The 57,671-nt window shown below is 55.7% G+C and carries 57 protein-coding genes (1 of these 57 running past the window's edge); 28 read left to right on the forward strand and 29 right to left on the reverse strand.

Features of this window, described 5'->3' with window-relative positions; all coding sequences use genetic code 11:
* Positions 1-265 precede the first annotated feature (265 nt).
* Positions 266-1,267, forward strand: a complete 1,002-nt coding sequence (locus A4E19_20135; protein ID OQW31283.1) for a hypothetical protein — start codon at positions 266-268, stop codon at positions 1,265-1,267.
* Between the two features lie 11 nt (positions 1,268-1,278).
* Here A4E19_20135 and A4E19_20140 read toward each other — a convergent pair whose 3' ends face one another.
* The 3 genes from A4E19_20140 to A4E19_20150 all read right to left on the reverse strand — a co-directional run bounded on the left by A4E19_20140 (position 1,279) and on the right by A4E19_20150 (position 5,265).
* The gene (locus tag A4E19_20140; GenBank protein ID OQW31284.1) at positions 1,279-2,331 is read right to left on the reverse strand and encodes a hypothetical protein; all 1,053 of its coding nucleotides are present in this window, start codon (positions 2,329-2,331) and stop codon (positions 1,279-1,281) included.
* Positions 2,332-2,433: 102 nt separating this feature from the next.
* Entirely contained in the window at positions 2,434-2,931 is a 498-nt protein-coding gene (locus A4E19_20145; GenBank protein ID OQW31285.1) for a YajQ family cyclic di-GMP-binding protein, read from the reverse strand.
* A 327-nt stretch (positions 2,932-3,258) separates the two neighbouring features.
* Positions 3,259-5,265: a carbon starvation protein CstA gene (locus tag A4E19_20150; protein OQW31348.1), complete on the reverse strand. Its 2,007-nt coding sequence runs from the start codon at positions 5,263-5,265 to the stop codon at positions 3,259-3,261.
* A 219-nt stretch (positions 5,266-5,484) separates the two neighbouring features.
* Between A4E19_20150 and A4E19_20155 the strand changes: the two genes are divergently transcribed.
* On the forward strand, positions 5,485-6,768 hold the full coding sequence (locus A4E19_20155; protein OQW31286.1) for a hypothetical protein: 1,284 nt from the start codon (positions 5,485-5,487) through the stop codon (positions 6,766-6,768).
* A gap of 260 nt (positions 6,769-7,028) precedes the next feature.
* Here A4E19_20155 and A4E19_20160 read toward each other — a convergent pair whose 3' ends face one another.
* Positions 7,029-7,991 (reverse strand): hypothetical protein, encoded by a 963-nt coding sequence (locus tag A4E19_20160; protein OQW31349.1) that lies wholly within the window; start codon positions 7,989-7,991, stop codon positions 7,029-7,031.
* A gap of 701 nt (positions 7,992-8,692) precedes the next feature.
* Here A4E19_20160 and A4E19_20165 point away from each other — a divergent pair.
* Together A4E19_20165 and A4E19_20170 are read left to right on the forward strand one after the other, a co-directional pair.
* A complete protein-coding gene (locus A4E19_20165; protein ID OQW31287.1) occupies positions 8,693-8,911 on the forward strand; it encodes a hypothetical protein in 219 nt (72 codons plus the stop codon).
* A complete protein-coding gene (locus A4E19_20170) occupies positions 8,908-9,228 on the forward strand; it encodes a hypothetical protein (protein ID OQW31288.1) in 321 nt (106 codons plus the stop codon). The genes A4E19_20165 and A4E19_20170 overlap by 4 nt, the downstream gene beginning before the upstream one ends.
* Before the next feature lie 78 nt (positions 9,229-9,306).
* On the opposite strand, the gene A4E19_20175 is transcribed toward A4E19_20170, so the two are convergent.
* The gene (locus tag A4E19_20175; protein ID OQW31289.1) at positions 9,307-10,638 is read right to left on the reverse strand and encodes a hypothetical protein; all 1,332 of its coding nucleotides are present in this window, start codon (positions 10,636-10,638) and stop codon (positions 9,307-9,309) included.
* A gap of 179 nt (positions 10,639-10,817) precedes the next feature.
* On the opposite strand from A4E19_20175, the gene A4E19_20180 reads away from it, so the two are divergent.
* The 4 genes from A4E19_20180 (at position 10,818) to A4E19_20195 (ending at position 15,021) form a co-directional block, all read left to right on the forward strand.
* A complete protein-coding gene (locus A4E19_20180; GenBank protein ID OQW31290.1) occupies positions 10,818-11,174 on the forward strand; it encodes a hypothetical protein in 357 nt (118 codons plus the stop codon).
* Positions 11,175-11,280: 106 nt separating this feature from the next.
* On the forward strand, positions 11,281-13,950 hold the full coding sequence (locus A4E19_20185; protein ID OQW31291.1) for a hypothetical protein: 2,670 nt from the start codon (positions 11,281-11,283) through the stop codon (positions 13,948-13,950).
* 200 nt (positions 13,951-14,150) lie between these two features.
* Complete coding sequence (locus A4E19_20190; protein ID OQW31292.1) at positions 14,151-14,549, forward strand: hypothetical protein; 399 nt, start codon at positions 14,151-14,153, stop codon at positions 14,547-14,549.
* A 166-nt stretch (positions 14,550-14,715) separates the two neighbouring features.
* Complete coding sequence (locus tag A4E19_20195) at positions 14,716-15,021, forward strand: hypothetical protein (protein OQW31293.1); 306 nt, start codon at positions 14,716-14,718, stop codon at positions 15,019-15,021.
* Here A4E19_20195 and A4E19_20200 read toward each other — a convergent pair.
* The 6 genes from A4E19_20200 to A4E19_20225 form a co-directional block, all read right to left on the reverse strand.
* Complete coding sequence (locus A4E19_20200) at positions 14,997-16,004, reverse strand: hypothetical protein (GenBank protein ID OQW31294.1); 1,008 nt, start codon at positions 16,002-16,004, stop codon at positions 14,997-14,999. The genes A4E19_20195 and A4E19_20200 overlap by 25 nt on opposite strands.
* A 24-nt stretch (positions 16,005-16,028) precedes the next feature.
* A complete protein-coding gene (locus A4E19_20205; GenBank protein OQW31295.1) occupies positions 16,029-17,456 on the reverse strand; it encodes a hypothetical protein in 1,428 nt (475 codons plus the stop codon).
* Between the two features lie 93 nt (positions 17,457-17,549).
* Positions 17,550-18,269 (reverse strand): hypothetical protein, encoded by a 720-nt coding sequence (locus A4E19_20210; protein OQW31296.1) that lies wholly within the window; start codon positions 18,267-18,269, stop codon positions 17,550-17,552.
* Complete coding sequence (locus A4E19_20215) at positions 18,266-19,348, reverse strand: hypothetical protein (protein OQW31297.1); 1,083 nt, start codon at positions 19,346-19,348, stop codon at positions 18,266-18,268. The genes A4E19_20210 and A4E19_20215 overlap by 4 nt, the downstream gene beginning before the upstream one ends.
* Positions 19,349-19,510: 162 nt before the next feature.
* Positions 19,511-20,089, reverse strand: coding sequence for a sulfopyruvate decarboxylase subunit beta (locus A4E19_20220; GenBank protein ID OQW31298.1), 579 nt, complete (start codon positions 20,087-20,089; stop codon positions 19,511-19,513).
* Positions 20,086-20,634 carry a hypothetical protein gene (locus A4E19_20225; protein ID OQW31299.1) on the reverse strand — a complete coding sequence of 183 codons (549 nt, stop codon included), beginning with the start codon at positions 20,632-20,634 and terminating at the stop codon, positions 20,086-20,088. Before A4E19_20225 ends, A4E19_20220 begins: the two co-directional genes overlap by 4 nt.
* Positions 20,635-20,751: 117 nt before the next feature.
* On the opposite strand from A4E19_20225, the gene A4E19_20230 reads away from it, so the two are divergent.
* The 8 genes from A4E19_20230 to A4E19_20265 all read left to right on the forward strand — a co-directional run bounded on the left by A4E19_20230 (position 20,752) and on the right by A4E19_20265 (position 30,124).
* A complete protein-coding gene (locus tag A4E19_20230; protein ID OQW31300.1) occupies positions 20,752-21,243 on the forward strand; it encodes a hypothetical protein in 492 nt (163 codons plus the stop codon).
* A gap of 4 nt (positions 21,244-21,247) precedes the next feature.
* Entirely contained in the window at positions 21,248-21,775 is a 528-nt protein-coding gene (locus tag A4E19_20235) for a hypothetical protein (GenBank protein OQW31301.1), read from the forward strand.
* 79 nt (positions 21,776-21,854) lie between these two features.
* Positions 21,855-23,534, forward strand: a complete 1,680-nt coding sequence (locus A4E19_20240; GenBank protein OQW31302.1) for a phosphoenolpyruvate mutase — start codon at positions 21,855-21,857, stop codon at positions 23,532-23,534.
* Between the two features lie 106 nt (positions 23,535-23,640).
* Positions 23,641-24,048, forward strand: a complete 408-nt coding sequence (locus tag A4E19_20245) for a hypothetical protein (protein ID OQW31303.1) — start codon at positions 23,641-23,643, stop codon at positions 24,046-24,048.
* A 381-nt stretch (positions 24,049-24,429) separates the two neighbouring features.
* Positions 24,430-24,813 (forward strand): hypothetical protein, encoded by a 384-nt coding sequence (locus A4E19_20250; GenBank protein ID OQW31304.1) that lies wholly within the window; start codon positions 24,430-24,432, stop codon positions 24,811-24,813.
* 200 nt (positions 24,814-25,013) lie between these two features.
* Complete coding sequence (locus tag A4E19_20255; protein ID OQW31305.1) at positions 25,014-25,658, forward strand: hypothetical protein; 645 nt, start codon at positions 25,014-25,016, stop codon at positions 25,656-25,658.
* A gap of 15 nt (positions 25,659-25,673) precedes the next feature.
* On the forward strand, positions 25,674-26,861 hold the full coding sequence (locus A4E19_20260; protein OQW31306.1) for a hypothetical protein: 1,188 nt from the start codon (positions 25,674-25,676) through the stop codon (positions 26,859-26,861).
* A 68-nt stretch (positions 26,862-26,929) separates the two neighbouring features.
* Positions 26,930-30,124 carry an acriflavin resistance protein gene (locus A4E19_20265; GenBank protein OQW31307.1) on the forward strand — a complete coding sequence of 1,065 codons (3,195 nt, stop codon included), beginning with the start codon at positions 26,930-26,932 and terminating at the stop codon, positions 30,122-30,124.
* Here the strand turns inward: A4E19_20265 and A4E19_20270 are convergent.
* From A4E19_20270 to A4E19_20325, 12 genes are all read right to left on the reverse strand, one after another.
* Complete coding sequence (locus tag A4E19_20270; protein ID OQW31308.1) at positions 30,121-30,459, reverse strand: hypothetical protein; 339 nt, start codon at positions 30,457-30,459, stop codon at positions 30,121-30,123. The genes A4E19_20265 and A4E19_20270 overlap by 4 nt on opposite strands.
* A gap of 90 nt (positions 30,460-30,549) precedes the next feature.
* The gene (locus tag A4E19_20275) at positions 30,550-30,912 is read right to left on the reverse strand and encodes an S-adenosylmethionine decarboxylase (GenBank protein OQW31309.1); all 363 of its coding nucleotides are present in this window, start codon (positions 30,910-30,912) and stop codon (positions 30,550-30,552) included.
* A gap of 853 nt (positions 30,913-31,765) precedes the next feature.
* The gene (locus A4E19_20280) at positions 31,766-32,089 is read right to left on the reverse strand and encodes a hypothetical protein (GenBank protein OQW31310.1); all 324 of its coding nucleotides are present in this window, start codon (positions 32,087-32,089) and stop codon (positions 31,766-31,768) included.
* A 66-nt stretch (positions 32,090-32,155) separates the two neighbouring features.
* Positions 32,156-32,518, reverse strand: coding sequence for a hypothetical protein (locus A4E19_20285; protein OQW31311.1), 363 nt, complete (start codon positions 32,516-32,518; stop codon positions 32,156-32,158).
* Positions 32,515-32,922 (reverse strand): hypothetical protein, encoded by a 408-nt coding sequence (locus A4E19_20290; protein ID OQW31312.1) that lies wholly within the window; start codon positions 32,920-32,922, stop codon positions 32,515-32,517. The genes A4E19_20285 and A4E19_20290 overlap by 4 nt, the downstream gene beginning before the upstream one ends.
* Before the next feature lie 8 nt (positions 32,923-32,930).
* Entirely contained in the window at positions 32,931-34,136 is a 1,206-nt protein-coding gene (locus A4E19_20295; protein OQW31313.1) for a hypothetical protein, read from the reverse strand.
* Between the two features lie 27 nt (positions 34,137-34,163).
* Positions 34,164-35,225, reverse strand: a complete 1,062-nt coding sequence (locus A4E19_20300; protein ID OQW31314.1) for a hypothetical protein — start codon at positions 35,223-35,225, stop codon at positions 34,164-34,166.
* An 85-nt stretch (positions 35,226-35,310) separates the two neighbouring features.
* On the reverse strand, positions 35,311-35,967 hold the full coding sequence (locus A4E19_20305; GenBank protein ID OQW31315.1) for a hypothetical protein: 657 nt from the start codon (positions 35,965-35,967) through the stop codon (positions 35,311-35,313).
* An 80-nt stretch (positions 35,968-36,047) separates the two neighbouring features.
* On the reverse strand, positions 36,048-36,671 hold the full coding sequence (locus A4E19_20310; GenBank protein ID OQW31316.1) for a hypothetical protein: 624 nt from the start codon (positions 36,669-36,671) through the stop codon (positions 36,048-36,050).
* A 45-nt stretch (positions 36,672-36,716) separates the two neighbouring features.
* Positions 36,717-37,088: a hypothetical protein gene (locus A4E19_20315; GenBank protein ID OQW31317.1), complete on the reverse strand. Its 372-nt coding sequence runs from the start codon at positions 37,086-37,088 to the stop codon at positions 36,717-36,719.
* Positions 37,089-37,580: 492 nt separating this feature from the next.
* Positions 37,581-37,826 (reverse strand): hypothetical protein, encoded by a 246-nt coding sequence (locus tag A4E19_20320; GenBank protein ID OQW31318.1) that lies wholly within the window; start codon positions 37,824-37,826, stop codon positions 37,581-37,583.
* Positions 37,823-38,056, reverse strand: a complete 234-nt coding sequence (locus A4E19_20325; protein OQW31319.1) for a hypothetical protein — start codon at positions 38,054-38,056, stop codon at positions 37,823-37,825. Before A4E19_20325 ends, A4E19_20320 begins: the two co-directional genes overlap by 4 nt.
* A gap of 771 nt (positions 38,057-38,827) precedes the next feature.
* Between A4E19_20325 and A4E19_20330 the strand changes: the two genes are divergently transcribed.
* The 8 genes from A4E19_20330 (at position 38,828) to A4E19_20365 (ending at position 47,094) form a co-directional block, all read left to right on the forward strand.
* Positions 38,828-39,718, forward strand: coding sequence for a geranyl transferase (locus tag A4E19_20330; GenBank protein ID OQW31320.1), 891 nt, complete (start codon positions 38,828-38,830; stop codon positions 39,716-39,718).
* Between the two features lie 93 nt (positions 39,719-39,811).
* Positions 39,812-40,795, forward strand: a complete 984-nt coding sequence (locus A4E19_20335; protein ID OQW31321.1) for an NAD-dependent dehydratase — start codon at positions 39,812-39,814, stop codon at positions 40,793-40,795.
* A 90-nt stretch (positions 40,796-40,885) separates the two neighbouring features.
* Positions 40,886-41,683, forward strand: a complete 798-nt coding sequence (locus A4E19_20340; GenBank protein OQW31322.1) for a hypothetical protein — start codon at positions 40,886-40,888, stop codon at positions 41,681-41,683.
* A 148-nt stretch (positions 41,684-41,831) separates the two neighbouring features.
* Positions 41,832-42,179, forward strand: a complete 348-nt coding sequence (locus tag A4E19_20345; GenBank protein ID OQW31323.1) for a hypothetical protein — start codon at positions 41,832-41,834, stop codon at positions 42,177-42,179.
* Positions 42,180-42,182: 3 nt separating this feature from the next.
* On the forward strand, positions 42,183-42,641 hold the full coding sequence (locus tag A4E19_20350; protein OQW31324.1) for a hypothetical protein: 459 nt from the start codon (positions 42,183-42,185) through the stop codon (positions 42,639-42,641).
* A 944-nt stretch (positions 42,642-43,585) separates the two neighbouring features.
* Positions 43,586-45,163, forward strand: a complete 1,578-nt coding sequence (locus tag A4E19_20355; protein ID OQW31325.1) for a hypothetical protein — start codon at positions 43,586-43,588, stop codon at positions 45,161-45,163.
* 115 nt (positions 45,164-45,278) lie between these two features.
* Positions 45,279-45,770, forward strand: a complete 492-nt coding sequence (locus A4E19_20360) for a hypothetical protein (GenBank protein OQW31326.1) — start codon at positions 45,279-45,281, stop codon at positions 45,768-45,770.
* A gap of 667 nt (positions 45,771-46,437) precedes the next feature.
* Complete coding sequence (locus A4E19_20365; GenBank protein ID OQW31327.1) at positions 46,438-47,094, forward strand: hypothetical protein; 657 nt, start codon at positions 46,438-46,440, stop codon at positions 47,092-47,094.
* An 849-nt stretch (positions 47,095-47,943) separates the two neighbouring features.
* Here the strand turns inward: A4E19_20365 and A4E19_20370 are convergent.
* A complete protein-coding gene (locus A4E19_20370) occupies positions 47,944-48,843 on the reverse strand; it encodes a hypothetical protein (protein OQW31328.1) in 900 nt (299 codons plus the stop codon).
* A 279-nt stretch (positions 48,844-49,122) separates the two neighbouring features.
* Here A4E19_20370 and A4E19_20375 point away from each other — a divergent pair, with 279 nt between their 5' ends.
* Both A4E19_20375 and A4E19_20380 read left to right on the forward strand, forming a co-directional pair.
* Positions 49,123-50,970 (forward strand): hypothetical protein, encoded by a 1,848-nt coding sequence (locus tag A4E19_20375; GenBank protein ID OQW31329.1) that lies wholly within the window; start codon positions 49,123-49,125, stop codon positions 50,968-50,970.
* Positions 50,971-51,137: 167 nt separating this feature from the next.
* The gene (locus tag A4E19_20380; GenBank protein OQW31330.1) at positions 51,138-51,503 is read left to right on the forward strand and encodes a hypothetical protein; all 366 of its coding nucleotides are present in this window, start codon (positions 51,138-51,140) and stop codon (positions 51,501-51,503) included.
* Between the two features lie 95 nt (positions 51,504-51,598).
* Here A4E19_20380 and A4E19_20385 read toward each other — a convergent pair whose 3' ends face one another.
* The 5 genes from A4E19_20385 to A4E19_20405 all read right to left on the reverse strand — a co-directional run bounded on the left by A4E19_20385 (position 51,599) and on the right by A4E19_20405 (position 56,465).
* Positions 51,599-52,138, reverse strand: a complete 540-nt coding sequence (locus A4E19_20385; GenBank protein OQW31350.1) for a 3-methyladenine DNA glycosylase — start codon at positions 52,136-52,138, stop codon at positions 51,599-51,601.
* Positions 52,139-52,345: 207 nt separating this feature from the next.
* Positions 52,346-54,412: a hypothetical protein gene (locus A4E19_20390; protein OQW31331.1), complete on the reverse strand. Its 2,067-nt coding sequence runs from the start codon at positions 54,410-54,412 to the stop codon at positions 52,346-52,348.
* Positions 54,413-54,422: 10 nt separating this feature from the next.
* On the reverse strand, positions 54,423-54,839 hold the full coding sequence (locus tag A4E19_20395) for a nickel-responsive regulator (protein OQW31332.1): 417 nt from the start codon (positions 54,837-54,839) through the stop codon (positions 54,423-54,425).
* 148 nt (positions 54,840-54,987) lie between these two features.
* Positions 54,988-55,866, reverse strand: coding sequence for a hypothetical protein (locus tag A4E19_20400; protein ID OQW31333.1), 879 nt, complete (start codon positions 55,864-55,866; stop codon positions 54,988-54,990).
* The gene (locus tag A4E19_20405) at positions 55,863-56,465 is read right to left on the reverse strand and encodes a hypothetical protein (protein OQW31334.1); all 603 of its coding nucleotides are present in this window, start codon (positions 56,463-56,465) and stop codon (positions 55,863-55,865) included. The genes A4E19_20400 and A4E19_20405 overlap by 4 nt, the downstream gene beginning before the upstream one ends.
* A 242-nt stretch (positions 56,466-56,707) precedes the next feature.
* Between A4E19_20405 and A4E19_20410 the strand changes: the two genes are divergently transcribed.
* Both A4E19_20410 and A4E19_20415 read left to right on the forward strand, forming a co-directional pair.
* Entirely contained in the window at positions 56,708-56,929 is a 222-nt protein-coding gene (locus A4E19_20410) for a hypothetical protein (GenBank protein OQW31335.1), read from the forward strand.
* Positions 56,930-56,972: 43 nt separating this feature from the next.
* A protein-coding gene (locus A4E19_20415; protein ID OQW31336.1) for a hypothetical protein crosses the window boundary here: on the forward strand, positions 56,973-57,671 show its 5' portion. Its footprint extends 795 nt past the window's final position; the window shows 699 of its 1,494 coding nt (coding positions 1-699); the start codon lies at positions 56,973-56,975; its stop codon lies beyond the right edge, outside the window.

The raw sequence follows: 57,671 nt of genomic DNA on the forward strand, positions 1-57,671 counted from the left end.
TCCACCCACGCCAGACGAAGTATACTCTGGCATTTTTGGTTGTCAACAGTCTTTCAGTAACTCGACGAGGCCTACATGGATGTCCAAAGTGGATAAGAAGCGGATAAAACGAGTCCAGGAAGCAGCCCACATTCATCAACTTTTTCCTTTAATAGCAACAGACTATGCAACTTAGACCTCTGATTAGGTGCCATCTCCTTCTTTGCCCGGTCCAAACAGGTGAAGTTTGATTGACTTCAATGAGCTTCAATTAGAGAATACTTTCATGCTCTTAAACTACTCGGCTTCCTCATTCGCAAGATCATTTTCATTCCTCATCCTGCCGCTCCTCTGCCTGGAACAGGCCTATGCAAAAGACTTCAACCCGGATAACCCCCTCAACCAACCGGCGCCGGTCTATTGGTGCTCAAGCAAGGCACCGGATCAGCAGATTTCAACTCAAAAAGGCTCCGGTTGTGAGCCGCTCTACGACCAACAGGCGGCAGAATCTTTCAGAGAAAAGGCTCGCCAACAAGGATTCGATTTTCCCGACCGTAATCCAATCAAGATCGCCGAACTGCAGAATGCCGCTTCCAAATATTCAGATCGCTATAGGGCGTTCGTCTCGTGTTGTTTGACAGACCACAGCGCTCCCGGAGAAATCGTCGATTTAATTGATGAAGCCAATCACATTTTGAAGACAGTTCAACAAAAAGGCATTTTTAATTCCCGTACATTTGCCAGACAACTTCCACTTAACGAAATGGTGGGGACAATCACGCGCGCCCGCGGGGACTTATTTCGACTCTATGACCGTCTGGATAAATTGAACAAGGCACAACAGGGTCTGGATCAAGTCGACTACGAAGCCAGCGGCCGGGCTAAGGTTCAGATCCAAGAGGAGGAAGAGGCGATCAAGAAAGAGTTCAGAGCCAAAAAACCTCCGTCATCGGCACCGACCGGGATGGAGATTCAAGATACGACCCTGCGCTCACGCATTGGAGGAGACATCGAGGACACGAAGTTGAATTCTCACTTTGGGGCCGACATTAATTATTTGTCGCCATACAGCAGGATCGGCGAATCACTGCGACCGCGCCGCGGTGAAGATATTCATGACAGCAACATTCCCCATCGGCCAGGAACGGATATCCAAGATACCTCCATGCCCAGTGGCACCGGGTTCGAGGTCGACAGTACGCAGAATCGTGAAGGGATGTCCACGCTCCCACGACGCGGAGTCGGTGCCTCCATAGGAGATTCCGACCTGAACAGCCGGAAACGATAGCCTCTTACGGCTTATTTTCCCACCACCGGCATCGGCTCCCATGTCTCTCCGAAATCGTTGCTGCGATACAACCCGCTGCCGTTCGTGCCGGCATAGAAGACCTTTGAATCGGTTGCACTTTGTGCGATTGTTCGGATGTTGGTGGTTACAAGCCCGCTGTTGACCAGCTTCCATGTCGCGCCGGCATCTTCGCTTCGATGCACTCCATCCCGCCCCGTGATGTAGATCACGCCTCGACGTGTTCGATCGAGCACCATCGCGATGATCATCTGATCGGCAAGCGACTCCCCGATCCGCTTCCAGGCCTTCGCGCCGTCTGTTGATTTATACAGCCCGGCGAGCGTGGCGGCGTAGACGGTATTGGGCTCGTAGGGGTCGACTAGAATCGACGTGACGTTCAGCGCCCGCGACGTTTTCAGCATGTCGGGTGGGACCAGTCCGTTGTTCATTTTTTCCCAATGGCCGGCCTGATCGATCGATTTGTAGACACCTCCGCTGGTTCCCGCGTACAGAGTGGTGGGTTTGGTCGGATCCATGCCCAGCGTCACGACCATCAACACTTCTTTCATGCCCTCCATTCTCTTCGTCCATTGCTCGCCTCCGTTTTTGGTTTCGAACACGCCCATCGTCGTGGCAAGGAAGATGTGCTGCGCGTCGACCGGATCGAAGAGGAATTGATTCACCACGGAGGTGATCGTCGTATCATCAAGCCCTGCGCGCATCGACACCCAGCGCTGCCCACCATCATGGCTCTTGTAGACCGCATCGCCCTTCGTACCCGCATAGACGGTCGCAGGATATACAGGATCGATCGCCATGGAGATCACGCGAGAATGACTCATGCCCTGCGAAAGATTCGTCCAGGTCTGGCCGCCGTCGCGCGTCTTGTAAATGTAGTCGTTCGTCGCCACATAAATGATATCCGGATTGTTCGGATGGAGCTGGATGACGACGATCGGATCACTGCGATTACAGCCGACGAGAGAGATGGCAAGCACGAGGATCGCGAGAAGGTTGTGCATGAAGGAGGCTCGGCATTTCTTCGTGATGTTCAAACGAGTCATCCAAGGCTGCAGGAAACATCGCACGCCGAAGCACGCTCTACTCCGCACATGAAGACAGACGATCGGCCGAGGGGGCAGTGTGAGACCTGTTTCCGCATCTGTTTATCGGAAATTCGCGAACTGCAAATCGATGTCGAAGTCCTGGCCTTTCAAGAACGCGATCGCCGACTGTAATTCATCCTTGCTCTTCCCCAACACCCGCACCTGTTCGCCCTTGATCTGAGCTTGGACTTTCAATTTGGAATCCTTGATCGCCTTCGTAATCTCCTTCGCCTTGTCCGTGGCGAGTCCGCTTTGAATCTTCGCGACCTGGCGCACCGTCCCGCTCAACGCCGGCTCGATCGCACCCTGGGCGAATGCTTTCAGCGACACCCCGCGCTTTACGCATTTCGCCTTGATGATCTCCTGCACCGCCTTGAGCTTGTACTCATCATCCGACACGACGACCAACTCCTTTTCTTTCTCTTTCAACGTGATCTCCGTCTTCGAATCCTTGAAGTCGAACCGCTGCTTGATCTCTTTCGTCGCCTGATCCAGCGCGTTCTTCAATTCTTGCATATTCACTTCCGACACTACGTCGAATGAAAACTGATCAGCCACGATCTCCTCCTTCTTTTCCTTAATCTAGCAAGGGCGGCATGGTCGACCTTTCATTGCGCGCAACCCACCCTACCCCGACGCGCCTTGGCGCGTCCCTTTCCCCGGGAGCACCGCCCTTCATTTAGAATCTTGTTGACCCCGCGTGCGCATACTAGGAGCACAGGAGATCAGCCAGGTTGTTCCTTCTTCTTTCGTCATCCTACGGAGCGGTCTGGTTGATTCTCGACTGCGCGCCATTGAACGAGCACATCGTTCACAACCAGTGGTTTGTATCAACAGATGTGCGCGTTCAGCGAGCAAGAGAACGACCAGACTGCTCCTTTCTCCCTAACAACACCCCGTTCCATGCGGCAACTTAAACCCTTTCTCATCTTCACGATGAATCGCCGTCCGCATCCGCGCCGCCGCCCCCCCACCGGCCATCACGATAACTTCACTGGAGGTAAACGGCTTCTTCAAGACCACATAGCCGTACCACTGCCTGACACTGTCACTTAAGACGATCAGGCCCAACACGGCCACCGATGCCACCAATACCGCGTCCAGATACAGGGCAAAGGCTTGTCCCGCCGCCAATGTCGCCGCCTTCTTCAAGAACATCCGGAACATTTCATAGGAACCGGTCAGTGTGATCAATCCCACGAAGAGCATCGGCGGCACCGTCACCCACAGATAGGACGACTTCCGCATTTTAATCAATACCGTCGTCCCAATGCAGAGCGCCAACATGCCCAGCAGCTGATTGGCGGCGCCGAACATGGGCCAAATCGTCGAAATGCTCCCCGTCCCGATCAAATACGCCCAGGCTCCCACGACCAGACCGCTGCTCAGCATCACACCCGGCACCCAATTGATCCGACGAAAGGGCGCATACACACGCCCTGCCATCTCTTGAATGAGATACCGTGCCACGCGCGTCCCCGTATCGATCGTCGTCAGGATAAACAATGCCTCGAACACCAGCGCAAATTGATACCAATAGGCCATCAGTCCGGACATGCCGGGCAGCGCCGAAAAGATGGATGCCATCCCGACCGCCAAAGATACAGCCCCTCCGGGCCGACCCGCGACATCCACCTCGACCAATTGCGACAACTCCGCAATTCGCGCCGGCGGGAACCCCATAGCCGCCAATGCCTCCGCACCTAACGTCGTATTGATCGCCAAATAGTCTCCGGGAATCAGCACCGACGCCGCGATCAACGCCATGACACCGACAAAACTTTCCAGGAGCATCGCCGCGTAGCCCACTACGGCCTGCGACTCCTGTTCGATCATCTTCGGTGTCGTGCCGGATGACACCAATGAATGAAAGCCCGAGATGGCTCCGCAGGCAATCGTGATAAAGAGAAAGGGAAAGAGCGTGCCGGGAATAATCGGCCCGCCGCCATCGGCAAACGTCGTCACGCGCGGCATCTCGATGGTCGGCGCCATGAGGATGACGCCGAACCCAAGCAAAAAGACCACCCCGAGCTTCATGAACGTGGACAGGTACCCGCGCGGCACCAGCAACATCCATCCCGGCAACACCGATGCGAGGAAACCATACCCGGCCAAGAGCCAGACCAGCGCCGGCTTGTCGAATTCAAAGAACCACGCGTAGGACGACTGTGCCACGACACGACCGAACAGCACGGCACCAATCAACAGAACGACTCCAAGGATCGACACGTCCGCCACCGCGCCCGGACGAAACTTCTGGAGATAGAAGCCCATGAGGAGGCCGATCGGAATCGTCATGGCGATCGTGAACGTACCCCAGGCATTGTGGTAGAGCGCATTCACGACGGCAAACCCCAACCCCGCGAGCGCCACCACCACGATGAACAACACCGCTACCGCCGTCGCCGTCCCGGTGATCGAGCCGAGTTCATCATGAGCGATTTCGGGCAGCGAGCGCCCGTTGCGCCTCATTGAAGCAACGAGGATAATGAAGTCCTGTACGGCCCCGGCGAGCACCGCCCCGATCACCAGCCACAGAAAACCGGGCATGAATCCAAACTGCGCGGCCAGCACCGGTCCGAGTAACGGCCCGGCTCCCGCAATCGCCGCAAAGTGGTGACCAAACAGCACGACTTTGTTCGTGGGATGAAAATTCACGCCGTCATTCAAGCGCACGGCCGGCGTGACATGCTGGTTGTTGAGCCCGACGACCCGCCTGGCGATCCATCGGCCATAAAATCGATAGGCCAGCACATACATGCAGGCCGCCGCCACGACCAACCAGAGTCCATTCACTTTTTCTGCGGGACTGACGAGTCCCGCGACCTGAGCGAGGGCGACGGCGCCAAGAAGAGACAAGAAGATCCAGAGCAATATCCGCGCGATATTCATGCGCGGCATAGTACCACAACGGTACCCCGGCTGTGATAAACTGCTTCATCCTTCGTCACTCCAACCTAGGACATTTCTGAGGTTTCCGGACACCGATTGCACGCTATGGTCGCAAGCGTGGATCCATCATCACCGAACGACCACACAAGGTCCCCCACTGCTCTCCGCCGCACACACAACGAGCAATATGGAATCCGCGAGGGCGCCTGTACGGCCGTGATGCAGGGAGCCGGAGAGAATTTCTTCACGGCCTTCGCCCTCACATTCCACGCGACCACCGCTCAGATCGGCTTGCTGAATGCGTTACCGGCCTTTGTCGGGACGTTTGCCCAGCTGGGATCGGTGATGTGGTTGCGGTGGTTCGATCACCGGCACAGAATCGTCGTCGCCGGGGCCACGGTACAGGCCGCCCTCTGGCTGCCGCTGCTCATGCTTCCGTTTCTCTTTCCGGCATACGGCGCCGCCCTCATTATCGCCTGCGCCGTGCCGCTCGTCGTCGTCGGGCATTTCTCCATTCCAGCATGGAACAGTTTGATCACCGACCTGCTTGATCCCGACACCCGGGGTACGTATTTCGCCAAACGGGCCCGCGTCATGTCGGCCATAAGCTTTACCGCCTTGATCGGAGGAGGCATGCTGTTGAGCTGGACGACGCGACATCAAGCGGTCTGGGCCGGATTTACCATCCTGTTCCTGCTTGCCGCGGTCGCCCGTGGCTTCGCCGCCCGCTATCTTCAGCGGCTCGACCAATCCGATGCACCGGTCACTCAGCACCTGAGCCTCCGCCTGAAGGACTTTGTCGGGACTGGACGCCACGAAGCCTTCTTGCGCTTTTTGTTGTTCTCCGGCTTCATGCATGTCAGCGCCCTGCTCGCCGGCCCCTACTTCGCCGTCTACCTGCTTCGCGATCTGCAACTGTCCTATATGGAATACTCGTTGTGGGCCGCGGCCTCGGTCATCGGTGGATTCCTGGCCATTAACGGCTGGGGGCGCATCGGCGACCGGTACGGAAATCGAAAATTGCTGATGATCACCGGTTTTGGATTACCGGTCCTGCCGTTTCTTTACCTCATGACAGAGGAGGTGTGGTGGCTCATCCTGATCAACGGCTTGGCGGGCATGCTCTGGTCGGGCTTCAACCTCGGCCTGCAAAACATCGTCTATGACCTTGTGAAGAGCGAAGAACGGGCCGGCGCCGTGGCCGTGAGCAACGGGGTCATCGCGACAAGTGCTTTTCTTGGAACCATGATCGGAGGGTGGCTCAGTACCGTCCTCACACCTGAGATCATCCTCGGAGAATTCGAGGTGCTGTTTGCGTCGAACCTCCCGGTGATCTTTTTCGTCTCGGCCTTACTGCGCCTCGCCGTGGCGATCCTATTCATCAAGCCGCTCAAGGAAGTGCGGGACGTCAAACCGATTTCTCACCACGAACTCTTCCTCGAACTGCCCCTCATCAAACCAATGATGGACGTTCTCGGGCGCCGCGTCGGCCATCAGCCGTAGCTACCACAATCCTATAGCCCATTCACCTTCGTTAAGAATCACACTGAAACGAGAACGGCGAGCGGCAGAGTATTCCCGGCAGAGCTCCTGCCACCGTAACAATCCGTCGGCTGTTCCGATTGATCACTTTTTGGAAGGTTCCCGGCCATCATTTGAACGTAAGGACTCGTGTATCTCTATCACTGATCAATTAGATAGATAGCTGGCGTCTGATTTCTGGGACCCATTGAAATGTCGGCCGGCGGATAGATGCACACCCATCACCCTGACTTCCATAGTCGCTCCCACCCTAAGTCCGCAAAGCAAGGCCCTTGCGTAGCTTCGCTGAACTTAATGCCGTTTCTCGCCCCATTCCATTCCAGGAGTTGGACCTGCTCGTCCTGGTCGACCGTCACATCCCAGCCTATACAGCGTGTATAGGGTGCTTTCCGATGCAACTCGGTCACGGTGCGTACACAACTATGGAATGCAGGAATCACGTTCCCGGCAAATGTGACCTGACTCGTCGGATGCACTTTGGTCTCCAGCCACTCCGCCGTATACCCCACCTCCTTAAACGCGCCGCTTTCGACATCAATCGATACGGCAACCTGGCTCTTCGTTTGGACATGGGTTTCGTCTCCACTGCCCATTCTCAGGTAACATGCCCGCACGGACACCTTCCCGCTATCCTCGTACACGGTCGTGATTCGTACGGTTGCTACGGATTGTTGGGTGAATTCAGCGAACAATCGATGCGGCCGCACGGCGCGTTGAAACACCCCGTTCCCCAGCCGGTGGATCTGTTCAAGACTGAACGACTCACGCGTGAGAAAATAAACGCCTTCACCTCGGAGCGAATGATCGAGCTTGAAGACCACTCGCTCCTGATCCTTGAACAGTTTGTCTCTCACCGCATCGGGTGACACAAATCCGGAGGTGGTGTCAAAAAAGATTCCATTCACGTACGCGAGCAAATCAGGAAGGGCCGCGCTCTGAAGCATGACCGCGTTCAGACCTCTGAGGCTCGACACCGGTCCGTACCGCTTCTGAATCGTGGGTACGACAACTGAGAAGTAGTAGTTATCGGGAATCCAGCCCTCTCGAAACCGCCCGGAAACCGCCGTATAGACATACAACCAGGGGGCAAAGCGCTTATGTCCGAGGACCTCCACCGCATAATCGTTACACTGTTTCAAATCCTGACGGCTCGTCTTGCCTTTATAGCTTTCCACGGCCTTCAGGATCTTCATGGCCGTTTTGTTGATAGCCCAATAATCATAATAATAACTCTCCAAACGCCCCAACTTCCGCAAAATAGCCCTGGAGGTCGACTTCCAGTTCAAAGACATCCTGCACCTCTCACAAGTGACTTCGTTGTGCGCAGCGGACGGACAAGTACTCCACCGAGCCTATAGGAAGTAAGACATGGGAATCTACCCTGCGTTCGGGGAGGTCGAGTGAAGAGTTTGTATCCCTCATGTTTGCACGGCGATCTCTGCTGTTGCGGGAGTGGTCCCAGCGCTCGATAGAGTTCCGGAACTAGCCATCGGCCCAAGCGCCGATTGCAAGATCGTTCAAGGCTTGTCAGACGGCAACTCCTACGAAGAAATTCTGTGCGAAGTGGTCAGAAACATCGAGCACGGGGTTGGTCGGTACTGATGCCGGGAGAACGATTCGCCATGGCGGACTCACCTGGGCGTCAGACGACAGCTTAGCACGCGGCGTCCCGCGTAATCGTGCAGACAATCCCGCCGCTACAACCAGCCAAAACCCATTCGTTTTCGTTTCGATTGATGACGCCAACCACGTTGGTCAAGCTTGAGCGTACCTAAAAAACAAAAAATAATGCCCGGAGCGATTCCCAGCCGCATTCATGCGGCGGCATCCTAAGAATCTGCCTGGCGCTTGTAAATCAAGCGATGCCCCATTATCCTTGTGAACCATGGCTACCACGACACCCCTGATCTCCTACTCTCCCGATGTGCTGGGAGGCACCCCTGTGTTTGCGGGTACCCGCGTGCCGGTCCAGACATTGATCGAATACTTGGAGGGGGGCGAAACGATCAACGACTTCCTTCAAGGCTTCCCGACCGTCAGTCGCGACCAGGTTATCGCCTTTCTCGAAGAAGCCAAGACCCGCATGCTCGCTAAAGCCTCGTGAGAATCCTCCTCGACGAGTGTATTGACCGACGCTTTGCAAGAGAGATCGAGGGGCATGAAGTGGTTACAGTCCCTCAAGCGGAGTGGGCGGGAATCAAGAATGGCGAGTCATTGACCAGGGCTCAAACACAGTTCGACGTCTTCGTCACTGTTGATCGTAACTTGGCCTTTCAGCAGAACATCCCCCAGTTCACCATTGCAGTCATTGTGCTTCAGGCGCCGATCAACCGCCTAAAAGACCTTTGCCCGCTGTTACCCAAACTACTTCAGACCATATCAACGGCGCCAAAGGGCGCAGTCAGCCGAATCAGCCTGTAGCTCCTTCTTCAAATCACCATCCATCGATCATAGAACCGGTAGCGGGGGGACTCAACGCACTCTCATTGCCGTCTCTAATCACACCCCCAATGCTAACTGCTTCAGAGTTTCATGTGACGGCCAACCTTGCTCCAGCGCTTTGATCAAAAACTTGGCAGCAAGTTCACGGGCATTGGCAGCTTTTTCTCTAATAGACGGCTCAGATTCAGGAACACTTCCATGCACGATGATAGATCGCATGTCGTAAATTTCTTGTAACTTCTTAAACAAGATTTCCCTTTCAGTTTGGTCGGTAGCAAGATACCAAGCTCCGTACAAGCCAAATTTGAATCGGTACTCACCTTCTTTACCCGGCGGGAGAAGAAAGCCTTCTATTGCTATGACAAAATCAATGAGTTTATCGGATGCGTTCTCTTCGGCATTTCCTAACATGAATCTATGGAGCACAACTTCTTTTCTATTTTGAGGCGAACTAACCGCGCCATCTGGGATTACACGCGCTACCCTTTCTGCTCGCCGAAGATGGTCAGCTGTACAATCTCTCGTACCTCCATTTCGCCCTAAGACAAATTTTTGTCCGCCGCTTGTTAGAGATGGCCCTGGTTCAGTCCAGGTCGAGGCGAGACTCTCTCCGTGAAGTTCAAATCCTAATAGTGCAAGAGCAAGAATGACTTTCTTTGGATAGAGGCCAGCCTGAGGCTGAACGGTTTTGCTGCACGTCGTCCTCACTTCAAGGACAGATCGTTCACTAACAACCCTTGGGAACGGGGGCCTTACGCCTTTATGTTCGTAGTATAGCCATAGTTGATCCGCGGACAAATCTGCAATGCGTGCCAACTCATTGGATGAGATTTTACGCAGTCTAATGTTGTTTGACTCAATGCTTTCTTCAGATAACTTTATCCCCGCTAACGGTAGCGCGGTCACAAAGTTGATCGTATCGGATTGAATAAGGCAAATGGCGTCTTTTGCTAATGACTCTGCAACCGAACGGTTGGGAGTTTTTAGTGTAGCGAGTGACCTTATGTATTCTAGTTCGATCCTGCTGAGCAAAGCCTCACTTATCCATTCTAGTGGATTACGTTCAAAATTATGTTTGGAGAAGGGCGTCCAGACCTTACATCGCTCGCCGTAAGCCTTGTGGAGAGCGTCAGCTGGTGATTTTTGAATGTCCTCTGTACTCGGAGCCGTTTTCTCTCGGAGTGAGAATGCAAACGCAGGAATAACTAACGGTGTAACTTGGACGGTTTCTTGAGAAGAAGAAAATCCAGTTTCTGTAAAGTTAGTGACAACTGGCCTGGAAATCTCAACTGATGGCGGTATCCCCGCAAGTTGTGAAGCCTTAAGAAGCAGCTTTCGCCTTTCCTCCAACCACTGAACAATTTGCTTCTGCAATCCATCAGCTTGCATGCTTCACTTCCCTCTCGGAATCCGTCAAGATGATAAGTACATTCGTACGAAAAATCGACCCAATGTGATAGCTCCTGTCAATGGCTAAGTCCGACCGCCGGCGGTTTTCTTTCGAAAGCGAGCGGCGTACGCTAGCCGTGTATGGGGCAGACAGGATAGAAATGATGCGCTGATGGCTAATGGCACAACTAAAAGAGAGACACATCAGCACTGGTTATCTGGCCATGCTGCCGAGGGATCGGCGTGAACGCGGTGAGGCGATCGACCGACTCGTGAAGAAGCTGTTCCCGAAGACCACGTGCGATTTCAGCTACCGGATGCCAACCTATCATGTCGGCGAACACTTCTTTGCGTGGAAGAGCCAGAAGAACTATCTGTCGGTCTATACCTGTTCCTCTGAACGCATCGCAGCCTTCATGAAAAAGCATCCTGAGATTCGACACGGTGCCGGCTGTATTAATTTCCGCGACCGCGATCCCTTTCCACTCCATGACCTCGCCACGGCCATCGCTAACGCCCTCGCCCCACCTCACTGATCCTCAAACTCGAATACCGCTCCCACGAGTCGCCAAAATACAATCTCCTTTGAGAACCCGCATTCCTCTCCTAGACTAGCCAAAACACCTCGACTCACTCCGTCCGATGACCGAGAAGCGCTTCGAACAATTCGTCCGCCAACTGGAAGGGTACGCGAAGGCCCATCCGACTCAGTACAAGTTCAAGGTTGCCCTCCTTGCTTTTACCGGCTACGCCTATGTGTTCGCCGTGCTGGGGGCCGTCATTGCTCTGACGGTCGGTTGTTTTGTCCTGATCAAAGACGGATCGGGTGGTCATGCCCTCCTCTTCAAGGTGGGCATCGCGCTCATCGTCCTTGCCACCGTAATCGTTCGCGCGCTTTGGGTGCGGTTGGAGCCCCCGACCGGCATCGAGCTCCAGCGCGAGCATGCACCGCGCCTCTTTCTTTTGATCGACAAGATCCGGAACGCCCTCGGCACGCCGGCCTTTCACCACGTGTTGATCGTCAATGAGTTGAATGCCGCGGTGGTACAGGTGCCCAGGCTCGGCATCTTCGGCTGGCAACGCAATTATCTGTTGCTGGGACTTCCCCTCCTGCTCACCTTTACCCCGGCCCAGTTTCGCGCGGTGCTGGCGCATGAGTTCGGCCATCTTGGGAGCCAACACGGCCGCTTCTTTACCTGGATCTATCGCGCCCGCGTGACCTGGTCGCAGTTGCTCCAGGAAATGACCGTACGCCGACACTGGGCATCCTTCGTGTTTACGAAATTCATGGGGTGGTACGCGCCGTTCTTCAATGCCTACTCGTTCGTCATGGCGCGCGAGCAAGAGTATGAAGCAGACCGGAACGCCGCCCATCTGGTCGGCCCGCATTGCATGAGAGATACCCTCGCGTCGCTTTCCGTCGTTGGACGCCTGCTACGAGAATCATTCTGGACGTCGCTCGACCGGCGGAACAAAGAGACGGCCGACCCACCCGATGCCTATTTGCATGACCTGGCCCACACGATTCTGGTTCCCGCCCATCGCGAGCTGATTCCACGATTCTTCAGCGAAGCGATGCACGACAAAACGGGCTATGCCGATACGCACCCCTCGTTGGCCGATCGACTGGCGGCCCTCGCGAAGCTCCCCGCAAAGACACCGCCCGAGCCCGCCTCTTCCACCAGCCCTCAAGTGCTTGGCCCGGATCAGGAACCGGCAGGCCAATACTACCTGGGGAAGACGTGCGACGAATTGTGCGGCCAGCTCAATCGCGAATGGGCTGCGCAGATCTCAGAAATCTGGAAACAGAAATACGACGAGAAGCAGGCCGCTCAGACCCGTGTGGTCGAGCTATGGGAAAAGTCGATCGCTGAGCCATTGTCCGAAGACGAACTGTGGGAATACGCGACGAAGACAGAGAGGCTCGAAGGAGCAACAGCCGCGATTCCGCTGTTTCGCCAACTGTTGGACCGTTCACCCGACCATGCCGGCGCTGATTTCGCCTTGGGGCGGTTGCTCCTTGCGCAAGGAGACCGTGCCGGACTGGAACGGCTTGAACGAGCGGGCTCCAAGGACCCAGAAGCGTTTCTTGCCGCCTCCGCGCTGGCAGAGGAGTTCCTCGTCCGCACTGGTCAGGAGCATGAAGCCGCCAAGTATCGTGAGCAGACCAGGGAGCGCTGCGAACTCCTACTGAAGGTGGAAGAAGAGCGGCAGCAGATCGAACCAGATGACGTGTTCCTCCCGCACGACCTGTCACGCGAGGAAGCCCGCAACCTTGCGAACGAGCTCTCCGCCCTTGCGGAAGTTGGAAAAGCCTACCTTGTGCGGAAGCAGGTGCGAGTCATGCCGACCGTTCCCGCCTACGTATTGGTCGTCATCCCCCGGTATCGCTGGTACGAGTGGCGCGAGGACGCGAAGAATGACGCGCTGCTTGCGAGACTCTCGCAAGAAATACCGCTCCCAAGCAACACTTATATCCTGGTGCTGGGGTCACAGATGAAGCGCCAGTGGAAGAAGGCCCTTAACCGTATCCCGCTCCTGCCGCTCCAATCTCGCGTCGGAGGTACGGCGACAGCAGCAGCCTCAACTTCCTCCACCATTGAGTTTCCGTCCCTTACCTCTTCTTTGTTGTTCTTGATCAAGAGGCGGTGGCCGGAGTTGGCTGTCGTGATCGTCGTCCTGGCGTCGTATGTGGGCTATTCCGCCCATCCCGAACCCAACTGCTCCGATTATCCCATCGGCGTTGCCGGGAAGTCGGAGGCACAGAGTACGCTGTATCTCGCTCCGATCGGTGAGTTCCCCCCATCGGAATTGTCCCGCTTGATCGTGCACTACACCAACGCCTGGCACGTTCCGATCCAGGCCTTGCCGCCGCTTCCCCTCGACGAGAGTTTGTGGGACCGGACACGCAATCAGCTCGTCGCCGAACGTGTCGTCACAAGAATGAAGCAACACTTTGCAGACCTCGCCACCCGCTCCGATGCCGTGCTGATCGGCGTGACGGCACAGGACATGTATCGGGAGCAGTCATCCTGGCGGTACGCCTTCTCGCATCGCGAAGGCGGCCGATACGCAGTCGTCTCGAGCGCGCGCATGCATCCACGAAGCCTCTCCCTTCACGTGCCTCATGGATCATTGTTCTCGCTGGATCAACGGGACGAAGACCTGGCGCTGTGTCGGCTTACGAAAATGGTTGGGAAAAACGTCGGGCTCCTGTACTACCAATTGGCGATGAACAACGATCCCACCAGTATGCTCTACGACAATATCGACGGGCCCGACGACCTCGATCGCATTATTGAGCGCTTCTAGCCCTCACTGATACAAGCCTAGCCTTCTTCTGCCACCCGAACGCACGAGCCATTCGCGGTCACTGCGGCGAAACACGCTCTGATTCGTCCCGCCAACCGTTCGCTGTAAGCCATCTTGGTTCCTATGCCGCTCTGGCCCTACACGTTCATGAGGAGCGGATCAATGGATTGGTCCGCTCGTTTTGGTATACTGCGCACACCATGCCATCGGATCCCCCGGCTTCGCGGCCGTCTCCGGCGGATCGCCGCGAGTTTTATCGCATTACCGTGACTCTCCCCATCTGCCTTCAGACGGAAAGCGACAAGGCGGAGGGAACGCTCGTCACGCGATCCGTCAACATCAGCGGCGGCGGCATCGGGGTCACACTCAATCAGACCTTCGAGGTGAACACGATTCTTTCCTGCACCCTGCTCCTTCCCGGCCAGGTGCTGTTTAAAACCTCCCTCGAAGTATTGCGCGTGGATCCTATCACCTATCCTCTTAATACATATCGCATCCATGGCCGATTCATCAGAATGGCCGATCAGGATCGGGAACTGCTGATCCGACATATCATTCAGTTCCAGCGCGAGCACCTCAACAAGCACTACTCCGCCTGAATAACCGCGACTCTTACAGGACACGATCTAGAAGACTTCGCTTTGTCCCCGCGAAAGGGGGATACATTCCGCCACGCGTGGCCGATTAAACTGAGCCACCGTGGAATCCACACGTTCTTATTTTCGACACCACTACCGAGTCCCCCTTATCGTCCAATACCCCGTGATGGTCTCCGATGCGGAGACGATCGCGGAAGGGAAGGTAGTCAACCTCACGGTGTTCGGTTGCGCCATCGAATGTGCCGGTGCCACGCCGCAGGGGACCACCCTTCGTGTGCGGTTGATCCTCCCCGATCAGGCGCAATCACTCCCCGTTGAAGAAGCGGAGGTTCGCTGGGTCCAAGGGAATCGACTGGGGCTTCAGTTTCACAAGGTGGAGCGAGCGGCGGATTTTCGGCTCCACGGCTTCGTATGGGATCGGATGGTCGAGCGGTTTCAGACGATCCTTCAGGACGGACTCTCGACCCGTTGATCTTCACTCCTCCCAGATTTTCCCACGAGGGCCAGGCATAACAATCCGACACCGATCCAGACCAGTTCCCGAAACCGCCGCAGCAACGCGAAGGTGATCCCCGTCACATCACTGTAGCCAAAGGCTTGCAACAACAGCATGTTCCCTGCATCTTGCGCCCCCAGACTGCCGGGGATGAAGAAAGATCCGCCTTTGATAAACACCGCGAGCGCCCCGATGGAGAGGGCGGACAGCATACTCACCGAGCCGCCGAGTAAATAGATGATCCCGAACACCTCCAACGATTCGGCCATCCACCCGAAGAAGTACACGGCCATCGACGCATAAAAAGCCTTTTGGTGGTGGCTGTAGAAATTCCGAATCGTCTGGTCGATCGAGCGCAGATGTTCTTCCTGCGCTTCCAATGCCCGGATGCGTAAGCCCAGTTTTTTGACCAACGACAGTATCGATGCAAACAGCCCACGTTGCTGAACGAACACAAAGCCCGCAATCGAACAGACCAACAATCCGACACTCAACAATGCGGCGGTGATCGTCTGGCCGGCCGAACTCCCCGCTCCCAGAAGCCAAAAAGCGAGGGCGATTCCCGTCAGGATATAAAACACCTCGGCGATCGTCATGGTCGTCTTCGCAATGACGACCGATGCGGCTCCCTCCGTCATGGGAACATCGTACCGTTTGAGCAAATAGGCCTTCAGCGGTTCGCCCCCGAGGTAGGCCGTCGGCGTCGTCATATTCACCACCTCGCCGGCGGTTCGAATCGTCAGCAGCCGCCAGAACGGCACTCCTCGTGCCGCGCGCCCCAGCACGACTTTCCACCCATAGGCTTCAATGGAATACATAAGGATGGAAGGGATCAGAATGGCGAGCAAGGCGGTTGGGCCGAGTCGTGAAGCGGCCTCGTAGATATTGGAAGGCCCGATATGCCAGACAAGAAGACTCAGAACGATGAGGCCAAGGGCCAGTAAGATATAGCGCAACACGTTAGTCGGATGCCGAACGCGGCATTATGGCCGAGGAGACGAGACCGCAGATGGGCGAATGACCCACAGCATGGCGCCGGCAAACAGCATGGAGCCGGCGGCCGCGAAGACGAGAAACCAGTATAGTTGGTCGAGTAAGGCAAAGCCCAACAATGCCGCCGAGAAATCCCGGCTGGCGACATTTTTCAACATGACGTCCGCCCAGGCGGCATGGTCGGGGGTTCTCCAGCCGGTTACCGTTTTGATCTTTTGCGCCTTTTCGACAAGGACGAATGAAAGGCCGGTGCCACATACCGCGGCGGCACCCAACACGAGCGGCACCCAGTCGTCGGCTTGGGGCACGTAGAGTCCCACGGCGATCCCTACAAAAATCGCCATGTGCACGACGTTGTCCAGGACGATGTCGAGCCAGGCGCCAAGGGGTGACTCGGTAAAGGTCAGCCGCGCGACCTCGCCGTCGCAGCAATCGATAACGGCCGCCAATTGAAACAAAAGGGCGGCCACCACACCGGCGGTGTACGTACCCATCCCGAAACCGGTCGCGGCAAGCAGGCCGATGAGTCCGGCGAGGACCGTAATGGAATTGGGCGACAGCCCCATCGCGAGAAACAGGCGTGTGAACCACCGTGAGACCTTGCGATTGAAATAGCGATCGACGAACCCCTCGAATTCTCCCTTGAGCGAGTTGAACAACTTCTTTTCGGCAATGTGGACATCCGACGGGCTTCGGACAGGTTGATACCAATTCCCCCGCTTCTCTTCCGCCGAGACCACGTGCACTCGACCATCCGCCGAGGCCCGCTCAAGCCACTGGCGGATCGGAGGGTTCCCCTTCTCGCTCCCCGCCTGATTCGCCGTGCTCATCAAGCTTGCCGGCACGACCACCAAATCCGCGACGCGCAAGACCGGATCGTCCCAACGAGGAGGATTGGAGATCCCCGAGCGCCCAACAGAAATTTTCGAGCGTACCCCCCGCACGATGAACTGATCGACGTGCGCCTGCGGGGCTTGGGAGACCACGATGGCCTGACCGTCCTGCACGTCACGCCGCAACCGTTCGATCAACCCTCGAGTGAACACACTATTGACGCTCGCGATCAACGCAAACCCATGCACCTCGGCCGCCAAGGCTTCCCATGTTCGAGGATCGTCGAGAGGAAACTCCCTGGTCGGCATCCATCGAACCGGAACCGTGACGCGCGGCCCTTTGCCGAGCGCTTGCTTCAATTGTTCCTCTTCAGGACCGGACAGGACGATTAATTGACGAATCCCCGCCCGTTGCAACGTGAGCACGGTCCGGTGAAAGAGCCCGATCCCTACGACGCTCGCCAAGGGGCCCACTTCGCCGACCTGCGGCCCGATCGGGCCGCCGAATACTCCGACAGACGGCAGCAGAATCGCGGTCGCCAGCCCTTGGATTTCGGCTTTCCTCTGAAGGATGCTCTTACTCATGGCTTCCGTGTCAACCGGGTCTATGCCCCCGAGGTTCCTCGCACAATGCCCTTTCGCGAGACATCTTGGTATCTTACCATGGCGATGACTTTCTCATAATCTTGGCGAAACTTCCAACTCGGCTTTTCTTATGTCTTCGATGAAATCGATTTCCGTCCAGGGAAGTCCCCCGATCCGCTCATATCCGACCCGCACCTCCTGGAAATACTGCAGGAGCGCATCCTCGTACTCCATGTCCCATACGCCTCGATCAATGTGGCCGCGGAGCGACGAGACCACGCGAGGCGTGTCCGCATGCCGAACCCGAAGAAAGCCCACCCCTTCACCGGCGAGGTCATACCGTTCCGGCATCTTCTTGGTCAGTGCAATAACTCGCCCCCCCGCCACGACCACCATACATTCCTCTCCGCTTTGCTTCACTGTTTCATCCATCAACAACGCGTTCTCGAAGGACGACGACACCAGACGCCGGAGGATCTCCGGATGGAACAACACGTCGGCGTCCATCACGATGGTATCGTCATCGAGTGAGCTCCGTGCAATCCACAGCGAAGAAATACTGCCTCGGTGAAACTGTTCGTTGACCAGGAACTTGACGTGGACGCCGCATGAATCCTGCTCGACCGCCGAGCGAATCATGTCCTGTTTGTAACCGACGACGATGTCCGCTCGGCGAATCCCGACTGAAGCCAGCGATTCCAAGTAACGACGGAGAAGCGACCGGCCGCCGATCTCGATAAGGCATTTCGGGCGATGTTGGGTCACTTCCCACAGACGTTTCCCCACGCCCGCCGCCAGGATGATCGCCTTCATGCCGATGCACACACGTGCTCGAAGGCGTCGAGAAACCCGCTGAACTGCGCCTCGGACAATGCCCCCATATTGGCCACGCGAAAAATCTTGTTTTCCAGGTTGCCTTGACCGGCATAAATGACATAGCCCTGGCGCTTCAGGCGGTCATGCAACACCCGGTAGGGAACTCCCTCCGGAAGGTGATACGCCGTGATGGTATTCGATTGCAGATCCGCCGGGAGGAGCGCCTTCACACTGAGTGCGGCCATTCGTTCACGAATCGTGGCCGCCATCTTCTTATACCGTTGGATGCGTGCCGCGACGCCTTCTTCGAGCAGCTCGCTCAAGGCTTCGTCGAACGCGTAGTAGACCTGTACCGCCGGCGTGAACGGAATCGTGCCCCGCCCCTCGTTGTCGATGTAATGGGTCAGATGGAGATACCACGAACGCTTCGGGTATGAGCGCATTCTCTCCACGAATCCCTTCCGCACCAGGACGAACGAGACCCCCGGGAACCCTTGAATGCATTTTCCCGCCGTCCCCGCCACCATGTAGATGTGCGACCGGGCAATGTCGATCGTCTCGCCCGCCAGAGCGCTGACGGCATCGAGCACGAACACGCGATTCTGATTGTCGACGATCTCGGCGATCTCATGGACAGGGTTGAGGAGTCCGGTGGTGGTCTCGTGGTGCACCATGCCGACGGCATGCACTTCTTGATGCTGCCGCAGCGCAAGCAACAGTTTTTCAGGATCGGGCCGAGCCGTCCATTCATATTTCAATTCGTTCACCCCCAGGCGATGGAGGCCCACGATGTGGGACATCCGTTCACCATAAACCCCGTTGTTGAGGATGAGGATGCGACGGCCGTGAGGAAGCGATGACATCAAGGCGGATTCGACAGCAGCCGTCCCCGACCCGGTCAATAGGACGGCGACGTACTCCGATTCCGCTCCGGGGACAAAGGCCGCGAGCAGTTTGGCTTGGATACGGTGAAGCAGTTCGGCAAACTCATCTTCTCGATGACAGATATCGGGCTTCAGCAGTGCCTGCCGCACCCGCTCGGACACGTTCACAGGCCCAGGATTCAGGAGAACCACTCTTCTCTCCCTCCTCTTCTACGGGAGCGTGATGGGCATCCCTTTATTGCGCGCATTGACCGAGCACGCTCATTCCACCCGCCTACCCCATGTCGCCGAGACTCCTACTTGCCACGAATCGTGCGGGTCGGCGAGCACAAGGAAGGCCCATCGCGCTCCCTATCACTCAATCGCCTTCATGAACCGACGGGTGATGTCCGGCGGATCGAGCAGGACGCGGCCGGCGTCTTCGACAAATTCGTTCACCTTGACGAGCAACATGCTGGGCCCGTCCTTGTTCAGCATCTGTTTGAATTCGTAGACGAGATCCTCGCGATCAAGGACCCGCTCTACATTCACGTACCCCGCCGACTTCGCCACTTTCTCCAGCGGGACCACGTTGGAGATCGTCGGCTGGTTCCCCGTCGTTCCATACACTTCGTTGTCGAATACGACATGGATGAAGTTTTTCGGTTTCAACGCGCCGACTGTGGCGAGTGTGCCCATTCCCATCAGAACATTCCCGTCGCCGTCGAAGGTAATCACTTGTTTATTCGGCTTGGCGAGCGCGACACCGAGCGCGATCGCCGGTGCATTCCCCATGGAGCCGATCATGTAGAAATGGGTGGGCCGATCCGCAATCTTCTGCGCTTCACGCGAGGGAAAGCCGTTACAGATGATGACGGGTTGGTCGGTCAGCAACTCCAGCAAGGCCTGCATGGCCTGGGCGCGGCTGATCAACGTGCCTTGCTCCGGCCTCATGGATGCAACCCCTTCACGACGCCCTTGGTAATGAACAGCGCAACGGGAATCTGCCGCTGCATGAATGTCTGGGCCACCCAACGGAAATCTTCGAGGGCCGTGTTCTCGCCCAACGTCCGATGCGGAATCTTGACGGTATCGAGCAATTGCGGCATGACTTCGCCCATGACCACATGTTCGGGCGCGTCCTTTCCCCCTTGACCCCGCCATGAAACAATCAGGATGCAGGGTTGTTTGTAAATCACATTGAGAGAAATGATCGTATTGAGCGAGGTGCCAAGTCCTGAATTCTGCATCAATACGGCCGGTGTTTTCCCCGCCATATAGGCACCCGCCGCCATGCCGACCGCTTCATCCTCTCGGACGGCGGGGGTGTAGAGCCGACGATTCATGAGTTCCGCGATGATTCCACCCAAGATGGAATCCGGCACGCCGGTAAAAAAATTGACCCCCATGTCCTGCATCGCCTGCACGAAAACGTCGCTCTCAATCACCGGAAGATTCTCCCTGAAATAGTGGCACACGAGCGCTAAAAGCCGGCGCATTATAAGATAGGCCTTGCGGGGTTCTCAAGAAAGATCGGCGGTTGAGTTGACGTCATTCGCGTGTTAGCGTTATCCGAGATGAACGACCCTATCCCTTCTATATTCCCAGGGTGGCCGTTGACTGTCGTGATCGCAACCCTGGTCGGTATCAACTCCGCCTGGGCTGTTCCCATGACCAACGACCCCAAGGGTTTCCAGGGGATTCCTTGGGGAGCGTCATTGTCCGTGCGCCAGGACTTGGAGACGATGCGGGCAGGTCCGCATATCGTCGAATATCTGCACAAGGCAGAGCCGTCGTCGTTTGCCGGCACCGAGATGACCAGCGTCCTCTACGTCTCCGTGGACGACCAATTCGCACGCGTCATCATTCGATATCAAGGAGACCACGTCCATCGACAGGTCTTGAGCTTTTTGGAAAGCCGCTTCGGCGGGTTGGAGCGCATCCCCGGGCAAATGGCGAGAGGACTGACCCAACAATATAATTGGCGTGGGGCCGACACCGAAATCAATTTGACGTATCAAGCCGGCACGGAGCGTGGTTACATCTTCATCGATAGCCGCACGCTCGCGCCACGGTTCAACGACGACCTTACCGATTCCGCCGAGTAATGCGATGCGTGTGTCGCTCCCAGGGTGGGTCATGCGGGCAACGGTCGTCCTGTGTTGTTTGCTTGATTCATCAGCGCCTGCATGTGGCGTACCCATTATCAGTGATTCGAACGGATTCGAAGACATTCCCTGGGGAACAATCTTGTCTGAAGGGGAGCACTTCACAAAAGTGGAGGATTCCGGCCGCTTGCAGATTTACGAGCGAAATGGACGCCCACCCTTGCTAGGCATCACTCCGGTCGATTCGATGCGGTTTACGACGTTTGAAAAGAAGTTCGGCCGAGTGACCGTTCGCTACAGTGGCAAAGAAACCCATGACGAACTCCTGACGTATCTTCAATCGAACTACGGTCCACTCGATCGAACACCGGGACAAATCACAGTCGGCCCGGTGAAAGTCTATGCCTGGCATGGCTTTCATACGGAAGTGACGTTGCGATTCGAAACGAGGCTCGGTCACGGCATCATTTTCTTTGAAAGTCGGATGCTGCCCGAAAAACTTGTTGATGAGACCGCTCTCACGGCCTTTTGATGCCCATATCTCACCCCCTTCTCAACCGGAGAAAAGTTTCCATTGACAACTGCTGCCCGCTTTCGCATCATGGTGCGCTATGACCAACGCCGCAAGACTTCGAACCGCCCTCAAAAGGCCGGGTGCCTTGAAAATAGTCGGGGCTCACGATGCCCTCAGCGCCCGTCTGATCGAACGCGCCGGTTTCGACGGTGTCTGGGCGAGCGGCTTCGCCATTTCCGCTTCTCTTAAATGTATCCCTGATGCAAGTTTCATCACCTCGAGCGAGCAACTCGACGTCGAACGGAACATCGTCGAGGCTGTGAGTATCCCTGTGATCGCCGATTGCGACACGGGATATGGCAATGCCCTGAACGTCATGCGGACCGTCACCGACCGTGAGCGGGCTGGTGTGGCCGCCATCTGCATAGAAGACAACGTCTATCCGAAGCGTTGCAGTTTCTACGCGGGTGTTCGACGAGAATTGATCCCCATCGAAGAGCACTGTGGCAAGATTCGAGCCGCCAAAGCGGCCCAGATGTCCCCGGAATTCATGGTCATCGCCCGAACCGAGGCCCTCATCGCCGGATGGGGGCAGGAAGAAGCGTTGAAGCGGGCCGAAGCCTATGCGGACGCGGGCGCCGATGCCATCCTGATCCATTCAAAATCAAAAAAGTTCGACGAGCTGAAGGCAGTGTACAAATTGTGGTCCGGGCGCGTCCCGCTGGTCGTAGTCCCCACGATTTTCGACCAGACCACCGCGGCAGACATGGAGGCAGCCGGGGCAAAGATCATCATCTATGCCAACCAGCCGGTACGGGCAGCCATTCGTGCAATGACAGACACGTTGGACCTCATCAAGAAGGACACACGCCCAGGGGCTGCGAATGACCGAATCGTCACGCTCCCGGAAGTCTATGACATTGTCGGTGTTCCGCAAATGGAACAAGACGAGAAACAGTTCCTCCCGGTAGGCAGCGAACGCATTACCGCGATCATCGCCGCCGCCGGATTCGAAAAACAGCTCCTACCCTTGATTGAGGACAAGCCCAAGTGTTTGCTCGACATCAAGGGGAAAACGATCCTCGATCGCCAGATCAGCGCGCTCAACGAGTGCGACATCAAAGAAATTGCGTTGGTTCGGGGGTACAAAAAGGAAGCGATCACGCTGTCGAACATCCGTTACTACGATAACGATCGGTATGAGAGTACCGGCGAGCTCTTTTCCATCTTCTGCGCCGAAAACGAACTAAAGGGCCGGACCATCATGTTGTACGGCGACATTATGTTCGACCAGGCGGTGCTGGAAAAGTTGCTGAAGAGCCCGGCTGATATCGCGCTGGTGGTGGATCTCGCCTGGTTGGACGAGGCCCGGCACGGCGCGCAGCCGTCTCATATCAATCCGGACCTCGTGTCCCTCGCCGTGCCGCCGAGTTCACAATCCCTGTCGCGTTTCGTCATGCCTGAAGGCGAGCAACGCATTCTGCGCATCGGTCAACAGTTGCCCCATGAACAGGCGCATGGAGAATTCATCGGCATGGCCATGTTTTCTGAAAAGGGCGCGCAGATACTTCGCGACTGCTATCGGTCCGCGCAAGAGAAGTACAAATCGACCGGCTTCCATGAAGCCGGCAGCTTCATCAAGGCCTCCTTCACCGACATGGTTCAGGAGCTCATCGACCGTGGCCATACTGTCCAGGCCGTGCCGATTTTTAAGGGGTGGATGGAGGTCGACTCCTTCGAGGAATACCAGAAGGCCTGGGCCAAGACTCGGCAGTAATTCCCTTCCTCCTGCGACATCCCGTATTCTTCGTTATCGCGTCATGTCGTTCTCATAGCTCTGGTGACATTGCTGAATTGATTAGAACAATAGTCCGGATGCAGTTATGATGATGCAACTGACGATGAGTGGCCGAAAATCCTACGTGCCTTTGGATAACCGTTACGCCGAACGTGTCGCCGTCACCTGTCGAGTGCGCTATGTCGGTGAAGTTCCTACCCAGCCCCACCAGGGCGAAGGGCTCACGAAAAACATATCCGTTTCGGGGTGCCACGTCATCAGCGATCGCCCGGTGACGCGTGGTACATTATTGACTCTGACGATTTCGCTTCCCGATCGATTACCCCACCTATTATTGAAATCGGCGCATGTCGTATGGGTGTCAGGTTGCCAGTTTTCCGTCCGATTCATGGATCTGAATCAAGAACACCGCAAACGTCTACAATCCTTCATTTGGAAAAGCATCTCTCATCACACCGTAAGTGACCAACGAACCCGATTCCGCCTTATGTAGTTCGGGTCCATCGACACCGCTTCTAGTATCTCGCCCCCTTTTCAGAACGGGCTTAACGGGGCCATCAACTGGTAAGGCCCTACAAACCTTGTCCCTACCAGGCTTTTTGTCAAACAGCCACGTCTCGCATCGATATAACAATAATTGTGCTGCCCATCTTCCGAACTAGGTAGTCCCCCTCATCTAGTGGGAAGTCAAGGTTGACTCTGAGCGCTAGCTTTCATCCATAGCCTCTCGCCAAATACATGAGGGCTGATTCGGAGCAGAGCAGCATGTGGTAAAGCCGAAAGATCTATTGGGCGGCTCGAGTGCTCGAGATTGCCAGGGCAGATGAAAGGAATCAATCAATTCAACCCCGATACGTAGCCAGGAGGTGTCCTAATGAGACAGATCAAACAGATGAGACGGTCGGAAATGCCCTATCCATCCAGTGCTATTGAGCGCCGCAAAAAGGCAAGAACTTCCGCTTCCTTTGGTCTTATGTACTCAGGAGTCGAAGGGGACGACGTTCTCATCGGAGACGGAAGCCTCGTCGACTTATCCGAAGGCGGATTGGGCATCCGCGGAAACTGCCCCGTCCATGTCGGCCTTGAACTGACTTTGTTTTTATATCTCCAGGACGACGAGGAACCCTTGTTCGTGTCTGAGGCGAGGGTGGCCTGGGTGGCAGGTCCTCTCTTTGGTGTGGAATTGAAGGAAGTTAGCCTCCATGATTGCGATCGAATGCGGTCGTTTCTCCGTACCCACTCGGTAGCCCAAGCTTAGGTCGGTTGGATGAACCGACAATTCAGGGCTGGTGGGATTTCACATCTTCCATACTGACTGTGCCTTATGCACCACAATTCCGCCAGCTCTGTCTTGTTCTATGGTTTCCGCAGCCACAATCCGTTTGATTTCTATATCATCCCGCCTTGTTTTTCGTGCTGCCATCATGCTAACTTCCGGTGAGTGACTACTTACTCACCATGGGTAGAGCAAAACCGCCTTCTCGCCAACGACATCCATCTTCACGAACCTCGGGTCCGGAACGACAGGCCAGCCTGATCAGCGCGGCGACATCCTTGTTTGCCGCAAACGGTTTTACCGGAACAACCACGAAACAAATCGCCCAGGCAGCCGGTGTCAGTGAAGCACTGCTCTTCAAACATTTTCCGACCAAGCACGCACTGTACACCGCCATTCTAGAGGAAAAGGCTCAATACTCCGGGTTACGAGAGGCCGTCGAAGAAGCGATTAAATGGCGAGATGATGAACGGCTCTTCACCCTGCTTGCCAGCTATCGGATCAAGAAGGGCGCAGATCCGACGTTCCTTCGCCTACTCCTTTTCAGCACCTTGGAAGGGCATGAGCTTTCCAACATGTTCTTTCAGCGGCAATATCAAGTCTTTCATGATCTCCTTGCCGGCTACATTCGCCGACGCATTCAGGAAGGCGCGTTCCGTCCGGTGGATCCAGTACTGGCCGCCAGAGCTTTCTTCGGTGTCATCCTCCATCATCGGCTCCTGCACGATCTCTTCGGATTACCCATGCACTTGTCCCATGACGCAACGGTGGGGGAATATGTCTCGCTTTTCCTCGGAGGGCTCTCCCGTAGGTCGCCGCACTCGTAACTGACAGGCACCACCATGAGCCGACTCATCCAACATCCATTCATAGCCCTTGGAATTGTCCTTGTCCTTGTCATCACGGCCCTTGTCGTCTTTCGCCTGAACACAGGTGCCAAAACCGACGTGAAGAAACCACGGCTCATTACAGTGGGCGTTGTGACGCCGTTACGGAAGAATCTCGATATTCGTCTGAGCTACACCGCGGACATCTCTCCCAATCAAATCGTCAATATCTTTTCTCGGGTCGATGGATACATCACCAAACTGCATGTTGATAAGGGTGATTTTGTCCGGGCTAATCAGTTACTGGTTGAAATCGATCATACCGACTATCACCATGCCCTCAGTCAGGCCAGAGCCAACCTGCTAGCCGCAAAGGCAAAAGTGTCACAACAGAACGCGGCGGTTCGCAGCGCCAAACTGACATTCGATCGCATGCAGGTCCTCATCCAAGATCAATTTGTCTCACAGCAAGACCTGGATAATGCGTTGGTCAACCTCGACGCGGCCAAAGCGGCACAAGAGTCCCTCCAAGCCCAGGTCAACCAAATGGAGGTGGCCCTGGCGCAAGCGGAGACTAATTTGGCCTATTCCTACATCCGAGCCCCATTTCCCGGCTATATCGCAGAGCGAAATCTCGATACCGGAGCCTATGTCAGTAGCGCCACTGCAAGCACTTCGACCATGTCGCGAGGCATCATGAGCCTGCACGACATCAATACGATCCGCGTGTTGATCGAAGTCGTCGAGCGAGACATTCCACTTATAAAGATAGGGCAAAAGGCGGAGCTCCGTGCCGAAGCATATCCCGATGACGTGTTCACAGGAACGGTCACGCGTATCGTCCAAGCCCTGAATCGTGCGACACGGACAATGACCGTGGAAATCGACCTGCCCAATAAGGATCGTCGGTTAAAAGGCGGGATGTTCGCCCGAGTCGAGGTGATGGTGGGGACGCATCACCAAGCGTTACAGATTCCCATGGACGCCGTCAGCCGGCTGGAAGATACGCAATACATCTATATCGCTCGTGAGGGGAAAGCGTATCGGGTGGACGTCGAGCTCGGGGCCCGTAACGGCAACCTGGTCGAAATCACCAAAGGTTTGACGGGTCAAGAGGAGATCATCGTTGCCGGTAAAGACTTGGTCCACGACGGCACCTCCGTACAGATCCAACAACTGATACAAGCAACGAGCGGCGGGTAAGAGGTGAGAGTGGAAGAGTTCGCCAACCTTCATCCCACCCCTCGTAGCCGGATCCGCATCAACCTAGCATGTGGCTGACTCTACTTGCATTGCGCAATCGCATCGGCATCCTGATGCTGTCCCTGGCGATGGTGGTATTGGGGCTCACGTCTCTCCAACGTTTACCGGTTGATCTTTTCCCTCAAATCCAGGTACCTGTCGCCTTCGTTGGAGTCGTCTACAAAGGAGCACCTCCGCTCGACATCGAACAGAGCGTCGTCTACCCGATCGAAAAAGCCGTCAGTTCCGCTTCCAATGTCGAACATGTCGAGTCGTTCAGCAAGCAGGGCCTCGGAGCCGTGCAGATCTGGTTCAACTGGGGGGCGGACATTAACGTGGGTCAAATGGAGGTGATGCAGCGCATCACCCAGATTCTCAATAGCCTCCCACCCGGCATTCTCCAGCCCTTTATCGTCAAGTTCGACGTCTCCAACATACCCATTTCGCTCGTTTCGGTATCGAGTGATGAGCTGGACGAGCGGGCGCTTTATGACCTCGCCTACAACACGATCGCCCCCCAGATCGAGCAGATCGCCAATGTGGCGGCCGCAACGGTCGAGGGAGGCAAGATCCGCCAGATCACTATCAACCTTGATCCGGCGTTGCTCAGTGCCCGTGGACTTTCCATTTTGGACATTGTGAAGTCCGTCAAAGCCTCGAATTTGATTCTGCCTTCCGGCGATATCAAAGCCGGCAACCTTGATTACAATGTATTTACGAATAATCAGTTTCGAACGGTGGACCCGATCCAGGATGTCATCGTGAAGGTGAATCAACAGGGCAACCCGGTCCGCGTGCGCGACGTCGGAACCGTGACAGACTCATCCGACATCCAAACGAACATCGTCCATGCCGATGGTGCCCGATCCGTATTTCTCCGTGTCAACAAACAACCGATCGCCAATACGGTCGAAGTCGTGGATGCCCTGCGTGCCGCACTCCCCAAGATGTTTGGCATCCCCGAAGGGGTGAAACTCGGCATTTCGTTCGACCAATCGCTCTACATCCGTCAATCCATCAACAACTTGATCGAACAAGCCCTCCACGGTTCCCTGTTGGCGGCAGCCGTGATTCTGATCTTCTTGCGCAACCTCACGAGTACGGCGATCATTTCCGTGGCCATACCGCTCTCCATGCTCGTGACGTTTATCGTCCTCTATTTTACCGGTCAAACTCTTAACATCTTTACGCTCGGCGGACTCGCCCTTGGGATTGGCCGGCTGGTCGATGACTCCATCGTGGAGCTGGAGAACATCCAGCGTCACCTCAATACCAATCCCGACCGATGGCGGAGCATCCTTGAAGCCGCGCGGGAAGTCGCGATGCCGATCTTGGCATCGACCGTCACCACGGTGGTGGTTTTCCTTCCGATGTTCTTCCTTGTCGGAATCGCGCGACTATTGCTGATTCCGTTGACCGTGACGATCGCTATCGCGCTCTTCACCTCTTTCCTAATCTCCCGCACCGTGACACCGGCGCTTTGTTACAAGTTCCTCAAGTCCGAGCAAGAAGTTCGACGAACAATTCCTGGCTGGTTGACTCCACTGATGGATTCGAGTCGCCGTCGATACGAGTCCCTCGATAGCGGTTACCACGAGTCGTTGCAGTGGGTGCTGGGACATCGTCGGCTCTTTATCGCCATGGTGCTGTTGATCTTCGTCGGATCGCTCACGTTGGTTCCGATGATCGGGACGGAGTTTCTGCCGGTTTCCGATGAGAGTCAGTTCCGCATCGTCCTGCGGGCGCCGGTCGGACAACGGGTTGAAAAGACGGAACAACAGGTTTCAGAAGTTGAACGGGTGCTCCGCGCCAATATTCCCGCGACCGAATTGGAAACGATTGTGTCGAGTACGGGTATCCTATCGCAAGGCCGCGCGTCGCTCTTCAATCCCAATACCGGGCCGCACACATCTTCCATTCAAGTGTACTTGGTCTCACCTGACAAGCGGATCAGAACTCAAGTCGAGATCATGAACGAGGTGCGCCCCAAGATCGTCAAACTGTTCCCCGGCGTCTCGATGTATTTCGATCCCGGCGGTCTCGTCAAACGCGTCACCAGCTTCGGCTCCCAAAAAGCCGTGGACGTGGAAATTTATGGCTACGACTTCGAGAAAGCGCGAGGCGTCATCGCTCGTGTCAAGGAGATCATGGAACGGACTCCCGGCTTGGCGGATATTGAACCGAGTCGGGAAGAAAACTATCCGGAGGTCAATGTCACCGTCGATCGGGAGAAGGCGGCTCTGCTCGGCATCAGCGAGACCGACGTGGCCAACGCCGTGCTGTTTTCTTTGAACGGAAACGGCCAGACCGACCCGATCATTTATACGGATCCGCAGAGCGGCAATGAGTACTTCATCAGCGCTTGGCTGGCCGAGGAGCACCGAAAGGATCTGTCCGATCTGGAGAACATCCTTCTCACCACCAAATCCGGTGACCCCGTCTTATTGAAGAACATCGCGTCTCTCAAGTTGAACGCCGGGCCCGTGAAGGTGGATCGGAAGTATTTCCAGCGTGTCGTCCATATCACGGCCAATCCGACCACCCGTTCCCTCGGTGAGATCGCCGAAGATCTTGAGTCCTCATTCGCCACTCTCCAGTTGCCGGCTGGCTTCAGCATCAAGCTGGCTGGGCAAATCCAGCAACAGCGAGAAACCTTCCAAGGGTTGCAGTTCGCGACCATCCTGGCACTTCTGCTGGTCTACATGGTCATGGCCGCCCAATTCAAATCCCTCATCGATCCCTTCATCATCATGTTTTCGGTGCCCATGGGATTTCCCGGTGTGATCTTAATACTGTTCCTCACGAACACGACGTTCTCCACCGCGTCGTTGATGGGCATCATCATGATGTTCGGAATTGTCGTTTCAAACGGCGTCTTACTGGTCGATTACACCAACGTGCTGCGCCGCAGAGGTGAGCCGCTTTATCAGGCCGTCGTGACCGCCGCGCGAACCAGGCTGCGCCCGATTCTCATGACATCGCTCGCGACGGTCTTCGGACTTCTTCCGATGGCGATCGGAGTCGGAACCGGCGCCGAAACGAATGCGCCGCTCGCACGGGCGGTGGTGGGAGGGTTAAGCATGTCCACCCTCCTCACGCTATTTCTCGTCCCGACAATGTATCTGATCCTGGAAGAACGTTTTCCGAGAAGACTTGAAGAGGCGATGAACGACCGCGAACCGACTCCCGCCGGAGCGCCTCCGTTCCGGAGCGACTCGCCTTAACGTTCGACAACGTTTGGGAACAAGGACTTCAGCTGCATGGCCAATCCGATGTCCCCGGTGACTTGCAAACGGCCAGACATTGCCATCGTCATTCCGCTGAGCTTTCCACTCAAAACCCCGATGCAGTCTTCACCGGTCATGGAGAGGGTCACATGGGGATCGGCATGGGTTCCATCCTTTACAACGCAGGCCCCATTTTGGACCAGCAAATGGTACTGGCCGCCTTGACTTCCTCGGAGATCGAACTGGTAGACGGCCTCAAGATCTTCCGCCGCCTCCTTATCGAGTTTGGCTGGAAGTGACTCGAATACCTCTTTGATGGTCTTAGGTTTCATCGTGAGACAACACCAATGATAGAGATGGTTATGCGTTCGGGGGCGCTATAATAAATAGCGCCCCCCGAACAAGGTCACTGTGGCGAAATTTTAGTACCGGAGCGTAGCAGTCGCGACACTACGGCGGGCGCCGAAAAACTCCTTCGAAAACGATTCGACGACCGCGGGATCATACCCCTTGCAGCTGAAAATGTCGAGGTAGGCGTGATTGGTTTCATTGGCAAAATGACCGCTGATCAAGGAGGTCGAGATCAATTGCACCATGGAATAGCCGGCGACGCGGCCTTCGCCAAAATCGACGACTTGGCATTCACCGTAGCGCTTCATGCCGATGAGCTCGCAGAGCTCCACCACATAGCGCTTGATATGATTCGCATCACGTATAAGCTCGGGATTGCAATCGTGGAGGTCAACGGCGGTGCAGAGCCCCCATGCCTTGCCGCTTCCCACCATGTCTTGGACAGATCTGGCAGCGGCCGCAGGGGCGTTGGATGGTAAGATTGTAGACTCGGAACTAGCCGAGGTACTCATAGAGGGTGGTTCCCTTTCTGTATAAGAGGGTTGTGCGCACAGGGACTATCATGCGTGAACTATACCATGATTCTTTCAATGCGCACGTGAAGCAAAGAAAAAAATTCGGCTCTAGCGAAAGTGCCGTCAATCGGTTGACAAGGTTTCATCTCTCAGGGACAATGTTCCTATGTCGGCCTCTACGGACATCGTTCGAGACACGCCTCGCATCGAGATCCCCGATCGCCTCTGTACGTGGTGCAAGGTGCCCATGAGAAAGCGGTTGGTCGGGGGCAACCAATTCATCCACTACACCTGCCCCAAGTGCATTTTCCAACATACGCGACGACTAGGCCTCAAGGTTTAAGTGCTAAATGCATTGTCTTTCTTTAGGGTAACCAGGCCCAGGGGCTTCTTTCAGGTCGCCTAGAGCTTGCCGTCCCTTTCACACCTATCCCCACATTACCTGTTCTCACAGCCTTGCCTCCTGGCGGGATCCGACACCCAAGCGACAGTCCTATTCCCTTAGGGCCTGGTCAGTCGCCAGGTGCGGCCCCTGACCCTGCGAGGGAGTAGAGTGAGCCAGCTATTGTCCGGCAAAACCCGCTATCGATAACGATTGGTCATTCGGTGGTCACTTTTCAACAGAGGGATGGCGATTCCCGCCTTGTAGCGATTGAAATGAAGAAACTTGAAGCTGGCTACCTGACTGTGTGATGGTTGGTCGGCTGCGGCCTCGATCTTTGGAGGAGAGGCGGCGTCTGAGTGGGGCTCGCCCTGACTGGATCGGCAACGTCTACCCTCGTGAGAAACTACTTTGAATATGGTCATCAAGGATATGCGCCAATCGCGCTCGATCCTCGGGACTGATAACAATAATTTTTGCACCCAATTTAGGAGTCCGCACGTGAATGACTTCCAACTCGCACGTTAAGGATCTCCCATGCTCAAGCTCTATTCTGAGCTGAAGCACATCGCCCTTCTTCACGAACAGGCGACTTTCGAGACTGACACCGGACTCGCTGACATCGCGCACCTTACAGGGAGCTGAAAGAACGCCGCGCTGCAACCGGCCGACACGGCCGACATCGACACGGGAGTGTTTCCGTTTGAAACCCATGGCCCATCCTCCTGGTCTGGCATCATACCAGGAGGCGAGAACCCGTCGAAGCAATAACGGAAATGCTCAGAGCTTTCCAACTACTAACGCCCGCACCTGTTCCATACGCGTGCGGTTGACGCCAAGATCGCTGTAACCCGTGCGGGAAGCAGAACGAAAGTGAACCGTCTTGGTCGTTTCATCGAAGAGCAACTCCACATCGTCGATGAATCGAAGCAGCAGAGAGGTGAACTCATAGTGCAGGTAAGACTCGTCCTCGTCGACGAGTTTGGTTCGAGGCAATGTTGCAAGTACCGCTTTCAACGCTTCTTTCGCTTCCGCGCGGGACTTTGTGTATTGGAACGGCGCGATGGCGTGGCCTTCATCGGTCGCCTGAGTCGACACGCAATTAGGGCTGCCCGGGCAAGGGGAAAGCGTCCGCGGACTCATTGATGCCGCACTGTACTCGCTTTGATCAACGCCCGCAACCAGATCTCGACAACGAGCACCGCACGAGGAGGAATGAGATCCGGGATGCCTTTATCTCGATAGGCCAAATGCGGACTGATGCGGACCTTCCGATAACCACCGACCTTCATGTCTAGCAGTGCGTGGTCCACACCGGCAATTACTTCTCGATGACCGAGTGTGACCGTGCGATCGATCAGAGTGACCCCATACTGCATTCGGATCGTCTCTTTCGGAGCATGCTCCGCCTGTTTTTCATTGAGCGGCACTTCCTTTCCCTTGTTCAGATATAACCGCATGGTATAGACGACACGATCATCTTTCTGCGCGGCGGGCCCTACCCCTTCTCGTTCGTCCAACAACTTGAGGCCACTCAACCGTTTCATTATCAGAGTTAGTACGACACGGTCGCCAGGGTCGGTTGCGCTTCACTTCGAGCCTCAACCGTCACCGTGACCCGTCCGACCACACGCCCGTCGGCGGCTTCAATATCGACACGCCAGTCACCCGGGTCTAAACCCTGTTTGAAACTGTACGCCCGATAGCCCCCCTCGCGTCCTCCTGAAATCTTGATCGGGATCTTATCGGCATGGGTGAACGGCCTGTTGTCGTGTGGACGAAAGTACCAATGGTGATAGATCGTGGTGTTGAGATCGACCGGTGCAAAGACCGCGGTGAAGCAATAGATCGGCGTGTTTGCGGGATAGGTCGTATCAGAACGTTTCCAGACTTGATACCATCGCCGCTCAAAGGCGAGCTCAAACCGGTCACCGCTTCGCTTGATCTCGTGATACATCCCTCCGAACTTCAGTGACAGCGGAACCGGGGGAATGAGATTCAGGAAGTAGAATCCGACGAGCGTACCGATCAGTGCCGCAGCGGGAACGGTCATCCCAATCGCTTCCCGTCGAGATCGTTCCGGATTGTTGCGATAGATCAACTGCGCGACCCGCAAGACCACCCCTACGCTGAGCATCGCTCCGATCACAAAGATCGCCGCGTTCATATAACCCGTCATCACAGGGAGGAAAAACGTGAAAAACGCGAAACACACAAGGGCGTAGAGGCTGATCAGCAGCCGAAGATTTGAGAGACGGTCGCGCAAAAACTCGTTGGCCACCAAGAGCATGATGAGCAGTGCGAAAAAGACCGCCGTACCGGTGAACGTGGCGCTTTTCGAATAGAAAATCGTATAGGCGCTGAAGAGGCCGCCCAGCAGAAACTGACTCGCCATGGGGTAGTAGGGACGGCTCGCGACGACCCATCGAGTGAACGGCGAAAGCGATGCCAGCTGTTCGCGATCGGGCGGAGGTTCGATGCCCCATCGTCCGGTCAAGACGATCAGGGTCCCGAGCAAAACCAGATAAAGGAGCAGAATCAAGTTATCCAACAACCGGTCGATCCGCGTGAGCGTCAACGTATCGTAGGTTACGCCGGAGAGGAAGAACACGGCCGGCATGAACGGTTTGGCCAGAATGGACTGAACCTTTGCCAGGGGACTCATGCCTTTACTGTGCAAAACCAGAAAGGTTTCATCAATGAAATAGTCATTTGAGGAAAGGTTGCGAGGCGGGCATTGGCTCGATGCTGAGATCGACACGGCATGCGCATGTCGGCCGCATCTTCCTCACACAAATGCGGGTAACGGCGCATACACGACAGGATGACCGATCAGCCGTCCCAACCAAGGGGCCATCGCCTCTTCGTGAAGGGGAGCTTGATTGAGGCGGGCTTCGATCTTGAACTGTCCGTTGACTCCGACGATCCCGATGATCGCCGAGGCGTCTTCGGCGTCGGGCAAGACCGCGTGTGTCTGAAATTCACACAGCGTGGCGTACAGGAGCCCGTGCGGTCCGATCGCGTTCTGCACCTCGGGCAGATCGTCCAGTGGGCAGTGAACGGAGCAGCGATAGGCCGGCCGCGCTCCCGGTTCGATTTCCTGAAATTCCGCCAAAGCGGCTTCCGAAAACCCCGTGAGATAAGCCCGCACTCCAGCCGGTTCCGGGTTGAACGTTTCCGCAAGCTTGCTGGCCGGGACAAGAAATTCAAACGCATCGGGCGTGTTGTACTCGAACTGACAAGGACCAAACGCATCAGGCCATGAGCAGAAGAACGGAACGATCGGATCGGCAGGTCGAAGGACTACCATGTTCTTCTCCACCTGCGTCTCGATCGGGAGCTCCAAAACCGTGATCGCCTCAAGGAAGGCGGCACGCCGCTCATCCAACCAACGTGCCCGTTCGGCATCACCACGTGTTTCGCCGGGAGTAATGATCACCTGAGTTTGAAGCCGAACCCGGATGAATGAATGGGCGTGCCGGAACCCGATCCAGAACATGGCCCGTTGATCATGTAGCCGCAGGACTTCCCGAATGCGCCACGGGTGGCTGATGGAGCAATACGTACCGATATCCTGATGGCGCTGATAGACCGTATGATACGCTCCGGATAACAGAAAGAAGTCGCCGCGCCATCGTTCACGTACGTGGACGAGCGTGACATCTTCCGTGGCCCAGGCATCAAGTTGGTCGAAGTCGTCGAGCGATTCAACCGTCCATTCTTCCACGTAGCAGATGACATCGTTTGAAGGCGAGACCGGCTGTAACCCGAGAGTCGCGAGCCGGTCCCCCACGGCAAGCGCCTGACCGAAATTCAATGGCGTCGTCGTTTCCCACCGCCGCTCACGCACTATGAGGGATCCCTGAAGACAATTGGAGATTGTGGCCGCCAACTCTCAAAAACTCAATGCCCGTCCCAGATTTAGGCGCGCCGGTTCACTCTTGCAAGAGACGCCGGGCCGGGCGTAACGCCTTGTTGTCGATCGTCGTGTCGACGATGAGACGATCAAGCCCATCTTTCAAAGTCGCCGCCAATTGGTCCCGCACGTCGTCCTCATTGAACCAGAACACCGTACGACTCCGACCCCCTTCAATGGTCCGGATGGTCGTGCTCCGGTCGGAGAGATTCCTGGCCTGAATTGTAAACCGGCTGGTGGTGTCAATCACAGAGGAAAAGACTCGGCTCTTCACGGTCGCGGAAAAATCTTGGACCTGCCCGCTGATGACGATGTCGGCATCCGCGGCCGACCCAGCCGGGACCACACGCACATTCCACACCCGATCTCGCCACCCTCGCGTTCTCAAGCGATCGGCGAGTCGCTGCGTGATCACGTTCGCCAGGCGATCACCCGATACGTCGAACTGCGTGGTGCCTCCCCACAGATGCGTGCGCATCCCCACACGGTTCTTCTCCGTCCGTCGATCGTCAAACGGCTCGATGACGATTTTGACCGGCTCGATGTCGCTCACCTGCACCATCGGCGGCTTCTCACGCAAATCCAGATACCGCATCTCTCCTGTTCCCCTACAGCCGGCCAGCATGGTCGCCATCATGATGGCACAGCCCAGAACTCGTAATGACGATTGCTTCACAGGCTCCTCCCGGTCAAAGTTCAAAAAGAGTGGCGGCCCAGTCTACCCAAGTTTGGTGTCAGAGACAATTAGGATAAAAGTTAGGGAGCGACGAGGGGAGCCAGTGACCGAAAGGTGTCGCATGCCAGCTGAGCCAGTTGCCCTTCTCGTATTCGCGGATCACCCAAGGGGACACAACGAACGACCTTTAAGAACGATCGTTCCGCCAGGACGGCGGCAATCTGGGCCTTGCGGTCGTGGGAGATCGGAAGCGTATACCCCTCCCCGCGCTTCCACTCCCACAACGACGGTGCGAGCGAGAGTTCGAGGTCTCGTCCTGCAAGCTGGTGGAACCGACCGAGCAGCTGGCGCTTGTATCGTCCGATCTCCGAGCCTTCCAGCAAAAGCGCACAGGCCACATGATGTCCCCACCAGACCAACGTACGGAAGGTAAACTTGTTCGCACCGGAGAAGTGTTTGGGACAGTCAAGGTACTGATATGGGAAGTCCTCCAGATGCTCGCCTTTGACGAGTTGATGGAGGTGCGGATCGAAATCGGGCGGCACGATGAGCGACAAACCGGCCAGCTCATTCTGCAACGCTGGCAGCGTCGCCTCGAGCATGGCTCGTATTTTTGTCGTGACCGAGGCCTTTTTTCGAAAGAACTGCGCATCGGCGAGCAGCAGGGTTTCTTCTTCGGTCAACACAGAGGGTTGGACCGTCATGATAGAGAAGAAGAAAGAACCATTCGTCGCGGCCAGACGCGTTGGCTATTTGTGCCGTGTTTCAAATGCCGAGACGATCAGTTCGTACTGCCGTCGACAGTCGATACAGCGCAACCGCACCACGTCCTGAAACACATCCATCTCCCGAAGCGCGAGAGACGCCTGATGCGTCGAGACACACGCCTTCAGAAACTCCCAGCCAGACGTCTCTTCTCGCGGCGCGTCTTCTCCGGCCATTTGCTGAGCCGAGGATCCTTTCGACGTGATCGTGGCAACCGTCAGATAGTGAGCCGATTTACAAGAACTGCAAGAAAGCACGACCGAGTTCTCATCCGTCATTCGCTTGACGGTCACACACAGAGGGTGAACCGACCAACACTGCTGAAGAAACGCCCCGCTGCGAATGACTTGCGCCATGATCGTCTCAATGGACGGTAAGGTAGTTGGAACCTCTCACCAATGTTCAGCCGACCGCGTGTGAGAATGACAGAGGAACAGAAGAGAACTAGCATTCAGGGCATCGCTGCCACAGGAGATCCATCCTTGTTCAGAGGACGAGGAATACTCCCCTCTTGAACCGAACGACAAGTCTTACATACCCGCGGCCGTGCTTTCAAAAAGGAGACCTTCCCACTGGCCAAACAACTGTAATGGACGAACTCGTCACAGATCGTGCACCGCGACCAGCCTCCCCTGAGCATCGTCTTGTCCCGATAGAGGTCTTCTTGGCACACTCTGCAGAGACGGGCCTCGACCCCGAGCATCATCGGCTCCCATTCCCCGCCACCTTTTCGAATGCTCATAAGAGCAGGAGTATAGCGGGGCGACCGGCGGAAAAACAAGCGAAGATGAGACGCTACTTAGACTTGCCGTGTGAAACCCAATAGCCCGGCTTTCGTTTCAGATGCATCACAGCCGCAACGAAGATAGTTTGCCTTCCACCGCGTAGATCAGGCCATATGGAAACCGCTGGAGGAGATAGCGCCGAAACCTGCCTTTCAAAATACGCCGGGTACGAGGGTGTTGTTGAATTTGATCGAAAGCCGACTCAACTGCTTTAAGGAATTCCTGTCCTAGCCCGTGGCGGGAATCTTCGTAGAATTCTGCTGCTTGACGGATTTCAAGGTTGGCTTCAGGATCGAGAAGGATGTTCAACGAAGAAGATCTCGACGGATCTGATTAAGAGCCCTTCGAGCACTAAGTGGCTTCGTCTTCTTGTCTTTCCAGGCCGAAAAGCGTTTCTCGGCCTCATCAACCCATGCTTGATCTACTGCGGTAAGCTGCTCCTGCGTAACTTGGACAAGCAGACGTTCTGCCAATCGTTCCCGTTCCGAAGCGGAAAGTTTTCGCGCTTGTTTTTCTATCGCCGCAGCACGTGCTGTCATGAGATCTCCTGCTCAGTCAAAGCACAAAAATACTGTACAAGTTTCGTAGCCCATGAGCAAGTCGAGGCCGAGACCACTCCGTGACAGGGAGAAGAGGTGAACCGTACGACCTGACTCACATCGTGAATTGTGAGCGGAGGGGGCGAGAGAGTGCCCTAGTCAAACATCATCATCGATGCCGACCTCAGCTACGGTGAGCGCACCAACGGATGAGACAAGTGTGCTGGCCTCGTGACGCAACCGCACTCGCGTTTCGATAATTCTACGGCATTCTTCGGCGATGCGCTTGCCCCTCTCTTTATCTCGGGGAATAGGAATCGCCAGCTCAACGACGCGCTTCCCGATTGTATCAATGATGTCCTGTGTGAACTGCTTGGAACGGACCTGGAGCCTACTCTTCGTCCGCGTACTAACTGGATGAAGCGCGGCGCATTTTCCGCCGATTCAGAGATTCCTTCAAGGCTCATAAGGCGAACGGCGATCAATCCCTCCTGAATCTATTGTCTGATGCTTCCTTCGATCTTGCTCACCTTCCTCCATCGAGAGCTTGTTGGTCTCCTACTTGCGCGCACCCACCGAGCACCAAACAAAACTTGGTCGACCCGGAGCCTATTCCAATGATCGTGGCGATGGGATAAACACCACTCCCGAGTGCGCGGTGCGCAAGCACAGAAGCCTATGGGCCACCTTTCCCACCTCTCCCGTTTGACTCATCCTCAATCGTTTGTTACTCTCCGCGCGAGTTGAACAGTCCTTAGAAAGACGAGCTTCATGAACATCGCGGGATATCTCGAACAGAAGCGGATCGACGTCGATCGGTTTCTCGATCTCATCGCCCCTCCGTCCGTCACCCAGCCGACGACGCTGCATGAGAGCCTACGCTATAGCCTCATGGCGGGAGGGAAACGGGTGCGGCCGATTCTGGCGATTGCGGCCGCTGAAGCGTTGGGCCAGACCCCGCCTGGCCTCATGGCCGTCGCCTGTTCGCTGGAACTCATCCACACCTATTCATTGATTCATGATGATTTGCCGTCGATGGACAACGACGACTTTCGCCGTGGGAAGCCGACGAACCATAGAGTGTATGGTGAAGCCATGGCCATCCTCGCGGGCGACGCGCTGCTCACGATGGCGTTCGACGTGGTCAGCAGACCGGATCTGATGAAGGGCTGTGATCCGGTACGGCAAGTCCGCATCATTCAAGAATTGGCCTTCGGCTCCGGCAACATGGGGATGGTGGGCGGCCAGGTGTTCGATATCCAGGCTGAGAATAAGGACATCGACCTCCCCACCCTTCAGAACATTCATAGGCACAAGACCGGCATGCTCATTCGCGCCGCGGTTCGCATGGGGGCTATTGCCGCCGGGGCAAATGACCGTCAGCTCGACGACATGACCGGCTATGCCGAGGACATCGGGTTGGCGTTTCAGATCGCCGATGACGTATTGAACGTAACCGGCACGCGCGAAGAACTGGGAAAGAATCCCAATACGGACGCCGAACGGGGGAAGAAAACCTATCCGACGTTCTACGGTGTGGACGGAGCCAAGAAACTGGCCGATGATTGTGTGGCCCGCGCCATCAGCGGACTCTCATCGTTTGGTCCTTCTGCCGAGCCCTTGCGCGAGATCGCGCGGTACATCACAAGCCGCAAGAACTGACGTCGTTCGTGAGGCGTATCTCGTGAAACGCAAACCCGTACAACCGCATTTCACGCGCTTCGCGCTTCGCGTTTCACGCGTCACGTCTTCGTCATGAAAGCCCTTGTCACCGGCGCAACCGGCTTTGTCGGCGCCGCCGTCGTTCGTGCCCTGCTCAAGACCGGTATCGATGTCCGGGTGATTACCCGCCCCGGGAGCGATTCGACCCATCTGCGGGCGTTGACCATCGAACAGGTCCCCGGTGATCTCCGCGATAAGGAATCCCTTCGGGCAGCCCTCACTGGTTGCCGCCACCTTTACCACGTCGCCGCTCACTATGCCCTGTGGGCCAAGGATCCCTCGATTTTCTATGACAGCAATGTGGTCGGCACCAGGAATCTGTTGGAAGCCGCGCGTGACGTCGGTGTCGAGCGCACGGTCTATTGCAGCACCATCGGCGCGATCGGTTTGCCGCCGGGCGGTGGACTCGGGACGGAAGAGACGCCGGTGTCGCTCGAACAAATGGCCGGCCACTATAAGCGCTCGAAGTATCTCGCCGAGCAGGAAGTGCACAAGCTGGCCAAGGAAGGATTACCCGTCGTCATCGTGAACCCCAGCGCGCCGGTGGGTGAAGGCGATGTGAAACCGACGCCGACCGGGCAGATCATCGTCGATTTCATGAAGGGGCGAATGCCGGCCTATATTGAAACCGGCATGAACATCATCGATGTCGAGGACGTGGCCACCGGCCATCTGCTCGCGATGGAGAAAGGCCGACAGGGCGAGCGGTATATCCTCGGCTCAAAAAATCTGTTGCTTCGAGAAGTATTTGAGATCCTCAGCCGATTGACCGGGATCAAGGCCCCGTCCTTGAAACTCCCCAGGGGCGCCGTGCTTCCGCTCGCCTACCTCAATCACTGGTTTGCCAACTTGACCGGTTACCCGCCTCGTATTCCGCTGGAGGGGGTGAAGATGGCCAAGTACAAGATGCACTACGATTGCAGCAAGGCGGTCCGGGAACTGGGCCTCCCACAAAATCCTCCGGAAGTCGCGCTGGGAAAGGCGGTACGGTGGTTTAAGTCCCACGGCTACGCATAACCGTGAATCCCGAAGTCAGTTGTGAATGATGAGTTTTGAGTGCTTCGTTTTTCGGCAACTCGACACTGAAAACTCACAACTCAACACTCGATGGATGTCTTCGATCTTTTCATCAAAACACTCGTACTTCGTCCGTACGTCTTTATTTTTCTCGCCGCATTTCTTTTCTCCGCCGTCGAACTGATCGGTTGGCCGCGAACCTGGCGCTTCTGGCTGATCAGCTGGGCCACAGCGTTCGTCTGCGAGTTTTCGTCGACCAGGACCGGCATTCCTTTCGGTTGGTACTTCTACAACGGCTCCACAGTCGGGCAGGAACTGTACTTTTCGAACGTGCCGTTCATGGATTCCATCTCGTTCAGCTTTCTCCTGTATGCCTCGTATTGCGTCGCGCTTGGACTGCTGCTGCCGCTCGAATGTCCTCTGGAGATCAAGTCCCCTTTGCCAAGGCAATTACGTTTCGATCCTGAGGCCCGCACGAGTTGGACTGTCTACGGGTTGGCCGCGTTTCTCTTTGCGTTTATCGACATGGTCATCGATCCGGTGGCCTTACGCGGCGACCGTTGGTTCTTGGGCAAGATCTATTTCTATCCCGACCCGGGTTGGCATTTCGGCGTCCCGTTCACGAACTATGTCGGATGGGCGATCGTCGGGTTGATATCGCTGGCCATGTACTTTCCCTTGGATCGACGGCTTCCTTCACCTTCACCATCGCGGTGGAACACTCAGCGGCTCTCTCTCGGCATCGGTTTGTACTACGGGGTCTTGGCTTTCAATCTCGGCATGACGTTTTGGATCGGCGAAACGATCATGGGCCTGAGCGGCCTGCTCATGCATCTACCCGTCCTCGTTCTCCTGATCGCTCGCCTTTCTGGTGTTCGACGACCCTAGCCCGCCCTACAACGATGAGGTGACATCCACGCTGAAGAATTTGTATAGTGAGAGATAGGTTCGTCGTGGTCAGTTTGGACCACATACAGTGGTGAAATCCTGATGCCCAGGACAGTCATACTTAACGGGCAGATCCGTTAGAACTCTTATGGCAAAGAATGGCCTACGGTTCACGACAACCGGCCTGTTTCTGCTCACGGTGTTGTGGCTTTGCTCGATGGCGTCAGCCAAGGATCAGGAACCTTTTCATGTACTCGGCACCGTCACGTCGATCGACGCGAAGCATATTGAAGTGAAAACCGCCAAAGGGTCGGTCGTCTCGCTCCTACTGACCAAGCAGGTGAAGTATAAAAACAAAGGCAACCCGAAATCGCTCGACCCGCCCGCTGTGGGAGATCGCGTCATCATTGAAGCGTCCAAAGATGAGAAGAACAAGAAGGTCATCGCGACCGTCGTGCATTATTCCGCGATGAGAAACGCTCCACCCTCTCGATAAACGATGCCGACCATTCGTTTTGCACGGGCCGTCCATGAATCACCCTTTCACGGGGGGGTGCGTCACGCCCTGATGCGGGTGTTCATCACAGGGATCGCTGTGTTCCTGGCGATTGCGGTCGTTCCGGGGCTGGAAGCGAACAGTTTCAGCGCCGGTATCGCGGCGGTCTTGGTCCTGACATTCTTAAATGTGGTCCTCCGTCCCATCCTCTTTCTGCTCACCTTGCCATTGATTGTCTTCACGCTCGGACTCTTTCTTGTGGTGCTGAACGCGCTGTTGCTCGAATTGACGGCCTTTCTCGTAAAAGGGTTCACCGTTTCAGGCTTCTGGTCTTCCGTCGGTGGGGCGTTGATCATCAGCCTGGTCACGACTATTCTGAACAGCTGGATCATCGACAGCCGCCCTCTTCCGGACATTCCAGACGAACCGCGGCGTCCACCCAAAATCATTAATCCGGATTGATTCCCGAGGACATTCCGTTCAAGCTGACCTGCTACTGGCTGGTTGCGGCGTTTTGCTTTCGCCCGTTGCGGCACGCCGATCCGGATCACCGGCGTGCCATGCAAGAGCGGAGACCAAGGTCTGACCTCTCCTTCACATCCTCTTGACGCTCACAGCCTCACTCGGTCCGTTTCTCGTGAAAAACGCCATCCGGATAATTTTCCTCACGACTCGTTCTGCCTATATGATACAGGAACATCACCAGCATCATGATCGAAACGTTCAACGACACCCAGATTGTCATCATCGCCATATCTCCAAACATATTGTGCCTTCCTTTCCTGTATATGCTCATAAATGATTGCATTCTTTTAAGAGTCGGAGGCGCCGCCGATCTTACCGTTGTCACTTCTATCCATACAGCAACTTGCGTGCCTGCGGACATTTCTCCCGTTATTGATGACGACCGTTTATAAGTGGGGGAAAAAGTTAAACAGTACGATCGAAAAAACGCGATCGGCATTGGCTGGACTCGCTCGGATTCACGGGAGTGAATCCGATGGGTACCGCCGCCGTATCGGTTTCGATTCACTCGACGGGTCCAAGCGAAGATCGGTGCAGACATGGCCGCGCCCACTTGGATGGTATGGTTGTATCGCCCTGGATCGTAGGATCCATAGACCTCGTTGCCGAGGCACCTCGCCGACTGCGCAATAAGGCACATCCTGTTTCATAGTGGAACGGTTGCGAATGAGGGGTACTGCGTAGGACGGAACCTTCGCTTGTACACCTTGGCGCAACGTGGCGCCTCTTCTCTTCACTCACCAAGAGACGCGTGCAGGAAGCAAAGCGTTTGATACTGCGCATGATCTCATCTTTTCGGCAAATACGCCGTGCCATCGCAGAAAGCGGTATGCACATTGCTTCATGAAACGATCGCCATTCTCAAACACACAGGAGGTTACATGGAGCAGACTCCGCCATTGCGACAGTCACCGAGAGGTCGCCGAACACACCGCCTCTCGTTCCGGTCTTCACGCACGATGGTTTTTTGCCTGTGCGTCGCGGCGCTCAGCGCACCTGCCGCGGGGATGTGCGCATCGACGTCATCGCCGCTCCCGCTCTTTGTCGAAACCCCAAGCGACATCCCCCCCGCGATCGCGCAAGCTTTTCCGTCGCCTGAAATGTCGAAACGGTGGGTGCGCCAACACCGCACCATGGGACTCAATCCCGCTGCATTGGAAGCCATGAAACGCGCTCGCAAGGAATTGAAGCAGGACATCACGTTGGATCTCTTCGATGCGGGGACACGTACGCTCGAGCTCGAGGAACCGGAAGCCCATCCCAATAAGGCAAAGGTGTGGCGCGGACGGCTCCAAGGCGAGCAGCACAGCGACGTGACCCTGGCGGTACGCGGCACTAAGATGGTCGGAACGATTCTCTCCGGAGAACGTCTCTACAAGATCGAGCCGGCCGAGAACAACCGCCACCGTCTCGTCGAAATAGACGACGATGCCATGCCCCCGGATCACCATCCACTCGTAATTCCCGATGATGGGACCCCGTCAGACCCCCCCGCCCCGGAACCGAATTTCCAACAGCTCGATGCTCCTGCAGCCGGAGCGACCGACACCACGACGACAGCCGCGGCGACGACAAACACGGTCGTCGACCTGTTGGTCGTCTACACCTCCACGGCACGAAGCCGGCAGGGCGGACAGGCCGCCATGAACGCGTTGATCGCGATGGGCGTCGATTTGGCGAATCAAGCCTATGGGAACAGTCGGATCGCCATGCAGCTTCGGCTGGTCCGTGCCGCCGAAGTTTCCTACAGGGAAACAGGCGACATGAGCACCGATCTCTCGCGTTTGCAAAGAACGAACGATGGTTTCATGGATCAGGTTCATCAATTGCGCAATCAATACAAGGCCGATCTGGTCGCGATGATCGTGGACAACGGGGGAGCCTATTGCGGCATCGCCTATGTCATGGCGAACGGCCCACGGGCGAGCTTTGCCGGTTACGCGTTCAGCGTGACCGCTCGTGATTGCGTGGCGAATAACACCCTCACGCATGAACTCGGTCACAATATGGGCGATGCGCATGATCGTGCGAGCGGCGGGACCGGTGTGTTTCCCTATTCGTATGGCTATCGAGACCCCATCGGAAAATTCCGGACGATCATGGCCTACGCCTGCCCCAATGTGTCCTGTCCACGCGTGAAGTATTTCTCAAACCCGAAGATCTTGATCAACGGCCGGCCGGCCGGGATCGATCACCGGATCGATCCGTCGAGGTCGGCGGACAATGCCCGCTCGATGAACGAAGTCCGTAACGTCATTGCCGCCTGGCGCACAGGCACCACGACCTCTGCTGCCACATCTACCGAATCCTTGAAAGATTCTCCGGCCAAGTCGCGCACGGATTCTCGTGACGATGTGGGCGACGACACGGACGACGACGCGGACGATGACTCCACCGATGAATCAATCAACGATTCCCGGGGGAAACTTCGCACAAAACCCCGTGCGACTATCCCGTAACTAAACTGACCGCAGGGAGGACCGGACCCGGTCCTTCCTGCTAGAATCGCATTTCGACATCTCGTTCGGCATATACTAAGATGACTGAAAATGTCCGGCACAGGGAGACGGTTCCGTGACTCACCGGTTCAGGCACATTTTCATCGCGACGGTGCTGAGCGGCCTCTTCATACAGATGGGGTGGGCTGACGAACGTCCGGCACCAAAGAGTTTATGGCAGACGGTCACGGCGCTTCCTCCCACCGATCAGCCATCGATACCGCGGAAGCCATGGGTGATCCGCGAGCGGGAGATCGTGCTCGATCTCCCGCTCCTTCACTTACTGAAGGATGCGGGAGCCAGACCCCTTCCCCGGATCACGGTGGAACTCTTCGAAAAAGCCAACCCCGAACTGGACGTCGCCTCCACGGTCTCCCGTATCAGCGACACCTCGGTGATCCGCGGAACCTTCAAGCCGCCCATACAGGGCGACTTCACCTTTGTGATCACGGGCAATCTCCTGATCGGAACCATCCAGATCGGCGACCGGCTCTATAAAACCGACCACATTGGGAACGGTCGACTTCGGCTGGTTGAACTCGATCCCGACAAGATGCCGCGGGATTGATTCTCATCCTCCTGCCATTCTTCATCTGGATTGAACTCACGAGGAATGTTCCGTGTCACGCGAAATGAAAATGCGAGAATGCCGCGGTACGCCGATGAGATTCACCGGCGTACCATGCAACGGGCATGGCCGAATAACGACAATCACTGATGCTGTCTTCCCCCATCTAAGACCTTCGATAGGCTTGTTCCTCGTGAACCGTACCCTCCTGACGATTCCTCTCGCCGCTCAGTCTGGACACGTACCACATGAAGACCATCAGCAGCAGCATCGAGATATTCAATGAAACCACTATCGTGACGATCGCCATATCCCCAAACATAGTCTCCGTCTCCTTCTTCTTCGCATGATTGTAAAACGTTGTGTCGACGCATGATCGATGGCGCCCCCGATCACATGATTCTCACTTCACCTATGGCAACTCGCATGCCAGTCTCGGTTACCCTGTGTGCTCTATCTGCCTGGCCATAAGTTGTGAAAAGATGAGTGTCTTGTGCTGAACAGGAAGGTTTTCGAGCGTTCACTCCAACACAACCACTCAAAAAGGTGGATCTGATCGATACAACCGGTATCAGTTTCGGGCGATTATGACTTACTTGACACCTATAATGTATAAGCGTATTCTCCTCTCGGATTTTTTTGAAGGTATCCTTAGGGAGGAGGACGCATGGACTGGCCAAGCTTTTTTCAGCAAACCTTCATTGATGTGGTCATCAGGTGGATTCTTCCAGCAGTCGGGGCTTTTGCTATGCCGTATTTTCTAAAGTTGAAACAGGTTCTAAACTGGCCTATGGCTGTGTTTTACGGGTTAATTACATTCGCCGCGCTACTATTTATAACGGACCACGTAGCAGATGCACTAAATGCCATGCGTTCAACGCAAAGTGTTATTTATACTTTTCTTAAGGGAACTACATATGCAATTCAGGACAAGACTCCGCCCCCAAATGGGAGGTTATTTATGATTGTTGCCAGAAACCCAACAGGTGGGGAGATTTATATCTCATCTTCAGTACAAGATCCTGAGCTAATCATAGTGGAAACAACGTATCGTTTTGACCAGAAGACAGTGGGGGATATGGATGAGCAGCGTCGATCTGACCTTGAAACGTCAATAATTATAGAATTGCTAAGAAGGAATGTGGAGTATTCATTTCCAGAAAAGCGACTCCAGAGCATACATGTACAAAAACATATTCCTTTATCTAATAACATGGATAAAGAAGTGTTTCGCGGTGTGCTATTAGAAATGGAATCAACGGCGCGGTTGATAACGACCATTATCTTGAAAAACTCGACGATGTTTCAAGGAGTCCAGAGGTGAGGAGACCTATTTACTTGCCTTGTTTGATGTTCTTCTTTTGGGGCTTCGGACGAGCCTTAATGAGAATGTCGATCACCTCTTCAAAGCTCAACGGATGGAGCGAAATCGGTTTCGCTTTTGGCATAAATCACCTTGTATTGGCTGGTTGTTGCTTATTAGGAAAACAATCGAAAGAGACTGGTTGTTGGTACCACCGGCCACGACCTGAATTGTTTAAAGTGCCGCAATATCGGAATTTTCTTTCTGACGTAAATGGAAGCGCCCAATTTGTTGGAGGCAATGTTCCATTGAATGTAATTTTAAGGTCTATCTCTGCATTCATTACTACTGAATCGAGAACCGTTTGTAATGGGCAAGTTACTGTAAGTGTTTCATTTCGACGCATAATGGGTATCACTTTACTAAAATTGATTAACGAACTGTTTTCTAAAACAATATCACCGGCAAAGTTCGCTTTATTAGCATCACAAGTAAATCGCACATCTCTAATATCAACAAGACTGGAATTCGTGATTGCGAATGGTGTTGAGGCGAGGGAAGAAACGCTACTAACAGGCTCTAAAGCGGAAACTGTAAATGCGGGTCCAAATTCAAGGTAAGCCACATATGTTCCAAAAAATGCTCCTACAATCCCGATGCCTTTTATCACGTAAGACAACGGACCGCGGCGAGGTAGCTTTGAATTTTGTGATGTTGGCAGTCGGTGTCTTAATTGGGCTGGTAACAGTATGGGGCTCTTTGGCCTTTTGGACATACATTTCGCCGTAATCGTTACTTAGTTGAATGATAACCGTAACTGCACGTTCTTCGGAACATACTTCATGCTGGCACGCTTCACCGCTGGCGTGCTCAGCATTCTGCTATCACGTCTCCAAAGATGTCAGGATTCTTACGGTTATTATGGCGATAGCTGAACTCCGCCAGATACAACGGCAAATAGTCTTTGCTCACCTTATGAAAGGTTCCGATCACGCCACGCTTAAGAAGGCTCCAAAAGCTATCCAGATTTGCCGTGTGGACGTTTCCACGCACATATTCCCCGCTCTGATGGCTGACGGATTCATGGGGATAGCCCAAGTGCTTCAGTCTTCGGTAGCCGCTATGCTCGTCAGTCGCCACCAGAGACACGTTTTCTCCGACGGTTTGCCGCACGAACCCTTGCAGGGTATCGGCATTGACTTGTTCGATGATCTGAGCTGTCACATTGCCTTTTCTGGCAATCGCGCCAATCACGGCGATTTTGCCATGCGAGCCGTGAGAGCCGCCGCCCTGCCGTCTCACGGAAACGTGTTTGTTCTTCCACTTCCCGCCGATATAGGTCTCGTCAACCTCAACTTCACCCATCAGCTTAGAAAAGCCTCCATCCTTCATGGCCGCTCGGATGCGATGGCACATATACCAGGCGGTTCGATAGGCCCCACTGCCAATGATGCGTTGGATCTGAAGGGCGCTAATCCCCTTCTTGCTGGTCAACATCAAGTAGATCACTTGAAACCAGGTCTTCAACGGGTAGTTCGTATTTTCAAAGATCGTCTTGGTTATCACAGAGAATCGGTAGCCATTCCGTCCGCCACAATCCTTGCCCTTGCAGACCCAGTGAAACGGACGACTCTTGACCGCAAACACCTTGGCATTTCGGCAGCGTGGGCAGGTCACGCCATTTGGCCAACGGCGCTCTTGAAGAAATGCCTTGCAGGCCTCTTCCGTTTCAAACCGCTTCATCAAGCCGCTGAGTGTTTGCGTTTTCATATGGCCTCCGTGATGTTGAGGCCAGTATATAGATTTATGCATGTGGTGTCAAGTGGGGCATAATCGCCCAGTTTCGATACGAGCGGGTTGCATGATGGTTGCGGTCTCCGTGGCCATCCTGCAAGCTTACTTGCCCGAAGAAGGAATTGAAAGGATGAAGAGCGATCGGCGGTCGTCTCTTCATCCAAAAGACGGTGGACAGTCCTCTGGCATGAGCGCACATGCCCGGTGGTTGCTCCACCGTGAGGAGAGTAGCTATTCGCCACCGTTCCGGCTACAATGCCGTCGCTTGTATTGGTACGTATGACCACGTCGACTCTTCAAGCCAAAGCAGCCCCTGAAACTCTGCTTCAACGGACGTTGAATGCCGCGCTGAACGATATCGGCACGGATTCGGTGCTGGCGGCGATCTTCCACCAAGAAAACGGCCCGCTTGTCGAACATGCCTCGCGCGGGTTCACGCCGAGAGATGTCCAAGCCATTCTCCGTACCTTGTCGACACACCGTGCCGCAGCCTTGACCCCGACCGACCAAGATCCGGATGGCGGCCGGACCATCCGGCTAAAATTGATGACTCCCGGAGCAAAATCCCTGCTCGTGGTTCCGCTCCGGCACTACAACAATGTCTATGGTTGCCTGGTCATCGGACGGAAAGAAGGGGCGACGTTCTCCAAAAAAGACAAATCTCAGCTGGAACAGATGTGCGACAGCATCACCAAGACACTGGACCGCGAAGGACTCTTCAATACCGGTGTGGTGTTGAGTCGGTCCTATGTCACTCAGGAACCAAGCCCGCCTCCGCCGACCGGAGCGGACCTGTTCCCGCCGATGACCAAGCACTTTTCACCCGAGCTTCAAGCAAAGGTCGAAGCGGTCTTGACCGAAGCGCATCAATACGTGGCGTATGATCGAGCATGGGCGTGCTATTACGATCCGCTGGCGGGTAACGTCGAGGTGCTGGGAATTACCGGCGACGTGAAAGGAGACCAAAAGGACGCCAAGAAAGAGTTGAAACCTGGCCAGCGCCTGACGCTCGACAGTTCGGCGGCGGGATGGTCCGTCCGTCATCGCAAACCTCGCGTGGATCACGATCTGGCTTCCACCCAGGGTCGCTTCCTCGATCACAAACATCTCTTCAAGGATCGGTTTCAGTCGTCGCTCGTCATTCCTTTTTTCGTCAAGGGCCAGGTCGGCGGGACGTTTACGTTGGGATCGAAGGAGCCACAACGATATCAGACCACCGATGCCCGTACGCTGGAACCCACGATCCTCAAACTCGCGGAACTCTTGCAGGCACCGGCGCCGGCGGCCGCCGCGCCTTCTCCGACGACCGACGTCGGGACACCGGGTTCCTGGTCGTCCGTCGCTGCTCCGTCCGAGCCCATCATCCGAAAGCAAGAACGCCAGGCCGCGATCGGTGAGTTCAGCGCGTTCTTGGCGACGGAAATTCGGGAACCGCTCGCCTCCATTCGCTCGCAGCTCGAAGAAGTGACCGGTGAAGGAATCCTTGACTTCGATCCACAGACCCGTGTTGAAAATGCGATGCGCGACTTGATGCGGATCGAAGCCATTTTGAACGAGATCCTCGACTTCGCAAAGCCGCTGGAACTCAGCCGCCATCTCTGTCGAATTCCGGAGGTGCTCGAGAGCGCGCTCATCGTGGTCGGAACCGATCTGGAAGCGACCCGTATTCAAGTCACCAAAGACTACGCCAATATCATCGCGCCGGTGCGCGGCGATGAAGCCAAGCTGCAACAGACGTTCTTGAGCATCTTCCGAAACGCGTGCGAGGCGATGTCTCCCGGAGGCCACCTCCACATTCAAGTCTCTCAACATCGGGCCGGACGAGGGATCGAGGTGCAAATCCTCATCAAGAACGACGGTGTTCCAATCCCGGCTGAAATTGTCGACAAAGTCTTCGAACCATTTTTCACTACCAAGCGCTCGGGAATCGGGCTGGGCCTTCCCACGGTCAAGAAAATCGTCGAGGAACACGGAGGAGCCATTGCAATCGGCAGTGCTCCCGGCGAAGGCACCACGGTCACCATTCGGCTACCCGGCGTCAGTCGCGGGCCGGCGTTTCGGCACCGTGGCCGTGGCCGGCGCCATCCACGACGCCCGAACTGATCCCTTCTGTCGCCCCCACCGCTTCGAATGGCCGGTGCACCCTGCTGTCCGTTTGACAGAATGGCCCTCCATCGCTATGATTCACGCCTCGAATATCATCATCTATATGGACTATTTTGAACATAGAACTTTTTATCCATTGTCCTAGCTCAAAAGGGAGAGAGTGTATGAAACTTCTTACCGGTACGGTTGCGACAGTGTCCTCGATCCTGCTTGCGTGCTCCCTGGCGTCGGCCAACCCGGCGCTGCTGCCAAAACATGAAGGTTATCCCATGAAGAACACGGGCAGTCCCGTAACCGGCCAGCCGACGGCGAACGATCCAGGCCAGTCGGACGCGCACGGAACCTCCTCGCTGCTGAAGTCGGCGGACTCGGTCAAGAGCGCCGAACAAAAACTGATGAAAACGGACAATGCGCGCATCACCGAGGGGCAAGGCGCCGGCAGACTTCCAAGCGTGGAGGGGCCTGCGATCACGATCGCTCCCCCGGTAACCTCCGCGACGAAAATTACGGGCGATCGTAAAATCGACTGACTGCGGATTCGGCAACGAAAAGGGGAAGCCCGGTCTCCCGGAGCTTCCCCTTTTCGTTGGCTCGCTGGTTCAGGATTCCGTCATGCCGACTTCCCCTACTTCAGCAAGCGAAACCGCCAGGGTTTTTTCGCCCACCCCCCCGCATAGTCGACGCCGATTCTGGGGAACATTCCGACCTGTTTACGCGAAACCCGTTCACCTCGATCTTCGAACCAGAGAGACCGTCCATGCGTCAGGTCGAATCGATGCAACGACCGATCGATGTTTAGCTCACGGCAAAGCTTCCCGGGACCATCGATCAAGTTTCCATCCACTTCAATCGCCCGTATCAGCACTGCCGCTGGAAACTCGGCACGTTCCGTCACGACATTCAACATGTGGTACATGCCGTAAATGAGGTAAACGTACGATATCCCCGGTGGCCCGAACAGGACCTCCGTTCTTGCGGTCCTCCCTTTCGACGCATGGCAGGCCTTGTCCTCGGAACCGACGTAGGCTTCGGCTTCGATGATCTTTCCTGCGACGGTTCCGTTCCCGTTCTCACGTACCAGATACTTGCCGATCAGCGACCGAGCCACAACCAATGTCGGACGGTTAAAATAGGATTGAGGAAGGATCATTCGGTTTGGTTGCATCGTACTCATCGACTGCTCAACATGATGTTCCAACAAAGCACGGGGCAACGAAGACCCAAGGAGGTCCATACCAAGCTTCGCTTGAACCGCCCGCTCCGATCAAGAGTGAACGGATGGTCACCTTGTTTCACCTATTCTCCCATAACCTCTCCCATCACGCCGAGCGTCTGAGCACTGAGAACGTGGTGGGATCGTTTTCAGCAGTCGTCAGAAATACCACGCCATCCCTCCCATCACCGTCCGTGGATTACCCGGTACGAAGTGAATGTCCGTCACGCCGGACGGCTCGGTCCGTAGACGCGACGGGAACGCAAAGATCGCCTGTTCCCACTGCGTATTGAAAAGGTTTTGGACGAAGAGAAACGCCTCGAGCCGCCCATGCGGCAATTTGACGGGGATGCGATACCGTTGGGAGAGATCGAACGTGATCCACGAGGGTGATGTGATGCTTCGATCTTCGATGAGCGGTCGGACACCAAGATAGGTCGCTTGCAATTGAGAGATCAGCCCTTCAGGCCACTGAAGAATCGCCGCGCCATAGGCCGTGTATTCCGGCGCCAGCGGAATGGCGTCTCCATTGCGAAATTCCGCCTGTGTCCAAGTAAAACTGCCGTTGACGTAGAGCGGCCCCCAAAGCTGGCCGCGCGCGGCGACTTCCACCCCCTGGCGCCTCGTGGCTCCTCGACTCTCCGTGGTTCCCTCGTCGCCGACCAGGACGAGTTCCGACTTGAGATCCAAGCGCCAGGCCGTGGCGATCAGCTCCAGGCCTTGCGGGCCCCAGGGTCTCGATCGGACACCTACCTCGTAGCTTATTGCACGGGACAGCGGGGAGGACGTCGGAGCCACGGCGGATCGGGCGTCGTTGCTGTGAAAGCCTTCTCCATAGTTGACGAAGAATTCCGTCTTCGCCCAAGGTCCGAGAACCATGCTCATCTTCGGAAGCACGATACCGGAACTCGTCTGTCCCGCCTGTTGTTCCACACAGGTCGTACAACGGTTGCTCACGTCAAACGTGAAAAACTCTCCTCGCACCCCTCCGGAAAACCTCAGCCAGGAGATCGGCTGAACTTCCCCTTTCACAAACGGGGAATAGGACACGGAGACGGCATCGCTGTCGATCGTGGTGCCGGTCGGATTCCGCAGGGTCTGCGTTCCCAATTTCGTATGGACGTCGTCGACTCTGGTCTGGAACCCCACGGTCCCGACGGCCGGCATGCCGAATAGTTCGACTCGCTGTTTGAACCCGATGTCACCGCCATAGACGGCGCGACGATCGAATTGCGCGAAGCCGTCGCCATTGACGGGATCATTGAGAAAAAACGTAAAATCCGTGAACAAGTCCAGCCGGTAATATTGGCCGTAGGCGTTCGCAAAAAACTCCCCCCCCGACGTCGTATCGTAGTGATAATTGAGTTGCCCGGTGGTCCTGAGCGTGTTTCCCCCTTCATATGGATTGATGGAGCCGAAGCGGTCTATGAGACCGTTCGTCACAGCGCGCAAAGGAATTTCACCGGAGCCGTCCCATCTGGACTGGAGAAAGGTGGCTTGCAGACTGAGTTCGTCTCGCCCGGTCACATTCGTGGTGACTTTGCCGAACAAGTTGGCCCGATGATATTGATTGTCGTTGAGGTAGGGACCGTTCGTGTAGAATCCTTCAGCGGCGAACAGCGTACGCACGCGGTCTTTGGTCGGAGAGAACATGAGCAAGTACCGTTGCGTGCTGTATTCCCCGCCCGCTCCCTGAATGATCCCCTCCTTGACCATGTCACGCGTCCGAAAATTCACCGCGCCCGCCGTGACGAAATCTCCATACTCCGGCAAGTACGAGCCCTTGTGCACATCGACGCCCTCGATCGTCTCCGGGATGATGAAGTTGAGATCCGTGTAGCCTTGTCCGTGCGCATGAGTCCGCAAGTTGATCGGCATCCCGTTGAGGAAGAAGCCGACATCCGTCCCATGGTCCGCGTCGAATCCTCGCAGGAAATATTGATCGGCCTTTCCTGCTCCGCCGGAATGTTCCACAGCCACGAAGCCCGGGATCAGGCGAAGAATTTGGGCCGGGCGCCCCTGAGGTTGGAGCACGATTTCTTTGTCGGGAATGAGCTGCTGAGAAGAGGCCGCCACCGGCTTTTCGCCGATGACAGCCACCTCCGGCACTTCGAACTCAGTCTCGTCCGGGTCGTGAGCAAATACGTCATGGTTCCACCAGAACAACATGACCAGACACACGCAACGGAAGACAGCGGGTGAAGAGTTATGCACAAGATGTTTCATGAGCGAAGAGCTAACGAAGGGATCTTCCCGTCGTCGTCATGGTCAGCTTGCCGTGCTTCACGCCCTTGACCGATACCAGTGCATCCGCCACCTTTTTGATGTCCACCCCCTTGCCTTTGACCACTAATACTTCAAGACAATGGTTGTGATCGAGATGCACATGCATGCCGGACAGGATCTGTCCCGAATAGGCATGTTGAATATCGGTCAACTTTCCGGTCAGATCCCTCACATGGTGGTCATAGACATACGTGATCGTGCCGATGGTCTTCTTATTGTCATCCCACTCCTCTCCAACCAGATTGTCTCGAATCAAATCACGAAGAGCTTCAGACCTGTTCGTGTAACGACGCCGCCGAATATGGCGGTCGAACTCCGCCAGCAGCCGACGATCCACCGACACACCGAACCTCACCAAGTCGTCCATAGCCTCTCCTTCTCATCAGTAACACGAAATAAAATTTCGTAACACGATCAAGATGCTGACCGCAACCGGAATCTCCATTCCTATGCGCCTTACGACATTACCGGACCGCTTGGATTCATGGGGGGAGGGGCATCGGGCAAGAGAAAGGCTACCGCAGTATCTCGTTCTGGGGGGAAGAGATCACGAGGAGCAGACACCCATCGTCCGTCGACGTATCATGGTGTTCCGTCCCGGCTTCCGCGCGATGATAGTCTCCTACCGTCATCTCATGGCCGGCGATCCGGCAACCGCCTTCGAGCACGTAGAGTTCTTCCACCTCAGTATGACGATGCGGTGCATAGCTGGTGCCTGGAGAAAAACGGAGCAGCGCGGTGGTTCTTCGGGAAACCGGATCGAAGGAGAGCAACTTGGCCACCACCCCTGGAGCGACTCCCCGCCATGCTCCCTCCGACGCCCTGATGAAAGTGAGCCCCTTCGTCGGCTGTTGAAACAATATCTTGGCCTTCCAATACCGGGCTCGCTTGGAGGTCACGGAACGAATCAGAAGAGTCCGCAGGAAGTTGGAAACGGCTGTCCAGCCAGCTCGCAGCCAAGTGGACGGAGATCTGGTGTCCGGAACGGATGTTTCCACATGGCTCCGCGTTACACCTTTGACATCAAGCCGGGCATCGGCACGCCCATCGATTCGGGTCATGAGCCGCTCCCGTAGGGAATCCCGGGGGTTCACCGGAACGGCTCCTAGAGCCAAGGTATTTGCGGCTAACTCAAACTGTTCAGCTTCGCCGGCAGCCTCCACCGCCACCCGCTTGACAAGCCGCTCGCGGAGAGTCGACGGAGGCGTTATCGGAGCCACAACCGCGGCTAACGCATCCGTAGTGGCTTGATAAGCCCTCACTGTGTGGCGCAAGAGATCTGATTCTCCTTGAAGTTGCACGACAAATGCTCGCCGGTCGTCCTGGTCCAATATTCCCAGAACGTGGAGTATGGCCTGTTCTTCCAATTCTTCCGGCAACTTCGCGTCATTCACGGCAGTAAACCCGCCTCATACGGCGCGAGTGCCTCGCGCAATTTGATCATGCCGAGTCGCATTCTCGTCTTGACGGTGCCCAATGGCAGCTGCAGCTTCTCGGCGATCTCGCTTTGACTCAATCCATAGAAATAGGCCAGCGCAATGGCTTGTCGTTGCTCCGCCGTCAACAGGGCCAATGCTTGCCGCACATATTTTCGGCGCTCCAGCCCTTCGACATCCTGTTCCGGCGTGTCATCGTCGCTGGCAAATAAAGCAGCCGTGTCCAGTGACTCGATGCGTCCATGCTCGACGGCTCCGGCCCGGAAACGATCGATCGCTCTGGTTCGGGCCAACATCATCAACCAGGCACCGGGCGCCCCTCTGGTTCGGTCATACGTATGGGCCTGACGCCACACTTGGGTGTACACGTCCAACGTCACTTCCTCAGCTGCTTCGCGATTGTTGAGAATTTTCAGGACAAGCCCGAAGACCTGGGGGCTTGTGCGATCGTAGAACGTGGCAAGCGCTGTCTGATCACCCTGTGCGGTGAGCGCAATCAGTTGCGTCCATTCTTGGTCTTGAGCCGACTTGGCCGGTTCCGCAGTCATGATCGGCATACAGTCTTCCCCATATAGCCATACGAGTCGATGGGGAAGATCGGATTGCTGATTGCGGGTTTTATTTGATTCCTCGATGAAAATCGGACTATAGCACCGCAAAAATTACCCATCAAGCAGACCTTTCATCCGGAACAGATCCAAACGAGAAATTGTCCCGTAATGGTGAACAGACCGCCGGCAGGTACAAGGATAGGGACAGATCCATTCGACAGCATTTCACCTTGTAGAGGAGCAGCGCGATGAAACCACTTACGTTGTGGCATTTAGGAGTTGCGTGCGTCGTCGGACTTCTGTCCGGCTGCAGCGGAAGCGATAACGTGCCCATCGTTCCGCCAAGCGGACCAACCGCGTCAGTTGATGATCAGCGCACACCGGAATCGGACGCGCTCACGTCGGAAGAGGCCGCACTTGTCGGCCAAGCTAACTCGGAACCAGATCCGTCTCCTCAGGCGGATCTGTAATGTCACCCGCTCACAGAGCGGATGGACTCAGAAGGAGGAGACTATGTTCGCTCGAATTCGATCATTCATATTGACGCTACTGGCGATGCTTATGGCCACACCGGTCTTGGCCGCCAGCCATCGCGAAGCTCCGTTGATCGCAAACGATCCCACGGCGGATATCACGGACTTTTATTTCTTCCGCAGCTGGGAGGACCCGGACAAAGCCATCCTGATCATGAATGTCATCCCCGGTCAGGAACCGGGATCCGGGCCCAACTACTTTAACTTCGCGGATGACGTGCTGTACGAAATTCACATCGATAACAATAAGAACAACATCGCCGCCAACATCGTCTACCAAATCCGGTTCAAGACTGAGATCCGCCAGCCGGGCAATGTATTCCCCTTGGCCTACGTCGCCTTACCGCCCATCACAGCCCTAACCGGGGGGGGCTCGGAAGGGTTGCTCGTTCGGCAAAGCTACACCGTCACCGAACAGCGTTATGGTCAGCCGGTACGCGATCTCGGAACCGGTCCGATGTTCGCGGTGCCGTCGAACGTCGGTCCTCGTACCACGCCGAACTATGAGCAACTAGCGGCTAAGGGAGTTTTTGCCTTGAAGAACGGCGGGAGAATCTTCGCGGGACAGCGGGACGAAACCTTCTACATAGACTTGGGCGGAACGTTCGACACATTGAATCTCCACATCTCACCGATTCTTTCCAATGCCGATGATGCCAACGATGCCATTATCGTCGGG

The organism is Nitrospira sp. SG-bin1 (genome assembly GCA_002083365.1).
Lineage (GTDB): Bacteria > Nitrospirota > Nitrospiria > Nitrospirales > Nitrospiraceae > Nitrospira_D.

What these genes read in the sequence shown, in the direction of transcription:
- A4E19_20165 (OQW31287.1), top strand. Translation starts at nt 8,693, where the DNA reads ATGGCTACCACGACACCCCTGATCTCCTACTCTCCCGATGTGCTGGGA.
- A4E19_20185 (OQW31291.1), top strand. Translation starts at nt 11,281, where the DNA reads ATGACCGAGAAGCGCTTCGAACAATTCGTCCGCCAACTGGAAGGGTAC.
- A4E19_20245 (OQW31303.1), top strand. Translation starts at nt 23,641, where the DNA reads ATGATGATGCAACTGACGATGAGTGGCCGAAAATCCTACGTGCCTTTG.
- A4E19_20340 (OQW31322.1), top strand. Translation starts at nt 40,886, where the DNA reads ATGGATGTCTTCGATCTTTTCATCAAAACACTCGTACTTCGTCCGTAC.
- A4E19_20285 (OQW31311.1), bottom strand. Translation starts at nt 32,518, where the DNA reads ATGAGTCCGCGGACGCTTTCCCCTTGCCCGGGCAGCCCTAATTGCGTG.
- A4E19_20255 (OQW31305.1), top strand. Translation starts at nt 25,014, where the DNA reads ATGGGTAGAGCAAAACCGCCTTCTCGCCAACGACATCCATCTTCACGA.
- A4E19_20140 (OQW31284.1), bottom strand. Translation starts at nt 2,331, where the DNA reads ATGACTCGTTTGAACATCACGAAGAAATGCCGAGCCTCCTTCATGCAC.
- A4E19_20155 (OQW31286.1), top strand. Translation starts at nt 5,485, where the DNA reads ATGCAGGGAGCCGGAGAGAATTTCTTCACGGCCTTCGCCCTCACATTC.
- A4E19_20325 (OQW31319.1), bottom strand. Translation starts at nt 38,056, where the DNA reads ATGACAGCACGTGCTGCGGCGATAGAAAAACAAGCGCGAAAACTTTCC.
- A4E19_20385 (OQW31350.1), bottom strand. Translation starts at nt 52,138, where the DNA reads ATGCAACCAAACCGAATGATCCTTCCTCAATCCTATTTTAACCGTCCG.
- A4E19_20150 (OQW31348.1), bottom strand. Translation starts at nt 5,265, where the DNA reads ATGAATATCGCGCGGATATTGCTCTGGATCTTCTTGTCTCTTCTTGGC.
- A4E19_20330 (OQW31320.1), top strand. Translation starts at nt 38,828, where the DNA reads ATGAACATCGCGGGATATCTCGAACAGAAGCGGATCGACGTCGATCGG.
- A4E19_20355 (OQW31325.1), top strand. Translation starts at nt 43,586, where the DNA reads ATGGAGCAGACTCCGCCATTGCGACAGTCACCGAGAGGTCGCCGAACA.
- A4E19_20280 (OQW31310.1), bottom strand. Translation starts at nt 32,089, where the DNA reads ATGGGTTTCAAACGGAAACACTCCCGTGTCGATGTCGGCCGTGTCGGC.
- A4E19_20310 (OQW31316.1), bottom strand. Translation starts at nt 36,671, where the DNA reads ATGACGGTCCAACCCTCTGTGTTGACCGAAGAAGAAACCCTGCTGCTC.
- A4E19_20180 (OQW31290.1), top strand. Translation starts at nt 10,818, where the DNA reads ATGGCACAACTAAAAGAGAGACACATCAGCACTGGTTATCTGGCCATG.
- A4E19_20225 (OQW31299.1), bottom strand. Translation starts at nt 20,634, where the DNA reads ATGCGCCGGCTTTTAGCGCTCGTGTGCCACTATTTCAGGGAGAATCTT.
- A4E19_20260 (OQW31306.1), top strand. Translation starts at nt 25,674, where the DNA reads ATGAGCCGACTCATCCAACATCCATTCATAGCCCTTGGAATTGTCCTT.
- A4E19_20250 (OQW31304.1), top strand. Translation starts at nt 24,430, where the DNA reads ATGAGACAGATCAAACAGATGAGACGGTCGGAAATGCCCTATCCATCC.
- A4E19_20290 (OQW31312.1), bottom strand. Translation starts at nt 32,922, where the DNA reads ATGAAACGGTTGAGTGGCCTCAAGTTGTTGGACGAACGAGAAGGGGTA.
- A4E19_20270 (OQW31308.1), bottom strand. Translation starts at nt 30,459, where the DNA reads ATGAAACCTAAGACCATCAAAGAGGTATTCGAGTCACTTCCAGCCAAA.
- A4E19_20365 (OQW31327.1), top strand. Translation starts at nt 46,438, where the DNA reads ATGGACTGGCCAAGCTTTTTTCAGCAAACCTTCATTGATGTGGTCATC.
- A4E19_20190 (OQW31292.1), top strand. Translation starts at nt 14,151, where the DNA reads ATGCCATCGGATCCCCCGGCTTCGCGGCCGTCTCCGGCGGATCGCCGC.
- A4E19_20380 (OQW31330.1), top strand. Translation starts at nt 51,138, where the DNA reads ATGAAACTTCTTACCGGTACGGTTGCGACAGTGTCCTCGATCCTGCTT.
- A4E19_20205 (OQW31295.1), bottom strand. Translation starts at nt 17,456, where the DNA reads ATGAGTAAGAGCATCCTTCAGAGGAAAGCCGAAATCCAAGGGCTGGCG.
- A4E19_20235 (OQW31301.1), top strand. Translation starts at nt 21,248, where the DNA reads ATGCGTGTGTCGCTCCCAGGGTGGGTCATGCGGGCAACGGTCGTCCTG.
- A4E19_20265 (OQW31307.1), top strand. Translation starts at nt 26,930, where the DNA reads ATGTGGCTGACTCTACTTGCATTGCGCAATCGCATCGGCATCCTGATG.
- A4E19_20395 (OQW31332.1), bottom strand. Translation starts at nt 54,839, where the DNA reads ATGGACGACTTGGTGAGGTTCGGTGTGTCGGTGGATCGTCGGCTGCTG.
- A4E19_20370 (OQW31328.1), bottom strand. Translation starts at nt 48,843, where the DNA reads ATGAAAACGCAAACACTCAGCGGCTTGATGAAGCGGTTTGAAACGGAA.
- A4E19_20275 (OQW31309.1), bottom strand. Translation starts at nt 30,912, where the DNA reads ATGGTGGGAAGCGGCAAGGCATGGGGGCTCTGCACCGCCGTTGACCTC.
- A4E19_20195 (OQW31293.1), top strand. Translation starts at nt 14,716, where the DNA reads ATGGTCTCCGATGCGGAGACGATCGCGGAAGGGAAGGTAGTCAACCTC.
- A4E19_20410 (OQW31335.1), top strand. Translation starts at nt 56,708, where the DNA reads ATGAAACCACTTACGTTGTGGCATTTAGGAGTTGCGTGCGTCGTCGGA.
- A4E19_20175 (OQW31289.1), bottom strand. Translation starts at nt 10,638, where the DNA reads ATGCAAGCTGATGGATTGCAGAAGCAAATTGTTCAGTGGTTGGAGGAA.
- A4E19_20335 (OQW31321.1), top strand. Translation starts at nt 39,812, where the DNA reads ATGAAAGCCCTTGTCACCGGCGCAACCGGCTTTGTCGGCGCCGCCGTC.
- A4E19_20350 (OQW31324.1), top strand. Translation starts at nt 42,183, where the DNA reads ATGCCGACCATTCGTTTTGCACGGGCCGTCCATGAATCACCCTTTCAC.
- A4E19_20315 (OQW31317.1), bottom strand. Translation starts at nt 37,088, where the DNA reads ATGGCGCAAGTCATTCGCAGCGGGGCGTTTCTTCAGCAGTGTTGGTCG.
- A4E19_20240 (OQW31302.1), top strand. Translation starts at nt 21,855, where the DNA reads ATGACCAACGCCGCAAGACTTCGAACCGCCCTCAAAAGGCCGGGTGCC.
- A4E19_20210 (OQW31296.1), bottom strand. Translation starts at nt 18,269, where the DNA reads ATGAAGGCGATCATCCTGGCGGCGGGCGTGGGGAAACGTCTGTGGGAA.
- A4E19_20135 (OQW31283.1), top strand. Translation starts at nt 266, where the DNA reads ATGCTCTTAAACTACTCGGCTTCCTCATTCGCAAGATCATTTTCATTC.
- A4E19_20375 (OQW31329.1), top strand. Translation starts at nt 49,123, where the DNA reads ATGCCGTCGCTTGTATTGGTACGTATGACCACGTCGACTCTTCAAGCC.
- A4E19_20405 (OQW31334.1), bottom strand. Translation starts at nt 56,465, where the DNA reads ATGCCGATCATGACTGCGGAACCGGCCAAGTCGGCTCAAGACCAAGAA.
- A4E19_20390 (OQW31331.1), bottom strand. Translation starts at nt 54,412, where the DNA reads ATGAAACATCTTGTGCATAACTCTTCACCCGCTGTCTTCCGTTGCGTG.
- A4E19_20345 (OQW31323.1), top strand. Translation starts at nt 41,832, where the DNA reads ATGGCAAAGAATGGCCTACGGTTCACGACAACCGGCCTGTTTCTGCTC.
- A4E19_20220 (OQW31298.1), bottom strand. Translation starts at nt 20,089, where the DNA reads ATGAGGCCGGAGCAAGGCACGTTGATCAGCCGCGCCCAGGCCATGCAG.